The organism is Flavobacterium daejeonense DSM 17708 (assembly GCF_000425425.1).
GTDB lineage: Bacteria > Bacteroidota > Bacteroidia > Flavobacteriales > Flavobacteriaceae > Flavobacterium > Flavobacterium daejeonense.
The window spans coordinates 115,343-173,013 of sequence record NZ_AUDK01000005.1 but is presented as its reverse complement, the minus strand read 5'-3'; the positions used below and the strand labels follow the sequence as shown (position 1 = coordinate 173,013).

At 34.6% G+C, this 57,671-nt stretch carries 47 protein-coding genes (1 of these 47 cut by a window edge); 22 read left to right on the top strand and 25 right to left on the bottom strand.

What is annotated here, in order from left to right; genetic code table 11:
- Window positions 1-10: 10 nt before the first annotated feature.
- Genes H599_RS19295 through H599_RS19290 form a run of 4 tightly spaced genes read left to right on the top strand, consistent with a single transcriptional unit; the run spans window position 11 to window position 6,540 of the window.
- A complete protein-coding gene (locus tag H599_RS19295) occupies window positions 11-4,078 on the top strand; it encodes a response regulator (RefSeq protein WP_051590663.1) in 4,068 nt (1,355 codons plus the stop codon).
- Window positions 4,075-4,887: a CheR family methyltransferase gene (locus tag H599_RS0106455; RefSeq protein ID WP_026713378.1), complete on the top strand. Its 813-nt coding sequence runs from the start codon at window positions 4,075-4,077 to the stop codon at window positions 4,885-4,887. Before H599_RS19295 ends, H599_RS0106455 begins: the two co-directional genes overlap by 4 nt.
- Window positions 4,884-5,456, top strand: coding sequence for a chemotaxis protein CheB (locus H599_RS0106450; protein WP_026713377.1), 573 nt, complete (start codon window positions 4,884-4,886; stop codon window positions 5,454-5,456). Before H599_RS0106455 ends, H599_RS0106450 begins: the two co-directional genes overlap by 4 nt.
- A complete protein-coding gene (locus H599_RS19290; protein ID WP_051590662.1) occupies window positions 5,434-6,540 on the top strand; it encodes a hybrid sensor histidine kinase/response regulator in 1,107 nt (368 codons plus the stop codon). The genes H599_RS0106450 and H599_RS19290 overlap by 23 nt, the downstream gene beginning before the upstream one ends.
- Before the next feature lie 41 nt (window positions 6,541-6,581).
- Here the strand turns inward: H599_RS19290 and H599_RS0106440 are convergent, their stop codons facing one another.
- From H599_RS0106440 to gyrB, 4 genes are all read right to left on the bottom strand, one after another.
- The gene (locus tag H599_RS0106440; protein ID WP_026713376.1) at window positions 6,582-8,105 is read right to left on the bottom strand and encodes a T9SS type B sorting domain-containing protein; all 1,524 of its coding nucleotides are present in this window, start codon (window positions 8,103-8,105) and stop codon (window positions 6,582-6,584) included.
- A 178-nt stretch (window positions 8,106-8,283) separates the two neighbouring features.
- Window positions 8,284-11,262, bottom strand: coding sequence for a protein translocase subunit SecDF (secDF, locus tag H599_RS0106435; protein ID WP_026713375.1), 2,979 nt, complete (start codon window positions 11,260-11,262; stop codon window positions 8,284-8,286).
- Window positions 11,263-11,484: 222 nt separating this feature from the next.
- A complete protein-coding gene (mdh, locus tag H599_RS0106430; protein ID WP_026713374.1) occupies window positions 11,485-12,420 on the bottom strand; it encodes a malate dehydrogenase in 936 nt (311 codons plus the stop codon).
- A gap of 89 nt (window positions 12,421-12,509) precedes the next feature.
- Window positions 12,510-14,450 (bottom strand): DNA topoisomerase (ATP-hydrolyzing) subunit B, encoded by a 1,941-nt coding sequence (gene gyrB / locus H599_RS0106425; protein ID WP_026713373.1) that lies wholly within the window; start codon window positions 14,448-14,450, stop codon window positions 12,510-12,512.
- 278 nt (window positions 14,451-14,728) lie between these two features.
- On the opposite strand from gyrB, the gene H599_RS0106420 reads away from it, so the two are divergent.
- Window positions 14,729-15,187, top strand: coding sequence for an RNA methyltransferase (locus H599_RS0106420; protein WP_026713372.1), 459 nt, complete (start codon window positions 14,729-14,731; stop codon window positions 15,185-15,187).
- A gap of 106 nt (window positions 15,188-15,293) precedes the next feature.
- On the opposite strand, the gene H599_RS0106415 is transcribed toward H599_RS0106420, so the two are convergent.
- A complete protein-coding gene (locus tag H599_RS0106415; RefSeq protein ID WP_026713371.1) occupies window positions 15,294-15,680 on the bottom strand; it encodes a hypothetical protein in 387 nt (128 codons plus the stop codon).
- Window positions 15,681-16,134: 454 nt separating this feature from the next.
- Between H599_RS0106415 and H599_RS0106410 the strand changes: the two genes are divergently transcribed.
- Complete coding sequence (locus H599_RS0106410) at window positions 16,135-16,842, top strand: hypothetical protein (RefSeq protein ID WP_026713370.1); 708 nt, start codon at window positions 16,135-16,137, stop codon at window positions 16,840-16,842.
- A gap of 60 nt (window positions 16,843-16,902) precedes the next feature.
- A complete protein-coding gene (locus H599_RS0106405; protein ID WP_026713369.1) occupies window positions 16,903-18,021 on the top strand; it encodes a hypothetical protein in 1,119 nt (372 codons plus the stop codon).
- 260 nt (window positions 18,022-18,281) lie between these two features.
- On the opposite strand, the gene gatB/aspS is transcribed toward H599_RS0106405, so the two are convergent.
- From gatB/aspS to H599_RS0106385, 4 genes are all read right to left on the bottom strand, one after another.
- Complete coding sequence (gene gatB/aspS / locus H599_RS0106400; protein WP_026713368.1) at window positions 18,282-21,617, bottom strand: bifunctional amidotransferase subunit GatB/aspartate--tRNA ligase AspS; 3,336 nt, start codon at window positions 21,615-21,617, stop codon at window positions 18,282-18,284.
- Complete coding sequence (locus H599_RS0106395; protein WP_026713367.1) at window positions 21,617-23,014, bottom strand: amidase family protein; 1,398 nt, start codon at window positions 23,012-23,014, stop codon at window positions 21,617-21,619. The genes gatB/aspS and H599_RS0106395 overlap by 1 nt, the downstream gene beginning before the upstream one ends.
- 2 nt (window positions 23,015-23,016) lie before the next feature.
- Window positions 23,017-23,286, bottom strand: a complete 270-nt coding sequence (locus H599_RS0106390; RefSeq protein ID WP_026713366.1) for an Asp-tRNA(Asn)/Glu-tRNA(Gln) amidotransferase subunit GatC — start codon at window positions 23,284-23,286, stop codon at window positions 23,017-23,019.
- Between the two features lie 116 nt (window positions 23,287-23,402).
- Entirely contained in the window at window positions 23,403-23,852 is a 450-nt protein-coding gene (locus H599_RS0106385; protein WP_026713365.1) for a hypothetical protein, read from the bottom strand.
- Window positions 23,853-24,006: 154 nt separating this feature from the next.
- Here H599_RS0106385 and H599_RS0106380 point away from each other — a divergent pair, with 154 nt between their 5' ends.
- Complete coding sequence (locus H599_RS0106380; RefSeq protein WP_026713364.1) at window positions 24,007-24,552, top strand: DUF2911 domain-containing protein; 546 nt, start codon at window positions 24,007-24,009, stop codon at window positions 24,550-24,552.
- A 66-nt stretch (window positions 24,553-24,618) separates the two neighbouring features.
- Here the strand turns inward: H599_RS0106380 and H599_RS0106375 are convergent, their stop codons facing one another.
- Window positions 24,619-26,373 carry a TonB-dependent receptor gene (locus H599_RS0106375; protein ID WP_026713363.1) on the bottom strand — a complete coding sequence of 585 codons (1,755 nt, stop codon included), beginning with the start codon at window positions 26,371-26,373 and terminating at the stop codon, window positions 24,619-24,621.
- Between the two features lie 128 nt (window positions 26,374-26,501).
- A complete protein-coding gene (locus H599_RS0106370) occupies window positions 26,502-29,513 on the bottom strand; it encodes a tetratricopeptide repeat protein (protein ID WP_026713362.1) in 3,012 nt (1,003 codons plus the stop codon).
- A gap of 165 nt (window positions 29,514-29,678) precedes the next feature.
- Here H599_RS0106370 and H599_RS0106365 point away from each other — a divergent pair, with 165 nt between their 5' ends.
- The 6 genes from H599_RS0106365 (at window position 29,679) to nudK (ending at window position 36,086) form a co-directional block, all read left to right on the top strand.
- Window positions 29,679-30,362: a cell division ATP-binding protein FtsE gene (locus H599_RS0106365; protein ID WP_026713361.1), complete on the top strand. Its 684-nt coding sequence runs from the start codon at window positions 29,679-29,681 to the stop codon at window positions 30,360-30,362.
- A 30-nt stretch (window positions 30,363-30,392) separates the two neighbouring features.
- Window positions 30,393-31,178 carry a TrmH family RNA methyltransferase gene (locus tag H599_RS0106360; protein WP_026713360.1) on the top strand — a complete coding sequence of 262 codons (786 nt, stop codon included), beginning with the start codon at window positions 30,393-30,395 and terminating at the stop codon, window positions 31,176-31,178.
- 88 nt (window positions 31,179-31,266) lie between these two features.
- Window positions 31,267-33,489, top strand: a complete 2,223-nt coding sequence (locus H599_RS0106355; protein ID WP_026713359.1) for a RelA/SpoT family protein — start codon at window positions 31,267-31,269, stop codon at window positions 33,487-33,489.
- Between the two features lie 125 nt (window positions 33,490-33,614).
- On the top strand, window positions 33,615-34,100 hold the full coding sequence (locus H599_RS0106350) for a Fur family transcriptional regulator (RefSeq protein WP_026713358.1): 486 nt from the start codon (window positions 33,615-33,617) through the stop codon (window positions 34,098-34,100).
- A 70-nt stretch (window positions 34,101-34,170) separates the two neighbouring features.
- On the top strand, window positions 34,171-35,442 hold the full coding sequence (locus H599_RS0106345) for an adenylosuccinate synthase (RefSeq protein WP_026713357.1): 1,272 nt from the start codon (window positions 34,171-34,173) through the stop codon (window positions 35,440-35,442).
- Between the two features lie 62 nt (window positions 35,443-35,504).
- Window positions 35,505-36,086, top strand: a complete 582-nt coding sequence (nudK, locus tag H599_RS0106340; protein ID WP_026713356.1) for a GDP-mannose pyrophosphatase NudK — start codon at window positions 35,505-35,507, stop codon at window positions 36,084-36,086.
- Window positions 36,087-36,099: 13 nt separating this feature from the next.
- Here the strand turns inward: nudK and H599_RS0106335 are convergent, their stop codons facing one another.
- From H599_RS0106335 to H599_RS0106320, 4 genes are all read right to left on the bottom strand, one after another.
- Window positions 36,100-37,428, bottom strand: a complete 1,329-nt coding sequence (locus H599_RS0106335) for a hypothetical protein (RefSeq protein ID WP_155960751.1) — start codon at window positions 37,426-37,428, stop codon at window positions 36,100-36,102.
- Between the two features lie 4 nt (window positions 37,429-37,432).
- Window positions 37,433-39,124, bottom strand: a complete 1,692-nt coding sequence (locus H599_RS0106330) for an IPT/TIG domain-containing protein (RefSeq protein WP_026713354.1) — start codon at window positions 39,122-39,124, stop codon at window positions 37,433-37,435.
- Between the two features lie 239 nt (window positions 39,125-39,363).
- Window positions 39,364-40,002: a peroxiredoxin gene (locus tag H599_RS0106325; protein WP_026713353.1), complete on the bottom strand. Its 639-nt coding sequence runs from the start codon at window positions 40,000-40,002 to the stop codon at window positions 39,364-39,366.
- A 97-nt stretch (window positions 40,003-40,099) separates the two neighbouring features.
- Window positions 40,100-41,011 (bottom strand): AEC family transporter, encoded by a 912-nt coding sequence (locus H599_RS0106320; protein WP_026713352.1) that lies wholly within the window; start codon window positions 41,009-41,011, stop codon window positions 40,100-40,102.
- A gap of 102 nt (window positions 41,012-41,113) precedes the next feature.
- Here H599_RS0106320 and meaB point away from each other — a divergent pair, with 102 nt between their 5' ends.
- The gene (meaB, locus tag H599_RS0106315) at window positions 41,114-42,181 is read left to right on the top strand and encodes a methylmalonyl Co-A mutase-associated GTPase MeaB (protein ID WP_245600499.1); all 1,068 of its coding nucleotides are present in this window, start codon (window positions 41,114-41,116) and stop codon (window positions 42,179-42,181) included.
- Here the strand turns inward: meaB and H599_RS0106310 are convergent.
- The 4 genes from H599_RS0106310 to H599_RS0106295 all read right to left on the bottom strand — a co-directional run bounded on the left by H599_RS0106310 (window position 42,178) and on the right by H599_RS0106295 (window position 46,417).
- Window positions 42,178-42,408: a hypothetical protein gene (locus H599_RS0106310; RefSeq protein WP_026713350.1), complete on the bottom strand. Its 231-nt coding sequence runs from the start codon at window positions 42,406-42,408 to the stop codon at window positions 42,178-42,180. The two genes, meaB and H599_RS0106310, sit on opposite strands and share 4 nt — an antisense overlap.
- A gap of 30 nt (window positions 42,409-42,438) precedes the next feature.
- Window positions 42,439-43,815 (bottom strand): MATE family efflux transporter, encoded by a 1,377-nt coding sequence (locus tag H599_RS0106305; RefSeq protein ID WP_026713349.1) that lies wholly within the window; start codon window positions 43,813-43,815, stop codon window positions 42,439-42,441.
- Between the two features lie 174 nt (window positions 43,816-43,989).
- A complete protein-coding gene (locus tag H599_RS0106300) occupies window positions 43,990-45,960 on the bottom strand; it encodes a protein-disulfide reductase DsbD family protein (RefSeq protein WP_026713348.1) in 1,971 nt (656 codons plus the stop codon).
- Between the two features lie 10 nt (window positions 45,961-45,970).
- Complete coding sequence (locus H599_RS0106295; protein WP_026713347.1) at window positions 45,971-46,417, bottom strand: protein-disulfide reductase DsbD domain-containing protein; 447 nt, start codon at window positions 46,415-46,417, stop codon at window positions 45,971-45,973.
- A gap of 571 nt (window positions 46,418-46,988) precedes the next feature.
- Between H599_RS0106295 and H599_RS0106290 the strand changes: the two genes are divergently transcribed.
- A complete protein-coding gene (locus tag H599_RS0106290) occupies window positions 46,989-47,531 on the top strand; it encodes a hypothetical protein (RefSeq protein ID WP_026713346.1) in 543 nt (180 codons plus the stop codon).
- 63 nt (window positions 47,532-47,594) lie between these two features.
- Here the strand turns inward: H599_RS0106290 and H599_RS0106285 are convergent, their stop codons facing one another.
- Window positions 47,595-48,473 carry a PPK2 family polyphosphate kinase gene (locus tag H599_RS0106285; protein WP_026713345.1) on the bottom strand — a complete coding sequence of 293 codons (879 nt, stop codon included), beginning with the start codon at window positions 48,471-48,473 and terminating at the stop codon, window positions 47,595-47,597.
- Window positions 48,474-48,635: 162 nt separating this feature from the next.
- On the opposite strand from H599_RS0106285, the gene H599_RS0106280 reads away from it, so the two are divergent.
- The 3 genes from H599_RS0106280 to H599_RS0106270 all read left to right on the top strand — a co-directional run bounded on the left by H599_RS0106280 (window position 48,636) and on the right by H599_RS0106270 (window position 50,771).
- Entirely contained in the window at window positions 48,636-49,472 is an 837-nt protein-coding gene (locus H599_RS0106280) for a DUF6929 family protein (protein ID WP_026713344.1), read from the top strand.
- A gap of 2 nt (window positions 49,473-49,474) precedes the next feature.
- Window positions 49,475-50,191: a 3-ketoacyl-ACP reductase gene (locus H599_RS0106275; RefSeq protein ID WP_026713343.1), complete on the top strand. Its 717-nt coding sequence runs from the start codon at window positions 49,475-49,477 to the stop codon at window positions 50,189-50,191.
- 64 nt (window positions 50,192-50,255) lie between these two features.
- A complete protein-coding gene (locus H599_RS0106270; protein WP_026713342.1) occupies window positions 50,256-50,771 on the top strand; it encodes a hypothetical protein in 516 nt (171 codons plus the stop codon).
- A 97-nt stretch (window positions 50,772-50,868) separates the two neighbouring features.
- Here H599_RS0106270 and mtaB read toward each other — a convergent pair whose 3' ends face one another.
- The gene (gene mtaB, locus H599_RS0106265; RefSeq protein ID WP_026713341.1) at window positions 50,869-52,197 is read right to left on the bottom strand and encodes a tRNA (N(6)-L-threonylcarbamoyladenosine(37)-C(2))-methylthiotransferase MtaB; all 1,329 of its coding nucleotides are present in this window, start codon (window positions 52,195-52,197) and stop codon (window positions 50,869-50,871) included.
- A gap of 122 nt (window positions 52,198-52,319) precedes the next feature.
- Here mtaB and H599_RS0106260 point away from each other — a divergent pair, with 122 nt between their 5' ends.
- The 3 genes from H599_RS0106260 to H599_RS0106250 all read left to right on the top strand — a co-directional run bounded on the left by H599_RS0106260 (window position 52,320) and on the right by H599_RS0106250 (window position 53,832).
- The gene (locus tag H599_RS0106260; RefSeq protein ID WP_026713340.1) at window positions 52,320-52,562 is read left to right on the top strand and encodes a hypothetical protein; all 243 of its coding nucleotides are present in this window, start codon (window positions 52,320-52,322) and stop codon (window positions 52,560-52,562) included.
- On the top strand, window positions 52,555-52,848 hold the full coding sequence (locus H599_RS0106255) for a type II toxin-antitoxin system RelE/ParE family toxin (RefSeq protein WP_026713339.1): 294 nt from the start codon (window positions 52,555-52,557) through the stop codon (window positions 52,846-52,848). Before H599_RS0106260 ends, H599_RS0106255 begins: the two co-directional genes overlap by 8 nt.
- Before the next feature lie 267 nt (window positions 52,849-53,115).
- Entirely contained in the window at window positions 53,116-53,832 is a 717-nt protein-coding gene (locus tag H599_RS0106250) for a COG1361 family protein (protein ID WP_155960750.1), read from the top strand.
- Window positions 53,833-54,083: 251 nt separating this feature from the next.
- On the opposite strand, the gene H599_RS0106245 is transcribed toward H599_RS0106250, so the two are convergent.
- From H599_RS0106245 to H599_RS0106230, 4 genes are all read right to left on the bottom strand, one after another.
- Window positions 54,084-54,881 carry a Cof-type HAD-IIB family hydrolase gene (locus H599_RS0106245; protein WP_026713337.1) on the bottom strand — a complete coding sequence of 266 codons (798 nt, stop codon included), beginning with the start codon at window positions 54,879-54,881 and terminating at the stop codon, window positions 54,084-54,086.
- 19 nt (window positions 54,882-54,900) lie between these two features.
- Window positions 54,901-55,554, bottom strand: coding sequence for a DEAD/DEAH box helicase (locus H599_RS0106240; protein WP_026713336.1), 654 nt, complete (start codon window positions 55,552-55,554; stop codon window positions 54,901-54,903).
- Window positions 55,555-55,639: 85 nt separating this feature from the next.
- Window positions 55,640-56,803, bottom strand: coding sequence for a sigma-54-dependent transcriptional regulator (locus H599_RS0106235; RefSeq protein WP_026713335.1), 1,164 nt, complete (start codon window positions 56,801-56,803; stop codon window positions 55,640-55,642).
- Between the two features lie 72 nt (window positions 56,804-56,875).
- Window positions 56,876-57,671 carry the 3' portion of an ABC transporter permease gene (locus H599_RS0106230; RefSeq protein WP_026713334.1) on the bottom strand. The gene runs 521 nt beyond the window's last position, so only the last 796 of its 1,317 coding nucleotides appear in the window; its start codon lies beyond the right edge, outside the window; the stop codon is at window positions 56,876-56,878.

Genomic DNA, 57,671 nt, shown 5'->3' with positions numbered 1-57,671 from the left:
TCTTCCTGTTATGTGGAAAAATTTATCCTTTAAAAAACAATTAATTTTCATTCTTTTAATACCTATTTCAGGACTGCTTTATTTTACAATAATTGACATCAGTTCTACTTATCAAAAATTCAACCGGCTTGAAAACAGCTTGAAAAACATTGATAATATTACCAATTTCTCGCAGGTAATAACGCTGATTAACAACGAAAGAATCTTAAGCGAATATGCTAAGTTTGACCCCAAAAAAAAGGAGGAATTAAAGCTACAAATGAGTGAAACCCTCGAATGGTTTTCCAAACAAAACTCTAAAGACAGTGCTATTCAAAAAAATATCAGTGAGGCACGAAAAACAATCAACAGGATTCATGATCAAATCGAAAATAAAACGGATACCTCAATAGCGATTTTCAACGATTATATTGCGCTAAATTATCTTTTTAACAATTTGATAGAAAGAGAAATTGCCAATTGTGATAATGCTAACATCGCCAAAATGGCTAACAATATCAAATCTTATATCGATTCTAAATCGGCGGCAAACCTGATTAGAGGAATTGTATTTGACAAACTTACCAATGACAGCATTCACAGCGATTTGTACGGTTTTTATATCAACATTAAAAACATAAATAAAAACACTGATTTCAAATTAGAAAACTACAACGATTCTAAAATAAATAATGAAATCATCCAATTTAAAAAATCTGCCGAATTTCAGTCTTTTTTAGCAAATTCAGATGCTATTTTGAATAACACTCATAAAATAACAGCTCAAAACTGGTGGAATCAATCGACTGAGGTTAACAACAAACTTAATGTACTGAAAAATAAAAAACTCAATTACATTACAGCATTAGCCAAAGAAGAGCAAAACAAAACCTTTAACAGCAGCATTCTTTCGCTTTTATTACTTTTGATTTTATTAACCGTAACCGCAATTGTTGTTTTTAATTTAATCAAAAAAACTTCCGGTTCACTTAGGCTTATTGCTTATAAAATTGAACAGATTTCACTGGGACAAACCGAATTTCGACATGTACTTTCCGGCAATATCGAATTAGATTCCATCCGGGAATCGTTAAAAAAACTTACCGCCTCTATCAAAGAACAAATTAATCTGGCTACGAAAATCAGCTCCGGAAATTTTGGTGACATGATTGAATTAAGAAGTGATTCGGATACGCTGAATGAATCACTCAATACCATGTCATCCGAATTAAAACGATTAAATGACGAAGCCCATGCCAACAGTTTGCTTGAAAAAAACATCATTCAGGTAAATAAAACCATTATTGATTCTAAAAATATCAACGATTTTGGCACCAATATCAGTAAAGTTCTAAGTCAGCAAACTAAGGGTTGTCAGGCTACTTTTTACATTAAAGATTACATCGAAAACCAGAATCATTTAATCAAAATAGGAAGTTATGCCGATGATGACAATAGCCCTAAAAAGATTGCTTTCGGAGAAGGTCTAATAGGTGAAGCAGCTAAATTTAACGAACAAAAATGTTTCAATAATTTAGCTAAAGAATATTCCTTCATCTCTTCTTCTTTGGGAAAATCAGCTATTTACAACATTTTAATCACGCCTGTTTCTCATAAAAACGAAGTCATTGGTGTTATCGAAATTGGCTCGTTGGAAAATTTCAATGAAACCGACCAAAAGTTATTAAACACTTTAAAAGAATCTCTGGGCAGCGCCATCGAAGTCTTCATCAGAAATGAAGAATTAAAACTTTCTATGGAAGAAATCAACAAAAAAAACAATATTCTTCAGGTTCAGGAAGAAGAATTGCGCCAAAACAACGAAGAACTCAACAAACATACTTTATTACTGCATCAATCGGAAGAAGAACTTAAAAATCAGGCTGCCGAATTGGAGCAAACCAATGCTTATCTCGAAGAAAAAGGCCGCGAACTGGAAACGAAAAACTACGAGATTGAGAAAAAAAACAACGATCTGACAATTGCACAGGAAGAATTAAATATCAAATCGGAAGAAATTGCGCAGGCGAGCAAATACAAATCGGAGTTTTTAGCCAATATGTCGCACGAATTAAGAACTCCGTTAAATAGCATTTTAATACTTTCGGACTTATTAAAAGACAATCCGGCAGGCAATCTGACACAGTCACAACTGGAAAATCTTTCAGTCATTAACACTTCCGGAAAAGACTTACTCAACCTGATTACCGATATTTTGGATATTTCGAAAATAGAAGCCGGTAAAGTAGAAATTTATCCCGAAAATACCGTTTCCGAACGTATTTTCTCAGATATGGACGGACTTTTCAGAGCGCAAATGGAGAAAAAGGAAATCCAGTTTAAAACCACAATTACCGAAAATTGCCCAAGCGATCTTTTTACTGATGTTGGCAAAGTGGAACAAATTTTGAAAAATTTCCTTTCCAATGCTTTAAAATTTACTCCAAACGGCGGAACCGTTGCCATGACTTTTGATACTCCTGATGAAAATTGGGAATTCAGCAATCCTAAATTGGCCTCTCTGGAGAATCACAACATTTTGCGCATTGCCATTAAAGACAACGGAATTGGAATTTCGGAAGAAAACAAGAAAAAACTATTCCAGAGTTTCCAGCAGGCCGACAGTTCTACCAGCCGAAAATACGGCGGAACCGGTTTAGGTTTGTACATTTCTAAGCAACTGGCTCATTTACTCGATGGAGAAGTCTTTTTTGACAGTCAGCTAAATCAGGGAAGTACTTTTGGTGTTTTGATTCCGATACAGTACCAAGGAATTGAAAACAACACTTCGGTTTCGGAAACTATTGCTGTACCCGAAACTGTTGTCAAAGAAGAACAAATCGAATCGGAATATCCTAAAGCAAATGAAGAACTGGTTGACTTAGCAGCTAATATTAATGACGACAGAAATCAGGCTGATATTGATGACAAAACGGTTTTAATTATTGAAGACGATCCTTCGTTTGCTGAAGTTTTGCTTCAGGTAGCTCACAACAACGGTTTTAAAGCAATTATTGCCCATCAGGGAGAAACCGGATTCCAATATGCTAAAAAATACAATCCGAAAGCTATTATTCTCGACATGAAATTGCCGGGAATTGACGGCTGGACGGTTTTGAAATGGCTTAAAGAAGATTCGGAATTAAAACACATTCCTGTTCACGTGATGTCAGGAATGAAACGGGAAAAATTAGCTAAGGAAATGGGCGCTTTTGATTTCTTAGTAAAACCAATTACTCCTGAAAAACTTAAAAATGCCTTTCTTTCGATCGATGAAGAAATCAATAAAGTGTTTAAAAGGGTATTGATTTTAGAAGATGATGAAAAACTAAATTATTCCATCAAACAATTGTTGCATGCCAATGACAAAAACACCATTTGTTTGCAGGCGTATTCGCGTTCGGAAGCCGAAAATATTCTAAGTAATGTAGAAGTAGATTGTGCGATAATCGACCTGGGATTACCGGATTCGGACAACGTAAAGGCTATTTCGGAATTAAAAAAAGGTTCTAAAAACAAGAACATTAAAATCATTATCAACACTGGAAAAAATTTATCAGACAAAGAACAATTGGAACTTGAAGAAAATGCCGACAGCATTGTAATCAAAACCGATAATGTAACAGAAAGATTGAAAGACGAGATTTTGTTATTCTTAAACAAAGTAGAAACCACCGAAAATACGGCGTACCAAACAGCGCCTAATTTATCCGGAGGAGAAATTTTGAAAGACAAACACATCTTAATTGTTGATGACGATATTCGAAATATTTATGCGCTTTCGGCGGCTTTGACCAGCAAAGGTGCTATCATTACAACCGCTTTTAACGGAATCGAAGCTTTGAACGCCTTAGAAGAACATCTAAATTTTGACATCGTATTAATGGATATTATGATGCCGGAAATGGACGGCTTTGAAGCCACCAAAAAAATACGAGAAAATGGAAAATGGAAAAACTTACCCATTATTGCACTCACGGCTAAAGCGATGAAAGGAGATCGGGATGAAATTCTAAAAGCAGGAGCTTCGGACTATCAATCCAAGCCAATTGATATTCAAAAACTTATTTCATTAATCAGTATTTGGATTTACAAATGATAACATTAAACGAACTGGACGAATTGCTTTTTACGATAAAAAAACAATTCGATTACGATTTTTGCGATTATTCAAAAGCTTCTATGCTGAGAAGAATCAATCGTTTTATGGACATCAACAACATGAAAAACGCGGTTGATTTAAAGTTTGAACTGATCAATAACCCTGCGATTTTTCAAAATTTTATCAACGAAATCGTAGTCAATGTCAGTGAGTTTTTCAGAGATCCGAGTTTTTTTAAATCGCTCCAGGAAAAAGTTTTCCCGTATCTAAACAGTTATCCAAAAATCAATATCTGGAGTGCCGGCTGTTCCTTTGGCGAAGAGACTTATTCTTTGAATATTCTTTTAAAAGAGAACAATCTCTTTTCTAAAACAAGAATTTATGCCACGGATATTAGTGCTAATGCGATAGAACGAGCCCGAAAAGGAATTTATGACAACAATAATTTTAAAGATTACACCCGAAATTATTATGATTGCGGCGGAAAAGAAGCATTAAACAATTATTTTGTTTCTGACGACAGGCATTCGATGATTCAATCGGAACTAAAACAAAATGTATTGTTTTCCAATCATAATTTGGTAGCCGACAGCGTTTTTAAGGAATGCCAGCTAATTCTTTGTCGAAATGTATTAATTTACTTCAACAATGAATTGCAAAATAAAGCGTTAGAGCTTTTTTACGAAAGTTTGCCTGTTCATGGTTTTTTGGCAATCGGAAAAAAAGAATCCTTGCGATTCAGCTCGATATATGATCATTTTAAGGAAATTGACCGTGAAGAAAAAATTTATCAAAAAATAAGATGAAAACTGACGTAATTCTAATAGGTGGTTCAGCCGGGGCGTTCAACGTTATCCTGTCTATTTTAAATAATTTAGACAAAAGTATCAACACGCCAATTGTTATCGTTTTACATCGGTTAAAAAATAGTGTTTCTTCATTTGAAGCTATTTTACAACGGCATAGCCATTATCAGATAAAAGAAATCGAAGACAAAGAAGCCTTAAAAAAAGGTTTTATTTATACTGCGCCAGCCGATTATCATGTTTTATTGGAAAAAAATCTAACTTTTTCCTTAGATGTATCTGAGTTGGTCAATTTTAGCAGACCATCGATTGATGTTGCTTTCGAATCATTTTCGACTTTATTAGAAGAAAAATGCTGCGGAATTTTGCTCTCCGGTTCGAATCAGGACGGCGCAAACGGTTTAAAAACAATCGCCGAAAATAACGGTAAAACCTTCATTCAGGATTGTTCCGAAGCCGAATTTGACATCATGCCCAAAGCGGCAAAAAACATTTGTAACAAACATATTGAATTAAATACCACAACCCTAATTAAAGTATTAAACAATGAGTACCACCATAAAACATAAGCTATTGCTTATTGATGACAAACCGGCCAATTTAATTGCTCTAAAAAGCATGTTGGATAAACCGGACAGAGAAATTATTTGCTGCAATTCCGGAAGTGAAGGTTTACAAGTATTACTTAAAGAAAAAATTTCGCTGATTTTAGTAGATGTTCAAATGCCGGAAATGGACGGTTATGAATTTGTTGAAATTACCAAACAACATCCGGCAACCGCCAATATCCCTACTATTTTTGTAACAGCCATCAGTGACGAAGCCCAATACATTAACAAGGCTTATGATTTGGGCGCTATTGATTTTTTGTTCAAACCTTTGGTTACCGAAATTACCCGAAAAAAAGTAGATTCCTTCCTGAAAATTTGGGATTACGATCAGGAATTACAAAAACTAAACGAAAAATTAGTGGCTAAAAATGGCGAATTAGAGCAATTTGCCAATATCATTGCGCACGATTTAAAATCACCTCTAAACAATATTACTTCTCTAATTGAATTTATCGAAGAAGAACACATATTAGATTTAAAAGAAGAAGCAACCGACTTGTTTGACATGGTAAAATCTTCCGCTAAGTCAATGTCTAAATTAATTGATGATTTATTACATTATTCAAAAAATGTTGAAAATAATGAAGGTAAAGAGTCCGTTAACATTCTCAACGAAGTGAATGCCGTGATAAAACTCATTAATCCTAACAACAATATCAAAATCACAAAAGAAAATCTAAATCATATCATTCATTTTCAATCGGTCGCATTCAAACAAATTATTCAAAATTTATTGTCGAATGCGATTAAGTACAACGACAAAGAAATCACTGAAATTGCTATTATTTACGACGAAAATACGCAACAAATAGCCATTAGAGACAATGGCCCCGGAATTCCGGAAAATCAGGCTGAAAAAATATTCCAGATGTTCTATACCTTAGGACAATCTTCCAGAGGGGAATCAGGCACAGGAATTGGGCTGAATTTAGTACGAAAGCTCGCTGAAAGAAACGAAGTAAAAGTCTATTATAATCCACAATACAAAGAAGGCTCAGAATTTATCATTTCCGATTTAAAACCCGAACTCAAAACCGCTTAAAAAGTAAAAAAGGAATTACATCAAAAGCAATTCCTTTTATTTTATCTCTTTAATGAAAAATGAGATTTAAATTCTTTCACTACATCATTTTCAATATAATGAATTACAAACCAATAATCATCTGCAGGTAAATAATGACCGTTGTAAGTTCCGTTCCATCCGCCACCATTAGGACTTATTTGCTTCAAAAATTTCCCATAGCGATCAAAAATTCGGATATAAGCATACGGTTGGTCACTTAACTCCGAAATGTTCCAAAAATCATTATAGCCGTCATTATTTGGTGTAAAATATTTTGGAAAATTCACCACTAAAATACCGGTTTTGGTAATTGGGCTGCTACACCCTGTTTGATCCATAACCGTCGCCGAATGCAAACCTGCAGCAACATACTCAAAAACAGGACTGGATTGAAACGGTCCATCATCTAACCGGTACAGATAATCACCTCCCGCAGTTTCAGCCGAAAGCGTCACTTTTTGATTATCTGCAAAAGCCTCTGTTACTGTCCAAGTAAAATCCACCAAAGTGTTTGAAGGCAAAACGGTAATAGTAATAGTTTGTGGAGAAGCACATTGCCCTCCATCCGGAGTAAAAGTATAAGTATCGGTATTCATATTATTTACAGCTTTATCCCAGCTTCCGGTAACCCCATTAGGAGAAGTAGTATCCAAAGTGGGTGCTGGAGTTCCTGAACAAATAGAAAAATCTTCAAAACCGGGACTATCCGGATTTACCTCAATAGTCATTGTTTGTGGTCTTGCACATTCATTTGCATTTGGAGTAAAAGTATAAGTTGTCGTAGTTGTATTGTCAACCACAGAAGGAGACCAAGTTCCTTGAATACCTTCAATCGAACTTGATGGTAATACTGGTGGCGAAGTTCCCTCACAAATAGGAGGTATTTGAGTAAAAGTAGGTGTTGGTTGAGGTATTGAAGGATTACATGGAACAGTACAAGTAACAGTTTGTGACGGAGCACAAGGGTGTAACGTAGCTGAAATTGTCATTGTTGCTGATTGTCCTGGTGACATACCAAAAATTTGAACATGAGAACCCGTTGTATTATCGGCGGTTCCGGAAACTGGAGTTCCTCCATCAATTGTATAAGTATAAGAATATAAATTATCAGGTATCAAAGTAGGATTATTAGACCAATCAAAGAAAACTGAAGAATATTTATCAGCTGCTGCAATTTGAGAAGGATCACATCTAAAATTTAATATACTAGCGCCATTATCAGCCACAACATTAACAACAATTCTAGCTCTGGCACTTTCACTAACTCCATTCGTTTGGCTCACATAATAAGAGGTTGAACTAACTGTAGTAGTTGAAGGCGTCGGGGCTATTGTACTGGGTATCCCTGCTGTAGCATTTGTCCCATACCAAACTAATGTATAACCAGCATCGGCAGTCGCTGTTAATGGAGATGCTGTACTTCCCTGACAATAATATATCGGAGAAGTTACCGATGGTGGAGCAGGCGCTTGCGCTAACAAATCAGCGTTTGAAAACAAAGCAAAAAAGCTAATAAAGACCAGTAAAAGTAGATTCTTTTTCATTGTTCCAATTTTAAGAAAAGATTCAATTTGGGGAAATCTTATTATCAGGTAAATATATTAAAAAAGCAGGCTTTAATAAAATTTTAAAAAAATATAATCCCCAAAAACTTATTCATTGAATTTGAACCAAAAAAAAGACCCGGCAAAAAACCGGGTCTATTACTATTTACAAAATAAATTATGCTGCCTGATGTTGTTCTTCAATTTGTTTCTTTTCATCCATTGAAATACAATCTACCAATACCGGAGTAGCCACAAATAACGAGGAATAAGTTCCTACTACAATACCTACTAACATGGCGAAGATAAATCCTCTGATAGATTCTCCTCCAAAAACAAACATGATTAACAATACTAAAATCATAGTCAAAGAAGTATTAATCGTTCTTGACATCGTCGAGTTAATCGATTTGTTTACAATTTCAGCAAAATTCCCCTTCGTTTTTCCATCTAAATATTCACGAACCCTGTCGAATACAATTACCGTATCATTCATAGAATACCCAATAACCGTAAGGATTGCCGCGATAAAATGCTGGTCAATTTCCATACCGAAAGGCATGAATTTATAGCACAAAGAATAAATTCCTAATACGAAAACAACGTCATGCGCTACCGCTGCGATAGCTCCTAAACCATATTGCCATTTTCTGAAACTAATTACTAAATAAAGGAATACAATAGCCATTGCTCCTAATACAGCCCAGTAAGCATTGGCTTTAATATCCTCAGCGACTGTTGGCCCTACTTTAGAAGCCTGAACAATACCTAATTTTTTACCGTCATAAGCGTTTACAAACTTTTCATACGTCATATCCGAAGGATAGTGATGCTTCAAAGTTTCAAACATGATTTTGTTTACTTCTTCATCCGCTTTTGTTCCGTGTTCTTCTACTTTATATTTTGTAGTAACTTTCAACTGGTTGTCACTACCAAAGATTTTCACCTCTGCACTTCCGTCTAAAACTTTCGCTAATTCAGTTTTTACTTCTTCTGTACTAACCGCTTTATCAAAACGAATTTGGAAAGTTCTACCTCCCACAAAATCAACTCCCTGATCCAAACCATTGGTAGCAAGAGAAAAAATACTAACAATCAATACAACCGTAGAGAAGATATAAGTGATTTTCTTTACTTTCAAGAAATCAAAATGGAAGTTTGTAAAGAAGTTTTTAGAAAAATTAGTTACAAACGATAAATCGGCTTTCTTAGCAATATTTTTATCGATAAAAATTCTGGCGATAAAGATTGAAGTAAACAAAGAGGTTACAATACCAATTAATAAAGTAGTTGCGAAACCTTTAATTGGTCCTGAACCAAAAATAAACAATACCGCTCCAATTAAAATGTGCGTTACGTTAGCATCCACAATCGAACGCATTGCTCCGGTCCAGCTATAAGAAATTTTTACTGCTTCATCCAATGATTTACCTTCACGCAATTCTTCTTTCGCTCTTTCATAAATAATAATATTCGCATCTACCGCAGTACCCATTGTTAATACGATACCAGCAATACCTGGCAAGGTTAATACAGCACCTAAACTTGCTAAAATTCCGAATAAGAATAATAAGTTTACTGCCAATGCAAGGTTAGCATACCAACCTGCTTTTCCATAATATACTAACATCCATAAAGACACTAATAGCAAACCTACGATTGCAGAAGTTGTTCCGTTATCGATAGCTTCCTGTCCCAAAGATGGTCCTACCACTTCAGACTGAACAATATCAGCTGCTGCAGGTAATTTACCCGCTCTTAAAACGTTAGCTAAGTCAGTTGATTCGTCAATAGTAAAGGAACCTGAAATCTCTGATCTTCCTCCGGCAATTGGTCCGCTGGAAACTCCAGGAGCCGAATAAACCACATTATCTAAAACGATAGCAATATTTGATTTTTGAGTATAAGCTCTTCCTGTTAATTCTTCCCAGGTTTTAGCTCCCTGACCGTTCATTTCGATAGAAACCGATGGTTTTCCTAACTGATCAAAAGTTGCATTAGCTCCGGTAACCACATTTCCGCTCATAGAAGCAATGTTGTCTCTGTTTCCTTTTAAAGCATACAAAGCAACTGTTTCAATTTCTTTTCCTTTGTTATCCGTATTTTTCTCAACTACACCCCAAACAAATTTTGCATAACGCAACTCAGCCGGTAATAAGCTTTTGATTTCATTTCTTTTAAAATAACCGTTGATAACAGCAGTATCTTTTGGAGCAAAAAGAGCCAAAACTGGTCCTCCGCCCTGACCTACCATTTTATCTAATAAAGGATTGTTTCCTTTTTTAGTGGCAGCAGAATCTTTTGTAGTATCAGTCAATAAAGCACTTAATGAATCTTTAGCAACCGGTTTAGCTACTTCAGTTTTAGCAACCTCTGTTTTTTTCAAAGCTTCGTTTGCAGCCATTAAGAAGTTACCTACTTCATCAATTTTAAAAGTTTCCCAAAACTCTAACTGAGCTGTACTTTGTAATAATTTTTTAATACGATCCACATCTTTAGCACCCGGAAGTTCAACTAAGATTCTTCCTGATTCTCCTAATTTTTGGATATTTGGCTGTGTTACACCAAATTTATCAATACGTTTTCTAAGTACTCCAAAAGCACTTTCTACAGACTCGTCAACTTTTTTTCTGATTACTTTTTTAACCTGATCATCTGTCATTTGAAAATCAACACCACCTTCACCTTGTAAATTTCTGTTTGCAAAAATTTCAGGAGATGCTAACTTTACAGTTCCTTTTGAATTAGCCTCAAAAGCATCAAAAAACTTTTCTAAATAAGGTTTGTTTCCTTGTAAATCTGCTGTTGCATCAGCCAACGATTTGTTGAAAACCGGATTTTTAGAATTATTAGCCAAACCTTTCAGGATATCCTTAACCGAAATTTGAAGAATCACGTTGATTCCTCCTTCTAAGTCAAGTCCTTTATTAATTTGCTTGTCACTTACTTCGTTAAAAGTAAAATCGGTAAAGCCTAGACTAAATACTTTTTCTTTACCAATAGAGTCTAAATATTTTAGCTCTTTTTTAGAATCACCATTGGCAAAAATTTTCGCATCATTTTTTACATTATTTGCGACAAAAGTGAATGAAAGTTGGTATATACTTACCAATGCAAATAGAATTGCAAAAAATTTAATAAGTCCTTTATTCTGCATTATTACTAAAAATTAATTATTTTAAATTTATTTTTTTTATTAAACCTTAATTACCAACACTTTAACCTTCTTCGTTTTTCAAACAAAAAAGCAAATAATGGCAAATCTTTTTTTAAACCGAGCAAATATATAATTCTGGCTAAGATTAACCAATTTATTTATTAATTAATCTCAAAAAAAAGACTGCAAAATTGCAGTCTTCACTTTTATATGTGAAAAAAGTTAAGCTAAAATACTTTTCAAAGCCTCATTCATGGCTCTAACCGCATCGGCGCTTTTAGCAAACAAGGCTTTTTCTTTATCATCTAACTTAATATCCAAAATTTCTTCAACTCCATTTTTTCCAATGATACAAGGAACACCTATACAAATATCGTTCTGACCATATTCACCTTCGACATATACCGAACAGGCTATCATTCTTTTTTGATCATTTAAAATACTGTCAACTAAAAAAGCAACTGAAGCTCCCGGCGCATACCAGGCTGATGTACCCAAAAGCCCTGTAAGTGTTGCGCCTCCCACCATCGTATCGGCAGCAACTTTTTGCAAAACTTCTTCTGAAAGAAACTGCGAAACCGGAATTCCGTTGTAAGAAGCCAAACGTGTTAAAGGAATCATCGTAGTATCACCATGACCTCCAACAACCATCCCCGAAACATCATTAGCCGGTTTATCCAAAGCCAGTGACAAATAGGTTCTAAAACGGGAACTATCTAAAATACCACCCATTCCTATAATTCTGTTTTTTGGCAACCCTGTGGATTTCAAAGCCAGATACGTCATTGTATCCATTGGATTTGAAACCATCACGATAATCGTATTTGGAGAATATTTTAAAATATTTTCAACTACTGATTTAACTATTCCGGCATTAATCCCTATCAATTCCTCACGAGTCATTCCCGGTTTTCTGGGAATTCCGGAAGTTACCACCACCACATCACTATTGGCCGTTTTTGAATAATCATTGGTAACTCCTATTACGCGGGTATTAAAACCGGTATCGGTAGCACATTGCATAATATCCAAAGCTTTCCCTTCGGCGAAACCTTCTTTGATATCTAACAAAACTACTTCGCTGGCAATTCCTCTATAAGAAATAACGTCTGCACAGGTGGCTCCTACATTCCCTGCTCCTACAATAGTAACTTTCATATTTTAATGTTTATTCGGTTAAATAAAAAATGATTGATTAACGCTAATCTACAATTTATTAACCAAAATAACCACCAAAAAGTTACTTTTTATGCATCAATATTAGCATAAACCGCATTTTTCTCGATAAATTCTCTACGAGGCGGCACTTCGTCACCCATCAACATAGAAAATACACGATCAGCCTCTGCCAAACTCTCAATAGTTACCTGACGTAAAGTTCTGAAATTAGGATCCATTGTTGTTTCCCACAATTGCTCTGCATTCATCTCTCCAAGACCTTTATAACGCTGAATATTAGCATTTCCACCCATTCTTTCGTTAGCCTGATCACGTTGCACGTCATTCCAAGCATATTCTTTTTTATTTCCTTTTTTAACCAAATACAAAGGCGGTGCTGCAATATAAACGTGCCCTTCTTCGATTAATTCTTTCATAAAACGGAAGAAAAATGTCAAAATCAACGTAGAAATATGACTCCCATCGACATCAGCATCACACATAATAATTACTTTATGATAACGTAATTTGGAAATATTCAAAGCTTTACTATCATCCTCAGTTCCAACTGTTACACCTAAAGCCGTGAAAATATTTCGAATCTCTTCATTTTCAAAAACTTTGTGGTGCATCGCTTTTTCTACATTCAAAATTTTACCACGCAAAGGTAAAATCGCCTGAAAATTACGGTCGCGACCTTGTTTAGCCGTTCCACCCGCCGAATCTCCCTCGACAAGATACACCTCACACTTTGCCGGATCCTGCTCTGAACAATCGGATAATTTACCCGGCAATCCACCGCCACCCATAACGGTTTTACGCTGCACCATTTCACGCGCTTTTTTAGCCGCATGACGTGCCTGAGCTGCCAAAATTACTTTTTGAACAATGATTTTAGCATCATTTGGATTTTCCTCCAAATAATTTTCCACCATTTCACTTACCGCCTGACTAACCGGAGAAACTACTTCTCTGTTTCCCAGTTTAGTTTTTGTTTGCCCTTCAAATTGAGGTTCGGCAACTTTCACAGAAATAATAGCAGTCAACCCTTCACGAAAGTCATCACCTGAAATATCAAATTTTAATTTTTCCAACATTCCGGAAGCATCGGCATATTTCTTTAACGAACGGGTAAGCCCCATTCTGAAACCTTGTAAGTGCGTTCCTCCTTCGTGTGTATTAATATTATTCACATAAGAAAAAATATTCTCAGAATAACTCGTATTATAAATCAAGGCGACCTCAACCGGAATTTCCGCATTTGGATTATCCATAGAAATCACATGACCAATAATAGGCTCACGGTTTCCATCTAAATAACGGATATACTCTTTCAATCCTTCCTGTGAATGAAACACTTCACCTACAGGCTCACCGTTTTCATCTTTTTGTCTTTTATCACAAAAATGAATGGTAATTCCTTTGTTTAGAAAAGCCAACTCACGCATACGAGCCGACAAAGTATCATAAGAATACTCCGTGGTTTGCGTAAAAATTACCGGATCAGGGTAAAAAGTTACAATTGTACCTCTTTTAGAAGTATCTCCTATTTGTTTTACAGGATATAAAGCTTTTCCTCTTTCATACTCCTGTTGGTAAATTTTACCATCACTACTATGAACGGTAGCCGTTAAATGCGTTGACAAAGCATTCACACAGGAAACTCCAACCCCGTGCAAACCTCCGGAAACTTTATACGAATCTTTATCGAATTTACCTCCCGCACCAATTTTTGTCATTACAACCTCAAGTGCCGAAACGCCTTCTTTTTTATGAATCCCAACCGGAATACCACGCCCGTTATCTTCTACAGTAATCGAACCATCTTCATTGATAGAAACACTAATGGTATCACAATGACCTCCCATTGCCTCGTCGATAGAGTTATCCACCACTTCATAAACTAAATGATGAAGTCCGCGAACCCCAACATCACCAATATACATCGATGGACGCATTCTTACGTGCTCCATTCCTTCTAATGCCTGAATACTATCTGCTGAATAATTGTTCTTGATTTCTTCGCTCATATGTTTTTATTCTAAATATATTTTTTGTCTAACACGCAAATATATAAAAACGCCAATTATATACTGTATAAAATAAGCTTTTAACACCTTAAGTTATCAACAAAAAATGTCAATTTCAAGAACAAAATTCAACTTCAATCACAATAGCAAAATTCAATATCAATAACAATTTCAAGAACTACAAAACAAATTTTGAAAATTTAAAATCGACATTCAGCTGAATACTTCAAACAAATTAATATTTGTCATTACTGCTAACTGTTTGTACTTTTGCCTTTATGAATGATAATTTTATAACTGAATTCTTTGGTATAGGAATCCAAAACGGTAAAACCCCTGAAAACCTCGGCGTTTTATGGCGGTCTGCGCAAAATCTGGGTGCCAGCTTTATTTTTACTATCGGAAACCGATACGCCAAACAAGCCTGCGACACTCACAATGCCGTAAAATCGATGCCTTATTTCCATTACGAGACTTTTGAAGATTTTTTCAAAAACTTACCTAAAGGCGCACGCTTAGTTGGCGTTGAATTAGATGACAGAGCAGAAGATTTGGAAACTTTCGAACACCCAAGACGCTGTGTTTATTTATTAGGCGCTGAAGATAACGGTCTTTCGAAAAAAGCGATTGAAAAATGCCATTATCTAGTAAAATTCAAATCTGAAAAAAGCCTGAACGTATCAGTTGCAGGAAGCATTGTTCTTTACGACAGAAGTCGCAACAAACCGAGGTCGTGATTACTATTAATTTTCAGGCACAAAACCAATTTCAAATTAACCATTATAAAGACCAAAAAGCATCTGGCAGTGTTTTCACTCGTTAAACCGTTTGTAATTAATTGTTTTAATCAAACAAAACACCCATTAAAAAGTCTAAATCAAAGGTTTTGCATTTAGGACAGAAATTTTTACTTTTTTTATAATAGTCACTACCCCAATTATAACTTCCAATTCCTACATCATTTTTGAACATACTTGATTTATAATACGGAATATATTTTTCATTCTTTGTTACGATTGTAACGCTTTTATAAAAAAAGTAGAGAAATCTTTTTTTAACAATTTCTGTTTTTGTGTAATCATAAAGATTTATCTCTTCAATCTCATTAGATTCAATATTTAAGGCTGGCGCACCACAGTGAGTAAGATAACTAAATCTTCCTCCTCCAACAGCAATTGAATCTGTCTTATATCCACAATTGTTACACTTTGGTATTATTGTAAACCCCATATTATTTGTATTTTAAAATTTTCTAATCATTCTGTAAACAATATTCCATTTATACATTTATGAGAACAGCTTTTTATGCTCAATCGACTATATACAATGTGCAGATGCTATCACAGAATTGCATTCTGTGCTCATTACTATTGACAACTCAACCAAATTTAACAAAACAATTTATTTTTTAAACAAAAAAGCTACACCTTTTATAGAATGTAACTTTTTGACTTGTTTTGCCTGCTCATCTTTGTGGGCTCAGAATGCAATTTTGCGCTATCCAACTAAGTACATTTATTACATATCTAGAACATCTGGCTTTGTAGCTGTTTTTTTTGAAAATTTTATTTTTGGATTAATACCTACTACTTTTAGGTTATCTTTGAAAAAACAATTTTAAGAATTAAATATAATATGTTTTGTTGAAAATTTTAGAAAGATAAAAGTTTTAAATTAAATCCTAATGGATATAAAAGTTAGAAGTCAATTTCAAGAAAGATTGGTCTGTTTGTTTTTAAGATTAAATGGATATTTGCAGACTGGGTATATACCTCATTCAAATGAATGGGGAAATTCAGGCACAGATATAGATAGAATTGGCATAAGGTTTCCACATCATTCACAAGACGAGAGAGAAATTAAGAATTTTAAAAATTTAGATATACCTAAAAATTCAATTGATATTATCATAGCAGAGGTAAAAAATAATTCGTTGCAATTCAATGATCCAATTACAAAAGTTGAAAAACGAGCTGCCGAAAATTGGAAACAGATTCTAAATTGGATTGGATTGTTTGAAAAAGATGAAGTTAAATTATTAATACCGATTATGATTGATATTGCTAATAAAAACGGGCAAATCGAAGATTGTACCTTTTCACAATACACACACGAAAATAAATATGGGAAAATAACTATTAGACCAATTTTATTTTCCTTTGAGACGAAGAAAACAGAAACAAGTACTAAAAAATGGGTAAACGGAGAAGAAATATTATTATTTATGTGGCAATGTTTCTGTCCAGATATTAGAAGAGATTATTGTTCTACACAATATCCATTTACATTATGGGGAAATGAATTTTCAGATATTGTAGAATATTTAAAGGACAGGCATAAAAAGGGAATTGGAATTCCTAATTTGAATGAAATATATAATGATTTAACATAATTAATCAATAAATTTTATATAGTTCATTCATAGCAAATTAAGTCAAAAACTCAAAAAAATATGATACAACTCAAAATTTTAGAAGTTGCAGAAAATAATATTAGAGAGCAAAATGTATTAATAATAATCTGTAAGATAATTGACACAGTGCCAGATTCACTGATTAATCCAGATTCAAATGAATATGTATTTGTATTTGGAATAAATTCTACAACAAGTAAAAAAATTCAAAACAACCCTTTAAATAATATAGAAATCAATTTAAATGATTATGGTTTGAAAGAAATCAGGTTTGATGAAATTGACCAAAAGTTTGGATATTTTCATAATGATTTGTTAGAAGAAATTGATAGACTAAGGAAAAAGGAAAATCTTGATGAAGGAAAACTTATAAATTCTATTAGTGAATGTGTTTTATGTTGCCACACAGATATGTATTTTTATTTCCTAATAAATGTTGTTTTATTTCGCGAATCTGGATTATTTAATTTAACTGCGATTGATAGAAAAATATTTGTGGAAAAATATTTAAATATTCTGTCGGTAATTTCAAAAGAAGTATTTTATATAACGTATGAAGAATATAATATGCTATCAGATTTAGAAATATTATTTTTTAAAAACAATTATAAAGATGCCATTGAATATGGTAAAGAGCTTATTAACACAGTTTATTTATATATTGACAATAACGTTTCAGATGAAATAGCACAAATAATTGATAATGATAATTTTAAACAAAGATATGTGCAAGAGGTAATTATGTCGTCAATTCGAATTGTAAAACGTAGAATTAAAAATAATATTTCGTCATACGAATATTTCGATCACGAAATTAGTATTACAAAAAACGGAACTGAAATAAAAATTTTTCCAACTTTTCACGGTTTTAGGCAACGTAGTTATATTCTAGAACTTTCTAAAGAAGGTGCTCTTCCTGATAGATTATGCAAATATTTGAAAGAGCATAATATTACTCGTATTAATGATGTAGATTTTACAAATAAATTAAATAGTAAGTGGATTTTTAAGCACGATAACATTATATCACCATTTTTTGTTAATCAAATCAATTATAGAAATGTTTCAAAATTTAATCTTCAAAATCGAAAGTCAATCTTCACTTCAATTTTCAAACAAGGGCAATTAAATATTTCCCTTTTAAACTTGGATAATTAGTTAAAACTTAAAAAAAAAAAAAAAAATGGCAAATATTTTATTTTTAGGTAGAGAACCTATTAAGAATTATAATAAAAATCATCTTATGTGGATCTTAGACAATAACCACACTTAAAAGCATCCACAGATTCGCAGATTTTTACTTCAAAAACACTGACAAAATCTTCGAATCTGCGGTTATAAAACTCATGCGATTACAATAAAAAAAAAGCGGATTTCTACTATTCAGTACAAATCCGCTTTTTAAATATTAAAAAAGATTACTTCCTCATAATCCTCACATTCATCTCCTCTACTTTTTTATCTGATAAAGCAGATGGCGCACCAAATAACAAATCGTCACTGGTTCCTGTTTTAGGGAAAGCCATCACCTCTCTGATAGAAGCTTTTTTCTCCAAAATCATCATCAAACGATCAATTCCCCAGGCAATTCCTCCGTGTGGCGGTGCTCCGTATTGAAAAGCTTTATACATTGTTCCCACACTCTTAATCATTTCTTCTTTATTGTAACCCATATTTCTATAAGTTGCTTCCAGAATTTCCGATTTATGTGCACGAACTGAACCTCCTCCAATTTCATAACCGTTTAAGATAATATCATATTGTTGTGCAATGATAGTTCCGATTTCCTCTTCTTTACCATCCATGTGTTTTTGCAAATCATAAACAGCCGGCATTGAGAACGGATTGTGGGTAAACGTCCATCTTCCTTCATCAGTTTTTTCAAACATTGGAAAATCAACTACCCAAGCCGGACGCAATTCCTTCGGATTAATCAAATGCAACATTCTGCCCAGTTCCTGACGAACTGCATCCAAAGCCTTATTTGCCGTAGCATAATCGGCTGCTGAGAAGAACACAATATCACCTATTTGAGCATTTGCCGCCTTTATAATTCCTGCTGCAATTTCTTCACCTAAGAATTTAATAATCGGCGATTGTAATTCGTCTTCATTTACGATGATATAAGCCAATCCGCCCAAACCGTGTTGTTGTGCCACTGCAGTCAGGGTTTCAATTTGGCCTTTCGACATACGCTTACTCCCTTGCTCCTGAGCCGAAACTTTGATACATTTTACAATTCCGCCTTCTTCAATTGGTTTAGAGAAAACTTGAAACGTAGTATCTTTTACAATTTCGGTAATATCCTGCATTTTCAATCCAAAACGCAAATCAGGACGATCACAACCGTAATAATCCATCGCTTCTTTGTAGGTCAGTACTTCAAACGGACGCAAAATCCATTTGTTACCGTACACTTTTTTAACTACTTCATTGAATAACTTGGTGTTCAAATCAATAATTTGTTGCATGCTGGCATAAGACATTTCCATGTCTAATTGCGTAAACTCCGGCTGACGGTCTCCACGGGAATCCTCATCTCTGAAACAACGTGCAATTTGGAAATACTTCTCATAACCACTTACCATCAACATTTGCTTGAACTGTTGTGGCGCTTGTGGTAAGGTATAAAAAGAACCGGCCTGTTTGCGGGTAGGCACAATAAATTCACGTGCTCCCTCATCGGTTCCAGCACTTAAAATAGGTGTTTCTATTTCTAAAAACTCTTCTTCGTCTAAAATATCACGGATTAACTTAATCACTTTGTGACGGTTTACAATCGCACGACGTACCTCATCATTTCTATGATCTAAAAACTTATACTGAAAACGGGTTGCTTCATTGGTCTTAGCCGCTCTTTTGATTTCGAAAGGCAATGTTTTCGACAAATTCAAGATCTCCAACTCCGAAGTTTCCAATTCGATTTTACCCGTACGTAATCCTGCATTGAAATCATCCTCATTTCGACCTACCACGATTCCTTTAACAGCAATCACAGACTCTGGTTTTAATTTTACCAATTCGTCGATATTCGGGAACGATTCTCTACTGATACGAACCTGAAAAATTTCGTAGCTTGAATCACGCAAGTCAATAAACATCAATTCTCCGTGGTCACGAACACTCGCCACCCAACCTGATAATTGCACTTCCTGATTGCTATTTTCCTCAGATAATTGCGAAATTTTATGCGTTCTGTAGGTATCTTTTACTACAAGAGGAATTTCAGGTAAGGCTTCCTCCTGAATTTCTTTTTGCTCAGCAGTGACTTCTTTAGCGGCTTTTTCCTGTGAAGTTTTTTGCTCAGTAGCAACTCCAGAACTTAAGCTATCTAAAATAATCTGACGAATAACTTTTCCATTCGCTCCTTTTCCAAGCACTCCAAGTACTTTACCTACCAGAATACCTGCTTTTCCTTGGTCACCCGCTGCAATATCCTTGGCTACAGCCGCATTTTCAGCAATTACTTTAGCAATTACCTCCTGTATTTTATCTTCAGAAATGGTGTTTTCTTCAAAATATTTTTTATAATCGAATGCTGCATCTTTCAAATAACTCGCTAAGGCATTTTGCACCAAAACCGCAGTAATTTTTTCTGCTTTGAACAATTTGAAAATTTTGACAATATCCTGAACATTTTGGATTTTATCATAATCCTCGGCTTTGATATTATTTGATAAAGTTTTGGCAACAAATGAAGGGTCGTTGATTTCCTGATTAATAGTTACAAAGGTTTTGGAACGCAAGGCATCAGCGGTAAAAAACTTCGCATCCTGCGGTAAAACACCTCCGCCAATCAAAATCGATTCTACCGCAAAAGGTAAAGCAGCTAAATCTACATCTTTTGTCTCTTCAACCTCTTTCTTAATATTCACAAATGGCAAATCCGGTTCCGAAATAAAACGATAATCGGCTTCAAATTCCTTTTTACGCATCGTTTTGGTTTGCTTCAAATCAGCATCCCACAACACCGTCGTTTGATCAGGACGAAACTCTTTGTGCTCAATAAAATAATTGAATTGCTTTTCTACCTCTTCTTTCAGAGCTTCCACCATAAACTTAAACGAGTTCAGGTTTTTGATTTCGGTTCTTGGATTCAAATCATACGTATGTTTTTTACGCAAAGACACCGAAACATCCGATTTGAATTCTCCTTTTTCCAAATTTGCTTCAGAGATTCCTAAATTCTGAACAATACGTTGGATGTATTGCGCATAAGTTGAAGCATCTTCGATGTTACGAATACAAGGTTCAGTCACAATTTCAATCAAGGGCACTCCGGCTTTATTGAAATCCACCAAAGAAATTTTCTTTTCGTGCATCAATTTAGCAGCATCTTCCTCAATATGCACCTGAGTTAGATTGACTTTAAATTGTGTGCCGTCATTTCTATAACAACGAACTTCTCCATCAGGAATAATCGGATTATGAAATTGCGTAATCTGAATATTTTTAGGATTATCCGGGTATTCATAGTGCTTTCTGTCCCACGAAATCACTTCGTTGCTAAACGAAGAACCTACTGCTTTACCAAATTTAATCGCTTTTTTTATCGCTTCTTTATTTACAGCAGGTAAAACTCCCATTTGTCCGGTACACACTGAACATATATTTTGATTAGGTGTTTCTATTTCCTGATTTGGACAAGAACAAAACAACTTGGTTTTGGTATTCAATCGAACGTGTGTTTCCAGTCCGATAACCAATTCTAAATCGTGGGCTCTTAAAGCCGTCGTTAATTGTTCCAATTCCATTATATTGTATCTTTTAAGAAGTTAGCAAATTGCATCACTAATTCATCATTATTTTTTGCTGCCGTAATTTGCAGTCCGGTAGTTGTTCCTTGTGGCACAGTTAAAGTTGGTAATTGTCCTAAACTAAAACCAACTGTGTAAGCATCGGATAAATACATTGCCAAAGGATCTTTCAAACTGTCTCCGATTTTTGGCGGTGTACTTGGTGTTACGGGTGATAAAATCACATCCGCTTCTTTGAAATCTTCACTGAAATTTTCTGAAATCTGATCTCTCAAAGCCAATCCTTTCAAATAAATTTCATCAGAGAATCCCTGTGACAATACCTGGTTTCCACCCACAATTCTGCGTTTAGTTTCTTCTGAGAAATTTTCAGAACGGGTAACCGCATAACTATCTATCAAATTATCCCCTTCGATACGGTTTCCGTAATTGGTACCATCTAAACGGGATAAGTTAGAAGCTGTTTCTGCCATAGCCAAAGTATAATAAGTAGAAACTAAAATATCAGATTTAAAGAAATCCAGTTCTTTCACTTCAATTCCTTTTGCTTTTATTTTTTCAATTGTAGCTAAGAAATCCGCTTTAATTTTTGGATTTATAGCTTCGCTTTCGATAAAGTTTTTAAAATAGCCGACAGTTTTAATCGATGAAGTAGCAATCGCTTCCTCAGTAATTTCATCAGAAACGATTGAAGTTTGATCTTTTGGATCTTTTCCACTCATCACATTCAATACAATTCGGATATCTTCGATTGATTTTGCCAATGGCCCCACACAATCTGTAGAAGAAGCATAAGCCATCAATCCATATCTTGAAATTCTGCCGTAAGTAGGTTTCAATCCATAAATATGATTGTAACCGGCAGGCTGACGAATCGAACCTCCCGTATCTCCGCCAATAGAAAAAACAGTATAATCTTTAGCCACATTCACAGCCGAACCTCCACTCGATCCTCCACCTACTAATTCCGGATTTACAGCATTTTTTACCGCACCAAAAATGGTGTTTTCACTCGAAGATCCATGACCAAAACTATCACAGTTTTCTTTTACCAATGGAATAGCACCGGCATCCAATAATTTTTGAATAGCCGTTGCTGTATAAGGTGATTTATAATTTCTAAGCAATTCAGAACTTGCAGTGGTGTAAGTTCCCTGAACCATATAAACATCTTTGATTCCAAAAGGAATTCCTTCCAGTAAACCGATGGTTTCTCCGTTTGCAATTTTGGCATCTACTTTAGCAGCTAATTCCAAAGCCAAAGTATCCAATACAGAATTTACAGAGTTATAGGTATTTTGCTTAAGTAAGTCTAATTTTTCCTGTACTAAAGCCGTACAGCTTATTTGTTTTGACACCAGTTGCTGGTGTATTTTTTTTATCTGAGAATCCATTTTTATCCTTCTATAACTTTAGCAACTACCAAAAATCCGTTTTTCTTGTTTGGGAAGTTTTCTATAATAATTTCTTTTTCAATAGCCGAACTTTCCACCACCACATCTTCCCTTAAATCACCAACCGAAACACAATTATGATTGACATTATTTAAGGAATTCTCATTTGATGGATGTGCATTTTTAATCACCTCAAACAATTGGTTCACGCTCTCCGAAGGCTGCGCTCCTTTAATACTCGACAATATGTCGACTGTCATTATTTTACTCATAATTTTATGTAGTTTTAAAGTCAAACTTTTAAGCTCGCGAAATTACAAAAAGTTTTTTTAGGGTATGATGTTTTTTTAAATGATTTCAATTGTACAAAAGAGCCCCAAGAAAGAATCTACTCCACACTCTCAATCAAATACTTTGTCCCGTTAATTTCAAAAGTAAATCCCACGGAATTCCCCATTAATTTATTTCCCAATGGCGATTGAGGCGACAAAGCAATTACATTTACACCTTCAATATTTATTTTTGGCAAAGCCAATGAAACATATAAAAAAATCCCGTTGGCTTTTACCAAACTTCCTAAAGCGATTGTTTTTGCATTTATCGAAGCATCAATTTTATCCAAAACTGCTTTTTGATCTAAAACTTCTCTCAGTTTGGTATTGAATTTTTCCTGTTCCAGATGCATCATCGATAAAGCCGTTTCGTGCTTATCACCAGCCGAACCTTTGGCATCGCTTTTAGAATCTTCAGTCAAAGCCGAAATCATATCCCGAAAAGCATCAATCCGGTCTTCCACCATTCGGGAATAATATTGATGTATTTTTTGTTTGAAAGTCATCTGGAGTTTTTTTTAGCCAAGCGTCTGCAAATTTAATGCATTATCACAATATTCCACTTTTTCAGTCGGATTTAAAATTTCGAACCCAAAAAGCTAACAAATTTTTAATTAACTTCGTAAACATTCTATTATTAATCTAACGTTTAAAAGTATTATGAAAAAATCAAATTTTATTACCGCAGTCACTTTGGGATTGTTTCTATTTTTGACCACAACTACTCAGGCACAAAAATTTCCAGGTTTAGACAAAAGCCCAATGGACGAAGCCTTATTTCCTACTGACAGCAAAATCCCAACAAAAACAGCCAAGGTAATTTACAGCCGCCCACAATTAAAAGGTCGTGCTTTAAGCGAATTGACTCCTGCCGGAAAAGTTTGGCGTACCGGAGCTAACGAAGCCACCGAAATCACTTTTTACAAAGATGTTAATTTTGGAAAAACAAAAATCAAAGCGGGAACTTATTCTTTATATACCATTCCAAATAAAAAAGAATGGACCATTATTTTAAACAAAGACGTTAATATTTGGGGAGCATACAGTTATAAAGAAGCCAATGATGTCGCCCGATTAAACGTTCCTGCAACACAGGCAGAAGATGCTTTAGAAGCTTTTTCGATGGTTTTCACCAAAGGAGATAACGGAATGATTTTAAACTTAGGTTGGGACAAAACCCGAGTTGCGATTCCGTTTACAGAATAATTTATTCAACCAAAAAGTTTTCAATTTAACCACAATCCCGATAGCTATCGGGATTGTGGTTAAATACTAAAAATCAAATTTATAATTCACACCCACCAAAACCTGAAGTCCCTGAACCGGATAATTCATCCATTTTTGATAGGATTTATTCGTCATATTATTCAATTTCAAAAATCCGGTTAACTGCGAATTATATTTATAACCCACATGCGAATTCAAATCAAAATAACTCCCTAATTTCACCGGAGTTCCTTCGGAAACTAAATCGGTATTGCTTTGCATATCTTTTCTTTCGCCTACATAAAACACCTTTGCACCGGCATACCATTTTGGCGTAATATTAAAATCCAATGATGAATTCACTTCAACTGTTGGTAAATTCCAGGCTTCCTGCTCCACACTGTTTTTGTAGCTGCTAAAAGTTCCTCCAATTCCAAAACTTACATTTTGAGAAAAATCGGCTTTCAAATCTCCCGAAAATCTAAAAGTACGCACATCGTCGTAAATCACCTGAAAAGAATTTCCAAAAGCATAATCTTCATTAGCCGCATTCTCTGTATAATCATTACTTCTGTACAAGGATTTATTGCGTTCATTAACATAAGAACCACGTAAATTATAACTCACACTGGAAGCTAATTTCCCTTTCAGCCCGGCAAAAATATCATATTGTTTATCCGTTGGAGAAACACCTAAAGTAGGAGACAAAAACGGATTTTCGCTTACAAAATCACTATAGGAGTTTTGCTCCAAATTCCCTTCGGCACCGGCATAAAAAATCATCAAATCTTCCACAACCGGATAAGAAACATTAATATTTGGATAGATTAAAAATCGATTATCACTCCCTTCTCTGTCCATACTATAAAATAATTTCACTCCTAAATTTACATCCCAACCATTTTCCTGTAAATTTAAACTTGGCGCTATTCCAATATTAGTAAAACCATATTTCAGCTTCTCCGTATTGGTATTTTCATAATTTTCAGCAAAACTTCCGCCCACATAATCCACGATAATATCGGTTTTCACAAATTGGTCCGAAACATCAAATCGCAAAGAAGGTTTAATATAAAAACGATTCTCAGACGAATCAAAACTATCCGCAAAATGTTTGTATTTCAAAGAAAGCTCTTTAAAAGCACCTTCATAAAACTGCATTTTTCCTCCTAAAGAAATGCCGTTATACGAATGTTTTGAATCAATATTCCCAATCAAAGTATTTCTGTCAGTTGTACTTAACGAACTCCCGAAATCCATTGGCAAACCATACCAATTATACACCTGATTTTGATACCCTAAATCAACATTCCAGGACATTTTATCGTAATTAGCGCCATAAAAAGCATCCAAAGCCGTATCGTAAAACCAGTTATCCAATTTCACATTATTGATACCCCCCTGAGAAGAAAAATGACGAAACATTCCGCCTACATAATCATTATTTTCCAAGTCCTGATTAACAAATAATTCGGCATTAAGATGACCATAATTCCCTCCGGCAATAGTAACATAATTGTTATAAAATTTTTCTTTAGCCTCCTTCTCCACACCTTCCGCTTTCCCTTTAGCAGGTGTAAAAGTAGAAGCTACCGGAAATGAAAAAATGGAATACTTGATGGTTTCTTTCTTCGCATTTCCTTCATCATCCAAAACCGGTGATTCCTGAATTTTGGATGCATCCGAAACCGTTGGCGTATATGGTTTTACAATATTTACCTCTTCCGAACCAATGTTTGTATTTTTCTTTTGAGCAAAAGAAAATTGCAAAACCATCAAAAACAGACTTGTTATTATTTTATTTTGGAAATTGAATTTCATATTTTTTATTTTTTATATTTAAGAAGAAAGAGAAAAGAAACCAGAAAAAAGATAAAAACGGCAAATCCAGATTATGTTCTTTCCACTCTTAATTCTATACTCTTGTTTTTTACTTCTTTCTTCTAACTTTATTTAACCGACGAATTCGTTTTAGCTTCTTCTGCTTTTATAGCACTCAACTCTGTTTGCGCCTCAGCAACCACATCCGGATAATCTGAAAAATTCTGAATCACACTATCCAAAATATAAGTTGCCTGGAAACTATCTTTCAATCCGTAAAAGTTTTTAGCCATCAAAATCAAACCTTTGGCACCATAATAACGATAAGTGGCATAACTCTTCGCTAATTTCTGAACCGAAGTATTAGAAGCCTCAAATTTCCCTTCTTTGTTTTTAAAATAAGCATCATAATACAACGCTTCAGCTGCCAATTCCCCTTTGGCTATTGGAAGCACTTTGGCGTAAGCCGTTTTAGCTTTAGATTCATCTCCGGTTTGCATAGCCGAACGCGCGATGATAATTTGCGCATCACTTTTTACATTATCATCTGTTTTTGGATTTGACAAAACCTTATCAGCATACACTACCGCATTATTATAATCTTTCTTTTCATAATAACATTTCATCAAATTCGATTGAGCAAAAACCTTATTTTGATACAAATCGGCTTCATTTTCCAAACGCAATAACACCGGAATCGCCTTTTCTTTCGAACTGCCGCTCAATAAAATTTGTCCTAATCGGGTTAAGGATTGTTCGGTAAATTCATTTCTTGGTTCATTAACTACATATTCGTAATTAGGCACCGCTTTGTCTTTTTGTCCTTCGGCAAAATAAGCCTGAGCCAAATAAAAATTAGCTTTCAAAGCGTGAATTCCATTTGGAAAACTCGAAATATAAGCTCTGAATCCTGAAATCGCCTGAGTGGTATTATTTTGATCAAATTGTTTCATTGCCGATTCGAAAGTATCGTTGTCCAAATCAGCATCGGTAACTGCAACGAAATCTAAAGTTTTCACCCAGGTGGCATATTCATCTACTTTTCCGCTATCTACATAAATCAATCTTGCAGTTGCCACTGCTTCTAAGGCTTCGGATGTTTTTGGATATTCGGCTGCTACTTTTTTAAATTTCATCAAAGCTTCCGAACTTCTGTCGGAATTATAATAAACCAATCCCTGACGCAAAATAGCTCCTGAAGTAAAAGCGCCAGTTTTATATTCGGCTATTAATTTATCATAAGTTTTCAAGGCTGAATCCTGCTTGTCGGTCGCCACATAAGTATTCGCTAATTCGAACAAAGCATCATCACGGTAAGATGATTTTGGATAAGCCTGAATAAACGAATTCAAATCTTCAATTTTTCTGTCGTTTCTGGAAACAAAACCATAACACAAGGCTTTTTGATAATAAGCATAATCTGCATCAACGCTTTTCAATTCGATAACTTTATTGTAAGCATCCATAGCCGGCCAGTATTTCGAAGTCACAAATCGGCAATCGGCTAAACGCAAATAAGCATCGGTAATTCTAACTTTATCATCTTTTACCTTATCGATAAATTTTTGGAAAGCATCTCCGGCCGCATCGTATTCTTTCAATTTAAAATAAGCATAAGCCACATTATAACTGCTGTTTTTAAATTCCGGAGTCGATGCCGCAGCAGCCATTCCAACAAATTGCCTGAAACTCAACAAGGATTTATTATAATCATTCAACACATACTCGGTTTCTCCTTTCCAGAAAGTAGCTCTGGCAGTAAACTGCGCATCACTTGTATTAGCAAGCGATTTTTGAAACATCTGCAAAGCCGTATCATAATCTCTGTCGGTGTACAATTCCAATCCTCTGTAAAAAGTCACTTTTTGGTAAGCCAGTTTATTTTCAGGGCTTTTATTTTTCTCTAATAAAACCAAAGCCTCCTTGTAATTTTTAGAAGAAATATAAGAGTCAATCAATAATTTTTCTACTACGGAACGATTTGGATTATTTGGATATTTGTTGATAAAACCTAACAACACCGAAGGCACACTTTGATAAGAATTCCCTAATTCATAACTCAATTTGGCATAATTCAAATAGGCATCTTCCTGAATCGCCTCATCAAAAGACATTTCGGAAGCATTTTTAAAAGCATTCAAAGCCTGCTGTTTTTGGTTTAGTTTCAAATAACTTTCTCCCAAATGATAATAGGCATTTTGTGCCACGCCGTCTTTCCCTCCAATGATTTTATTGAACTGCGCTATTGCATTTTCATAATCATTTTGTTTGTAGTAAGCGTAACCTAATTGGTAATAATCGGTATTATTCCATTTTCCTCTTTTTCCTTTGTAGGCGACCAAATACGGAATCGCTTCGTTGTATTTTTTTAGGTTAAAATAGCTTTCGCCAATAATTTTATTCAATTCTGATTTTTCAGCAGGAGTCGATTTTGCCATTGCTTTTTGTCCCTGCCCGATGGCTTTCTCAAAATTCCCGGATTTAAAACTCATATCCGCCTGATAATACGATAACTTTTCAGCATATTTTTCATCAGTGGCTACCTGATCAAAATACTTATTGGCTTCCTGATAATTATCTCCTTCATAAGCCATAAAACCCAGATAATATTTAGCCTGAGGCCCATAAGTTTCAGAGTTCAGCACTTTATTGAAATATTTCGAAGCTTCTTTTTTGTCATTGGAATTAAAAAGACTGTAACCTTTTTGAAAATTAAAACGGTCTTTATCTTTTGCACTTAACTGACTTTCATCGGTTTTTTCAAACCAACGCAGCGCTTCTTTATAATTTCCCTGATTGAAATAATAATGTGCCACTTCGGTATAAGCCTGATTGCTTTTAGAACTTGTTGGATAGGTTTCTAAAAAAGATTCCATCAAAACATCCGCATTGGCGTGACCCAAACGCACCGCACAACTGGCATCATAATAGGTACAGTCGGATCTGGTTTCTTCGTCCTGAGTAGTTGCTTTTACTTTTTCAAAAAGATATTGTGCCGAAGCGTACTGATTGTCTTTGTACAAAGAAACCGCTCTGTCAAATTCTTTTAGTTTACTGGTATATATGGATGATTCTTGTGCCGAAAGCGAATTGGTTTTAGCTAAAACCAATAAAAAGAGTAGCCAGGAAAATTTGCGCATTTTTTCTATTTTTTATTCTTCAAATATATCATATTACAGGCTTTATAACGTTATACAATTAGCTTTTATTATGAACAAATCTTTTAACAGGGCATAAAAAACCAACAATTGATATTGCTATTTCATAATTGATAATTACTTTTACACCATAAACAAATGTTAACTATGTCTCAAGCTGTACTGTCATTAAAAAACGCAACCATTTATCAGGAAGATAAAGTAGTTTTATCAAATGTTAATCTCGAAGTAAACCACGGCGAGTTCCTTTACATCATTGGAAAAACAGGTTCCGGAAAAAGTAGTTTAATGAAAACCCTTTACGCCGATTTACCACTAACAGAAGGTCAGGGACACATTGTAGACTTTGATTTAGAAACCCTTAAAGAAAACGATATTCCGTTTTTAAGACGTAAAATCGGGATAGTTTTTCAGGACTTCAAACTTTTGCCGGATCGTTCCATCAAAGACAATATGCTTTTTGTACTTAAAGCAACGGGATGGACTGACAAAAACGAAATGGATCGCAAAATCGAAGAAGTTTTGGATAAAGTAGGTATGAAAAATTACGCTCAAAAAATGCCACACCAAATTTCCGGCGGAGAGCAACAACGTGTTGCCATTGCAAGAGCCTTATTAAACGACCCGGAACTTATTTTAGCCGACGAACCTACAGGAAACTTAGATCCGCAAACCAGCGTGGAAGTTTTGGATGTTTTGAAAAAAATCAATGCTAACGGAAAAACCATCATTATGGCTACTCACGACTACGCCTTATTGATGAAATTTCCTTCAAAAACACTAAAATGCGAAGATTCTAAAATTTTCGAAGTCGTTCAAAGAACCGTTTAAAATACCGTAAATACTAAAATTTAGAATCTCTTGAAACAAATTACATCCATTCAAAATCCATTCATAAAATCTTTAGTATTATTACAGGAAAAAGCCAAAAACAGAAAACAAACCGGCACTTTTTTAATCGAAGGCGTTCGCGAAATTTCATTAGCCATAAAAGGGCATTACAAAATTCAGACGCTTTTATTTTACCCTGAAATTTGCAGCGAAACCGAAGCTAAAAAACTAGCTCTTCATACCGATTTTATAGAAATAAATAAAGAAGTTTATCAAAAACTAAGCTATCGCGAAACCACCGAAGGTGTTTTGGCAGTAGCCCAATCCAAATCTTTACAACTTTCAGATTTAAAACTATCGGAAAACCCATTAATTTTAGTAGCTGAAGCTCCTGAAAAACCAGGAAACATTGGTGCACTTTTACGCACCGCTGATGCTGCTAATCTGGACGCCGTAATTATTGCCAATCCAAAAAGCGATTTATACAACCCTAATATCGTGCGTTCCAGCGTGGGTTGTCTATTTACCAATCAAATTGCAACAGCAGGCACCACTGAAATTATCGCTTTTTTAAAAGAAAAAAACATTAATTTCTACTGCGCTACTTTGCAAAATTCAACCAGTTATCATACTCAGAATTTCACCGAACCAACCGCTTTGGTTGTTGGTACCGAAGCCACCGGACTCACTCAGGAATGGCGTGATGCCGCTACACAAAATATCATTATCCCAATGCAAGGTGAAATCGACAGTATGAACGTTTCGGTTGCTGCCGCCATCTTAATTTTTGAAGCCAAAAGACAAAGAGGATTTTAGCATTCCAAAATCTGAAACCTGCCTTCTAAACTAACCTATTGCATATATGCGAACTTATCGCTATTTTTAGAAAATCAACCCTGCAATTATGACAGAAATAGATATCGAAAAAGAGAACAAAGCAATTGCTCAGGAATACAAAGAATTACTACGTATCAGTTACCAAACTTTAACCACGGAAGACAAAAAACTAATACGCAAAGCATTTGACGTTGCTGTTGAAGCACATAAAGACCAAAGAAGAAAATCAGGCGAAGCTTATATTTTCCATCCAATCGCCGTTGCTAAAATTGTAGCTTCCGAAATTGGACTGGGAGCCACTTCCATTGCCGCAGCCTTATTGCACGATGTGGTTGAAGACACACCTACAACGGTTAAAGATATTGAACGCATGTTCAACCCCAAAGTTGCCCATCTGGTGGAGGGTTTAACCAAAATTTCCATTGTACAAAAAGATATGAATGTGTCCATGCAAGCCGAAAACTTCCGCAAGATGTTATTGACTTTGTATGATGATGTTCGTGTAATTCTGATAAAAATTGCCGACAGATTACACAACATGCAAACCATGGAATCCATGGATGATTACAAACAGGTAAAAATTGCTTCGGAAACCTTATACATTTATGCGCCTTTAGCACATCGTCTAGGACTTTACAACATCAAAACCAAACTGGAAGACTTAGGATTAAAATATACTGAACCAGTAGTTTATAATGAAATAGTAAGTAAAATCAAAGAAACCAAAGAACAGCAGGATGCTTATATCAAAGACATTTCAGATATACTAAAAGCTTCTTTAGATGCTGAAGGCATTGACTACATCATAAAAGGGAGACCAAAATCTATCTATTCGATTCGTAGAAAGATGAAAGCCCAAAACGTAACTTTTGACGAAGTTTACGATAAATTTGCGCTGCGAATTGTCTATAAATCCGATCCTCATGATGAAAAATTCATCGCCTGGAAAATATATTCTATCGTTACCGATCATTACAGACCCAGCCCCAGCCGATTAAGAGACTGGATTTCTTCTCCTAAATCTACCGGATATGAAGCCCTGCACATCACTGTAATGGGACCAAAAGGACGTTGGGTGGAAGTACAGGTACGGTCTGAACGTATGGATGAAATTGCCGAAAAAGGATATGCTGCGCATTACAAATACAAAAATGGAGATTCGGAAGAAGGCGGTTTAGATGTTTGGCTCAACTTACTGAGAGAAGCCTTAGAAAACTCCGAAACTAACGCAATTGATTTTGTCGAAGATTTCAAAATGAATTTGTATTCTAAAGAAATCTATGTTTTTACTCCAAAAGGAGACATCAAATCATTGCCTAAAGGAGCAACTTCTCTCGATTTCGCCTTCAGTATTCACTCCGAAATTGGTATTAAAACCCGCGGAACCCGTGTGAATGGAAAATTAGTTCCTTTGAACCACGAATTAAAAAGTGGAGATCAGGTAGAAATTATCACTTCGCCTAATCAAAAACCTACGGCCAACTGGTTAGATTATGTAACCACTTCGAGAGCTAAAAATAAAATCAAAAACGTTCTTAACGAAAACACAAAGAAAATTGCCGAAGAAGGAAAAGAAGTTCTTACCCGAAAATTGAAACACCTAAAAATCAACATGAACGAAACGGTGGTCAATGAGTTGGTAAATTATTTCCACTTAAAAACCAGTCTGGATTTATTTTACCGTGTAGGTCTGGGAACTATTGACAACCAACAATTAAAGGATTTTGCTGCCCAAAAAAGCAACACTTTAATTAATTTCTTTAAAAATAAAATCAAACGTCCGGGCAGCAATACCGCCGACACTGACATTCATAAGCCGGTAATCAACAACAACTATGATTTACTTGTTTTTGGAAAAGAACAGGACAAATTAGACTATAAATTGGCCAGTTGCTGTAATCCTATCCCGGGAGATCAGGTTTTTGGCTTTGTAACTATTAATGAAGGAATCAAAGTACATAAAAAAGACTGTCCAAATGCTATTTCTTTACAATCTAATTATGCTTACCGCATCATGCAGGCCAAATGGATTGACTCTTCTCAACAGGAATTCAAGGCTACCCTGAATATTACCGGAATGGATACCATTGGTTTAACTAATGAATTAACCAAAGTTATTTCAAACAATATGAATGTTAACATTCAAAGTATCTCTTTGAGCGGTGAAGCCGGACTCTTCAAAGGGCAACTTACCGTAATTGTTCAGAATATTACTATTTTGAAAAAATTAATTGAAAATATTAAAAAAATTGACGGAATTGACCGTGTAACCAGAGTTTATAAAAATTAAGAGAATGTTTTTCTCTAATTCTTTCAGAAATCTCCAATGCATTTCTAAACAAAAAGAACAAAATTATTCTCTTATAAGCACTTAAACTTGAAAACTATTAAAATAATAATTTATCTTTGCCGAATATGACACTTATTTCCACAAATAACGACAAAAATCAGGAGATTGTAAAAAATGTTTTTACAATGTATCTTGAAAAAAACGGGCATAGAAAAACGCCTGAACGTTACTCTATACTTCAGGAAATCTATGAAAGCGAAGAGCATTTTGATATCGAAAATCTGTATATCAAAATGAAAAACAAGAACTACCGTGTGAGTAGAGCTACGCTGTACAACACTATTGAGTTACTGTTAGACTGTGCTTTGGTTCGCAAACATCAATTTGGACAAAATCAGGCACATTATGAAAAATCCTATTTTGACAAACAACATGATCATCTTATTATGACCGATACCGGTGACGTGATTGAATTTTGTGACCCAAGAATACAAACCATCAAAAAAACCATCGAAGAAATTTTTGATGTAGAAATTTCCAATCATTCCTTGTATTTTTACGGCACCAAAAAAGGATCCAAAAAAGAAGAACAAAAAGAAGAAAATCAATAACACATTTAGTTAAAAACGCAGATTTATTAATGTCTGCTAAAACAAATTAAAGATTAATAAATAAATTAAAATGACCGTAGATTTATTACTAGGATTACAATGGGGAGATGAAGGAAAAGGAAAAATTGTTGACGTTCTTACCTCAAATTACGATATTATCGCCCGTTTTCAAGGAGGTCCAAATGCCGGACACACTTTAGAATTTGACGGAATAAAACACGTACTTAGAACCATTCCTTCCGGAATTTTCCATAAATCAGCGGTAAATGTTATTGGAAATGGTGTTGTAATCGATCCTGTAGTTTTTCAAAAAGAAATCGAAGGATTGGCTAAATTTGATATGGATATCAAAAAGAAATTAATCATTTCCAGAAAAGCACACTTAATCTTACCTACTCACCGTTTATTAGACGCCGCTTCTGAAGCTTCTAAAGGTAAAGCAAAAATTGGTTCTACCCTTAAAGGTATTGGTCCAACTTACATGGACAAAACAGGTAGAAACGGATTGCGTGTAGGAGACATCGAATTAGAAGACTTCAAAGAAAGATACCGTTCACTTGCTGACAAGCACGAAGCAATGATTGCTTTCTACGGTGTAGAATTACAATACAATCTAACTGAATTAGAAGCAGAATTTTTTGAAGCTATCGATGAAATCAAAAAATTAGAATTCATCGACAGCGAAGAATATATGTATCAGGCTCAAAAAGCAGGAAAATCTATTTTATGCGAAGGAGCTCAGGGTTCATTATTAGATGTTGATTTTGGAACTTACCCATTTGTAACTTCATCTAACACTACAGCTGCCGGAGCTTGTACCGGTTTAGGAATTGCTCCAAACAAAATCAAAGAAGTTTACGGAATTTTCAAAGCTTATACCACTCGTGTAGGTAGCGGTCCATTCCCAACAGAACTTTTTGACGAAGTAGGTGCTACTATGGCTAAAGTAGGAAACGAATTTGGTTCTGTAACCGGAAGAGCCAGACGTTGCGGATGGTTAGACTTAGTTGCTTTGAAATATGCGGTACAAGTTAATGGTGTAACCCAGTTAATGATGATGAAAGCGGATGTACTTTCTGGTTTTGATACTTTAAAAGTTTGCACAGAATACAACTACAAAGGAAAAAACATTGCTCATTTCCCATACAATGTAGAAGAAGAAAATGTTACTCCGGTTTACAAAGAATTCAAAGGTTGGAAACAGGATTTAACAGGAATGACTACTTATGATGAATTACCGGTTGAATTAAAAGAATATATCGAATTTATCGAAAAAGAGCTTGAAGTGCCTATTAAGATTGTTTCTGTTGGTCCTGACAGAAAACAAACTATCACGAAATAAGACGACAACTAACGCTTTGAATTTTCAGAGCGTTTTTTTATATCCAAAACTATCACACCTTTATGCACAACCCAAAAATAGACATTCAAAAAACAGAATTACTTTCAGATAACTGGTACATACTCAACAATGTAACTTTTAATTACCACAAAGCCGACAACAGCATTATTACCCAAAAAAGAGAAGTCTATGACCGCGGAAACGGAGCGGCTATTTTACTGTACAACAAAGAAAACAGAAACATCATCTTGACCCGCCAGTTTCGTTTACCAACGTATTTAAACGGCAATACAAGCGGAATGATGATTGAAGTTTGTGCCGGCTTATTAGATCAGGACGAACCGGAACAATGCATCATCAGAGAAACCGAAGAAGAAACAGGTTACCGCATTTCTAAGGTCGAAAAAATTATGGAAACTTACATGTCTCCCGGAGCGATAACTGAAATTCTTTATCTTTTTACAGGCGAATATAACGCTTCTATGAAAGTAAGCGAAGGTGGCGGACTGGAAGAAGAACAGGAAAACATTGAAGTGTTAGAAATACCTTTTGACGAAGCCTACAACATGATTGCCAGCGGCGAACTAAAAGATGCTAAAACAATTATGTTATTGCAATATGCCAGAATTAATATAGGACTATAAAAATAAAAAACTTTTACTTTTTAAGTATTTCGATAACAGATTTATAATCAAAAGTAAAAAATTCAGAGTTTGTTGCCCAATACGAAAGTGGATCATATGTCTCAATTACTTGTATTTCATTTCCTGAAACCATAGTAATAATGGGATATAATTTCGTATGAATTGTTTCCTCCAACTCATAGTTAGAATTGAATTTATGAATTAATTTTTCCCCCTGCACGGTTCCATAAATATTACCATTCCCATCAAATGAAAATTGAAAATAACGTTTTCCAGTAATATCAGACAATCTCACTTCTTGCTTTAAATCTTGAATATTAAAAACGCAGCCGTTAAATGATGTTATAAACTTAGTTTTAGTTACATTCCATGAAAAAATATTTGAATCAATTGAATTAGGTTTTAAACTACCAAGCGGATAATTAGTAAAAGCTGGAAAACAATTTAACTCATTACAATTATCCGGATTAAAACCTTTTATATCCACGCTTTGACTCCCATTTTTACTATATAAGAACAAAAAATAATTTTGACCTAATGATTCTCCAAATTCTGAATTAATAACAATATTTGCTCTAACTGATATTTTTTTTGCCATATCATAATAACATAAAATGTCACCATCTCGATAATATATTCGAGGTTCTGAAACAAAAATAAATTTTAAATTGTCTAATACTGAAACCGTGAAAGTATCAATAACTTTAAATTCATCCGTATTAATTACATAAACCTTTCCTTTATTATCTGAAAAAAATATTTTGTTATTTAGCAATTTAAATTTAACATTAAAGAAATTTGACTTATCAAATTTAACTTCACCTATATAACTCTTTTTATTACTATCATATTTTCTTAAAAAAGCTTCCTGTTTATCAAGAATATAAAATAAATTTTCATCATCAAAATCCTTTTCAACTTGAAAAGGAACATCGTAGAATTTAACAATGTCCCGTCCAAAACTCTTTTGTTCAGTTTCTAAATTGTATTCATTATAAACTTTCTCTTTATCATCAAAATAACTAATTACAATTTTATATATTACTTCCGGATAATAAGGTAATTCATCATCAACAAAAGAAGTCTCATTGGAAGGAAGATTAGCAATTAATTTTTCTTGATACAAAGTTTCATTATCAAACTTTGTCAACCTAAAAACCATCAAATCTTTAACAATTATTTCTGGTTTCTTTGTTAATTTCCAATTAATAATAACCTGATCTTCTGAACCAGTAAAACCAGTAATAACAATTTGTGGATGAACAACTTTATGTGTTTCACCTATTTCTTGTTTCGTACAACTTTGCAGTATTAAGAAACCGAACGCTAAAACTTTGAACAATTTTTTAAAATAAAACATTTAAAACCTCCTTTCTTAATCTGTGAGTAGTTAGAGTAGCATTTTGATAATAAACAGACTTTACACCATTAAAATAATAAACTTCATTATTCAAAGTAAAACAAGGTGCAAACAAATTACTTTGAAGAGTGATATTATTTTTAGAATACAAATTATAGAGTAAATTAAACACATTAGTACTTCTACCAAAAAGGATATTATTATACATAAAATAAAAACTATAGGTATAAGTATCTACTGTTAGATCTGAATTAACCTTATATGTTTTATTATTAATTCCATCTGAAAGATATAATTTTCCATTATAGTGCAGATAATTACTATTGCCCGACCCACCAGGGTTGACTATTGGCAACTCGGAAAATGTTGAATTATCTAGTAAAGTCCATGTATTAGTAATTTTAGAATACTTATATCGTTCAGATAAAGTATTTACATTTGGATTAATATAAATTGACCCATCAAAAAAATAAAGATCTCCCTGAAAAGAAAAAATTCTGGGATTATCAATTTTATTATTAAAAGGAAAATCAATCTCTTTTTCACTGAATGTATCTAAATCAAGCACTGACAAATTATAAATTCCAGAATTATAAGCCTTCTTATACAAAAAAACTTTATTTACTCCATCATAGACAGCATCAACAATATAACCTTTATAATGAAATCCTGTTAATTCTGTCCACTTTTCAGTTGCTGTAGAAAATTCCAATAACGAATAATCATAATTATAATCATAAACATTATTATTTTTATATACAAAAGTATATGCCTTATTATTCCTTACAAAAACAGAATGTTGCTGTTGCTTTCCCATCAACTGATCAACTAATATCCCTTCGTTTAACAAATGAATATTACAATCAAAAGAATAGGATTGCCCTACAGTTTTATAGCTTATATTTGTTAGTTTGAAATCTTTGAACGGCCCTGGAGGTACAGTAATAAAGAGTTTTTTATTGTAATACTCAAAATAACATGGTACTCCATTGACAAAAGCTTCCCCTAAATTATTATCAGGGTTAAAATTTTCACCTTCAATTGTCAATTGGCTTCCTATCCAAATATCTTTACTTTCAACATTAGAAATTACAGGGGGACGTAAAGTTAATACTAAGTTTGATTTTAAATCCTGAAGTTGCGCTCTAACTTTAACTTCTAAATCCGATTTTTTAATGACATCAGGCAATTTAACTTCAATTTTACTAAAATCTGAACTTACAATCTCAGCATTTTCTCCATTTATAGTGACAATAAGACTATTTTTGTCTTTGTCAAAATTATCACCATAAATAATAAAATTTTCATCAAAAGTTGCCTTATCAGTACTGTAATGTGTTATACTAGGCTTTTTTAACAAAAATCCTTCACTCAAGATTGTCTCATTTGTAACTAAATCAATTATCTTGAGAGTTGGATTACTCCTCTTTATAGATCTTGGTACTATAACCTCAATTTCTTCATCGGATAAATATCTTATTTGCGCCTTCTCTAAATCAAAAAAAACTTGTATTTTATTGATATAAAAATTTTCTAATTTTATATTAATTGGCTGATCTAACAACCCTTGATTTGGAAAATTCAATATGACTGGAGCTACATGCTCTTCTTCATCAATGGATTTATCACACGAAATTAAAGTAACCAAAATTAAAATAAAGAGAAGTGGACTTTTCATATTACAACAAATCAACTTACAAAAAAGATTTTTAACAATTCACAAATTTGAACCTTAAAAGCATAATTCTATTTTTGTTTTAACAAACTCTACTATAACTTTTTAAGCTCTCAAATATATACAATTATTCTTATGTGTTGTAAAAAAAATTGCATATCAACAAAACAAAATATTATTGTTTTATAAAACAAAAAGGGAATTCAATTGTATTGAATTCCCTTTTTTATTTTTTAATCAACTTATTTATTCGGTTGCGGCGTCATTCTCAAATAATACTTAATGCGTTGAAATCCTTTTGGAAATTTTGCAGGAATATCTTCATCCGGAATAGAAGGCGAAATCACCACATCCTGACCGTCTTTCCAGTTAGCTGGCGTTGCCACACTATAATTAGCCGTTAATTGCAAACTGTCAATTACACGTAATAATTCGTCAAAATTACGTCCTGTTGAAGCCGGATACGTCAAAATTAATTTCACTTTTTTATCAGCTCCAATAATAAATACTGAACGAACTGTAAAAGTATCATTGGCATTTGGATGAATCATATCATACAAATTAGCTACTTCTTTATTTTCGTCAGCTATAATCGGATATTGTAAAGTTACATTTTGAGTTTCTTCGATATCTTTAATCCAGTTCAAGTGTGATTCCAATCCATCAACACTTAACGCGATTACCTTAGTATTTCTTTTTTGAAACTCAGGAAAATAATTAGCTACCGTTCCTAATTCTGTTGTACAAACTGGTGTAAAATCAGATGGATGAGAAAATAATACCCCCCATGAATCTCCTAACCATTCATGAAAATGTACCGTACCTTGTGTAGTCTCTGCTGTAAAATCCGGAGCAATATCTCCTAATCGTATTGTTGCCATAAGTTCTATTTTTATATAAGTCCTATAAAATTAGTCAAAAAATATGAATAGTAGTTTTTAATAGGGATAAATGTTTGTTAAAGACTAAAAAAACTCTTTAAATATACTCCAAAACTAAGTACCAAAAAGCCAGTGTAACAAACGAAACAGGAATCCCGAAACCAATCATCATACTGCTTAAACGGGGTTTTAATCCATGAGAAGTAGCCAGAATACTCGCCATAATCATAGGCGCCATGGCAGCTTCGATTAAGGCCACCTGAATCATTAAACCGTGTTGTTTTAAAATAACAACATATAATAAAAACAATAGCGCCGGAGTAATTAGTAATTTATAAGCCAAACCAATCCAAAGAAATTTCCAATGTTGGCTTCGGCTATCAAAATGCAATTGTAAACCAACTGAAATCATTGCTAATGGAGTAAGCAAACTGCCTAATTTCCGGAAAGCCAATTGAAAATAATCATGAAAATCAAAATTCAGCACGTTCGCAAAAACCGCTGTCAAAAAACATATAAAAGGCGGAAACAACATGACTTTCTTCACTATTTTAGCACCGCTGGTTGCTTCTTTAGAATAAAGCGCAGCCACCACGACTGCCAGTGTAGAAAGCACAACAAAAGTACCCGGCTGATCAACCAAAATAGCCATCTTCAAACCTTCGGAACCATATAATGCATGCACTATCGGATAGCCCAAAAAAGACGTATTTCCTAAACCAGCTGTAATAATTAAACAACCCACTAGTTTCTTAGACCAGCCGTATTTTTTTCCTAAAAAACGAAATAAAAAAAATGCTAATGTAAAACCTATCCAAGTAACTCCTATCAAGTACAACAATTGATTATCCCAATGCACCTTAGGGATATAGTACAAAGCTAAAGCTGGAAGACAGATGTAAACGACAAACTTATTAATGAGTTTATAGCTATCGGAAGGAAACCATTTAACGTATTGCAAAGCAATACCCAGCAGTAAATAGACAAAAATCAGCAGTATATTAATCATAGTGCTGCAAAGATATTTACTAATTTGCTAGTATCATAAACTTATTAGCATTATCAAAATATTTATCTTTATTGTATTATTTTTATGTAAAGCATCTGTATTTTGAAAAAGGATAAAAACCATCACGAAAACCCTGAAAACTTCAACCCTTCGGTCTTAAAAAAAGTTCGTCAGGCCAGAATGGTACAACCTGATGCCGAAGAACTTATTACTCAAATTATTGCGGGAGACACCACTGCATTGAGTAGGGCGATTACTTTAATCGAAAGCAACAATCCGAATCATTTCGCTAAAGCAAATACAGTTATGAATGGCTGCTTACCACATGCCAATTCATCCATTCGAATAGGAATCACGGGCGTTCCCGGAGTTGGAAAAAGCAGTTTCATTGAAGTTTTTGGCAAACATTTGACTCATCAGGGTAAAAAAGTAGCCGTCCTGACAATTGACCCCAGCAGTGCCGTTTCGCACGGCAGTATTTTAGGTGACAAAACCCGAATGGAAAAATTATCCAAAGATCCCAATGCTTATGTGCGCCCTTCGGCTTCGGGAGAAACTCTGGGCGGCGTAGCCCGAAAAACCAGGGAAACCATTACGCTTTGTGAAGCTGCCGGATTTGATACTATTATCATTGAAACAGTGGGTGTTGGTCAAAGTGAAATTGCGGTTCACAGCATGGTCGATTTCTTTTTATTATTACAAATTACTGGAGCCGGAGACGAATTGCAAGGCATCAAAAGAGGAATTATGGAAATGGCCGACGCTATTGTCATTACAAAATCAGATGGAGACAATATTCCCAAAACAGCATTAACAAAAACAGAATTGAGTCGCGCTTTACATTATTTTGCACCAAAAAAATCAGCCTGGATTCCAACAGTAACCACTTGCAGTGCTAAAACTCAGGAAGGTATTCCGGAAGTAGAAAAAATTATTTTAAACTATGTAAAAACAACCAAAAACAATGGTTATTTTAACTGTAAAAGAGTCGAACAAAATGAATATTGGCTAACAGAAACCATTAACGATCAATTGAAACAGGATTTTTTTAACCATCCTCAAATTCAAAATGTATTGGCAGAAACTAAAAAAGCGGTGCAAAACAATGAAACTTCACCTTTTGCAGCCGCTCAGTTATTATTAGAAACCTACAGAAATCTCAGGACTTAGTCCTGCTCATAGCGTTCCATTTCTCTGTCATAAAAAGCATTCGCCTGTTCGATTAAACTTTCCATTTCGGCATTTAATTCGGCTTCATCCAAATCTTCAGGTTCTTCCATAATTTCCACTTCATCATCTTTTAAATTAATAATGAATCTTGGATAGTCTAAATGAATGATAAAAATATCATCCGGAAAATCGGTATTGTCGCCGAGTACAAATTTTGGTAATTCCATTTTATTTATAATTTGATTTTTTATTTGCTTCTAATGTTTTTCCAGAATCAATTTGGTTGTTAAACTGATGAAGCGAAGATACAAAAATAAAGCTGCTGTTGTTAAACCTGCCAATAAGCCTATCCAGATTCCCACAGCTTTGAGTTGAGTAAATAATCCTAAATAAACCGACACCGGAAAACCTACAACCCAATAGGCAAAAAAAGTAATATACATCGGAATTTTAGCGTCCTGCAAACCACGCAGAGCTCCTAAAACCACCACCTGAATGCCATCTGAAATTTGAAAAACTGCAGCAACCAGAAGCAATTGAGCCGCTATCGTTACCACTTCGGTATTGGCCGCTAAATTGGCGACATCATTCCTATTCACAAACAATTCAGGCATTTGCTGATGAAACAAAACAAAAAACAGCGCAAAAAATATTTCCAACAAAACCACCAATAGAAAAATAGAAAAAGCTACAATTTTCATTTTCTTATAATCGCCCAATCCTTTTTGATTTCCCACTCTGATAGTTGCCGCTACACTCAGTCCCATCGCAAACATAAAAGTAAACGAAGCCAGACTCAAGGCAATCTGATTCGCCGCCTGATTAGCAACCCCAATCGTTCCCGACAACCAAACCGCACTGGTAAATAAGACTACCTCAAAAAACATTTGCATCGAAGAAGGCGCACCCAATCGGATGATTTTAAGATTCATTTCCTTCTTTATTTCTTTAATTGAAAAACCTTCAAAAAAAGAATAAAATTTTGGATTTCGCTGCATTTTGTAGTGCATATAACCCAGCATTACAAATCGGGAAACAATCGTTCCTATAGCAGCACCCACAATTCCTAAAGCAGGGAAAAACCAAATTCCGTAGATGAATAAATAATTCAAAACTACATTAACCACATTTCCTAAAATGGTTGCCCACATGGAATATTTGGTTTCACTCATACCGTCGGCAAATTGTTTATAACCCTGAAACATAATCAGCGGAATCAACGAAAAAGCGACGATATCGAGATACGGTTTAGCCAAATCCACCACATGAACGGGCTGTCCCATAAAAATAATTAACTGTTTGACAAAAAAGACCAGCACAAACAGAAAAAAACCTAAAAAAGTACATAAATACAAACCGTGATGAAAAACGCTCCTGCCTTTTTCAATATTTTGTCCGCCATCCGCTTCAGCTGCCAAAGGGGTAATTGCTGTCGAAAAACCAATTCCTAACGACATCGCAATAAATACAAAACTATTAGCCAAAGAAACAGCTGCCAATTCGGAAGGGCCTAATTTCCCCACCATCACATTATCGACAATTCCCACAACAGTATGACCTAACATTCCCAAAATAATAGGATAGGCTAATCGTAAATTATAGGAGAACTCTTTGGTATAAGTAGCTAAGGACATTTTTCTTTTTTATGGGCGACAAAGGTAAGCAGAAGCAACAGTACAACAAGATTTATAACGGATAAAATTCAAAAACAAAAAAATCCTTCCTGAAAACAGAAAGGATTGTTCAATATTAAAACAGAGTATTTTTTTAAAGCTTTACTATATTACAAAATCAACAAAAATCCTATATTATTCTTTAAATTTTGAGATTCCACCCTTAAGCCATTGGTGAAATTCTTCTACATCGGGTGTATAACCAACCGGAGTGTTAAGATTTTCTTCATTATGATCCATCAACACATAAAATGGCTGAGAATTAGCCTTATATTTCAGCGTTTGTAATTCGCTCCATTTTTGACCAATGTATTTCAATTTTTTACCGGGTTGCAATTTAGATTCAGTGATTTCATCTGCTTCCAACGGACGCTTGTCATCCACATATAATGAAATTAAAACCACATTGTTTTTCAGAATTTTCAAAATTTCCGGCTTAGGCCAAACATTTTGTTCCATCTTTCTGCAGTTCACACAAGCCCAACCTGTAAAATCTAACATGACCGGTTTGCCAACTTCTTTTGCATAAGCCAAACCTTTGTCATAATCATCAAAAGCAACAATATCATGCGGCGCTAAAAGATGAGCTCCTTCCGGCAATTCTGTTGGCACTTCGAAACCTCCTCCGGTTTTAGAATAGCCAACTCCATAAGGCGATTCGCTATATTCCTGTGGTGGCGGGAAGGCACTAATTAAATTTAAAGGCGCTCCCCATAATCCCGGAATCATATAAATGGTAAATGACATCACAATCAATCCTAATCCTAATCTTCCTACCGAAATATGTGTTAACGGAGAATCATGCGGCAATTGGATTTTTCCAAAAAGATAAAATGCCAAAGCTCCAAAAATGGCAATCCAGATTGCTAAAAACACTTCTCTTTCCAAAAAATGTGTTTGCAATACTAAATCTGCCTGAGATAAAAACTTGAATGCTAAAGCCAATTCTAAAAATCCCAAAACAACTTTTACCGTATTTAACCAGCCTCCTGATTTTGGTAATGAATTTAACCACCCAGGGAAGGCAGCAAATAAGGCAAAGGGTAAAGCTATCGCAAATGAAAATCCTAACATCCCAATAATTGGAGCAATTCCTCCTTTAGAAGCGGCTTCGACCAATAAGGTTCCTACAATAGGTCCTGTACAGGAAAAAGACACTATGGCTAATGCCAATGCCATAAAAAAAATTCCTATCATCCCGCCTCTGTCGGCTTGAGAATCTACTTTATTTGCCCACGAATTGGGCAACATAATTTCGAAAGCTCCTAAAAATGATACGGCAAATACCACTAAAAGGATAAAGAAAATAATATTAAACCAAACATTGGTTGCCAAAGCATTCAAAGCATCAGCTCCAAAAATACTCGTTACCGCTGTTCCTAATAAAACATAGATAAAAATGATACAGATTCCATAAATAATGGCATTTCTAATTCCAACAGCTTTGTTTTTACTTTGTTTCGTAAAGAAACTCACTGTCATGGGAATCATCGGGAACACGCAAGGTGTCAGCAAAGCTGCAAAACCGGATAAAAAGGCAATAAAAAAGATCGACCAAAGTCCTTTTTTAGCAGCTGTATCAGTTGTATTTCCATCACTCGGAGCTGCGGTTGTTTTTTGTACCTCAGCCGCTTTAGTGTCAATTGCAGTTGTTGCGGCAGCAAGATCAAAAGTCAACTCTACTTCTTTTGCCTTTAAACTTTGAGTTGCATTTGCAGCAACATATTCTATAAAAGCAGGTATCGAAGCTATTTTTCCCTGAACTTCTACTCTTTGCTTAAAAACAGCTTCGTTCTCAAAAAACTTTGTTTTTAATTTAAACACAGGATCTTCTGCTGTTTTCCCTGCTTCCTCGGTCGTATTTCCAACTATGGTAAAACCTCCTTCACTATCGTCGTAAATAAAACTGGTTGCAGTAGGACCTCCCTCCGGAATCACCTGTGAGTACAAGTGCCAGCCGGATTCGATAGTCGCTTTGGTAACCAAATCATATTCTGTATCCGAAATTTTCTCTACAGAAGTCGCCCATTTTACCGGATCGGAACTTTGAGAATACCCCAGAGTTGTAAAAACAATTAAAGCGAATACAAAAAGTAACTTCTTCATCTAATTATTTTTATTTAATACTAAATGCTAAATCTTCTTCTGTTGGCGGCAAACATCTGCTGTCGTCGCAAACCATATATTCAACTGTCGCTTTTACTTTAAAAGGTGCTTTCCCTTTTAAACGGATGCGCTGTTTGAAAGAAGCTTTGGTTTCAAAATATTTAATTTGCATTTCAAAAATAGGATCTTGCACGGTATGTCCTTTTTCCTCCATTGTATTCCCTTTTTTAAGGAATTTTGGATTAGCCGGGAAAACAAATTTTGTTGGTTTTGGTCCGTTTTCAGGAATCGCTTGAGAATACAAATGCCATCCTTTTTCAATTGTAGCTGTAGCAATCAATTCATATTCGGTTGCTGAAATTTTCTTCACGGCTGTGGACCATTTTACAGGTTTTAATATCTGTGCCTGACCAATGAAAGCTATCATAAAGGCAAAAAGCAATAGTATCTTTTTCATTCTTATTCTATTAAATTACAATATTTATATTGGGTTAAATTCTATTCAATTAAAATTATCAACTGCTAATATTTTTACTTCTTCTTGATTTTCTGAAATTCCTGAACCTGTAAATCAAAAAACATTTATCATGCCATTTTTCAACTAAATCAGTTAGAATAAACACTGAAACAATCTGATTCTAGAACTATTTTTTATTCTTTTAAGCAAAAAACAAACCAAATCATTTTTTCCTCATCAAACCAAAAAACCAAACTATCTCAACTTACTTTTGTGTCTTATTAGCAAAAATAACTTTTTTATCTTAAAAAAAATTTAAAACAAAACTATAAGAACTGTTAAACCCTAAAATATCTTTAAAAAAAAATTAGCTTGACATAGCTTTAATATTAACTTCAAATCAAAACAGAAAGTTATTCTTCTTATTCTTTTATAACAAAAAGACAGTCAACAACATCCTAAAATTTGTAGTTTTTTTAACATACTGAAATTCCAACAATCACAACATTTAAATCCAACCATCGTTTATAAAATTTATAATCTCTTTAAAAAACATTAAAACCCTCAAATCATGAAAACAACAAAAAAAATTACCGCAGCTTTTATGCTGGCTCTGACTCTATTCTCTTTCAATGGAATTAAAGCACAGGAAACACCTAAATACGATCAGGGTTTCCGTCTCGGTTTAGGCTTAAATACCGGATATGCTAACAACGATCCTTATAAATTAACTTTAGGAGGAGATGTCCGACTGCAATATGACTTATCAAAAAGATATTCTTTCACTTTAACAACAGGATTTACCAACTTATTTGTAAGCGAGAATGATGGTCAGGATTTAGGTTTTATTCCTGCCAAAGGCGGATTCAAGGCTTTTGTATGGAACAACCAGTTTTATGTAATGGGTGAAGCAGGAGCTGCTTTTGCTGTAACCAACAATTACAACAAAACCTCCTTATTATTAGCGCCAACTATTGGTTTTGCGACTAAATACATTGATATTTCTGTACATTATGAACATTACTCTGATTTCCCAAGAACGCTTAGTGATGGTACTGAGGGGAAAGGTTTCGGACAGTTTGGGCTTCGTCTGGCGTACGGATTCAAATTATAAAAGTGGATAATACATTTCAAAAAGCATCTGACATTTTTTAGAAATCTGTCAGGTGCTTTTTTTTTATTCTTTAGATAATTGCTCTTTATACATTGCAAAATTAGCTTTTACCTTTTCTTCTAAATCCGGAACCTGAATATCGGTCAGTTTTTGCATCTCTTCCCAGATAATTTTAGCAACAATATAACGAGCCATTTCCTTATCATCAGCAGGAACAATGTACCAAGGTGCATTTTCGGTGGCTGTCTTGTTGATTGCTTCCTCGTAATATTGCATATACTGCTCCCAATATTCCCTTTCTTTTAAATCCCCGGGCGAAAACTTCCAATGGTGTTCCATATTTTCCAATCGGCGTAAAAGACGTTTGCGCTGTTCTTCTTTACTCAAATGAAAATAAAACTTCAGCACAATCGTCCCATTTTGATAAATATGTTTTTCAAAATTTTTGATTTGTTCCATACGGTTTTCCCAAAAATCAGGTTTAATATCATCTACTTTTTCAATTCCGGGCAAATTTTCGTTTAAAATATATTCCGGATGCACTCTGGTCACCAAAACATTCTCATAATGCGTGCGATTGAAAACGGCAAATTTCCCTTTTTCGGGCAAAGCCAAATAATGACGCCATAAATAATCGTGTTCTAACTCAGTTGAATTAGGTGTTTTAAAACTATGCACCACTACCCCACGCGGATTGAATTCCTTAAAAACCTCACGAATCAAACTATCCTTCCCCGAAGTATCCATTCCCTGCAGACAAATTAACACTCCGTAACGGTTGTGCGCATACATCACATCCTGCAATGCACTTAACTTTTCCTGCACTTTTTCCAGTTTTTCTTCTTTATCGTCATCACTGGCCTTATTGAATAAATTAGTTGGAATTTCAGAAAGTTGAATAGGTGCTGTTACTTTAAAATCAGCCGGATCAATTGATTTCATACGAATTCTTTTATCGTTATATTCTCAAATATAAGAAATAAATAACATACTTTTAAGGAGCTCTTTCCGGTTATCCGCTATATCTTTGGCTACTAAAAAACGTAGCCAAAGGATGCCGCTGCTACCCGGGCTAAAAATCAAAAGCTGTAAACAACGTCATTTATGGAAAAATTTACTCTGGAAATACTTTTTCACATCATCGGAATCGGAGCCGCTTCGGGACTTATTTTCAAAGACCAAAAACTCTATATTATTAGTGATAACAGTAGCTATCTCTACGAATACCAAATGGATTCAAAAGATTTAAAAAAACACGAACTACTCCCTAATCCAACCGAAAACACCCCAAAAAAAGACAAAGCCGATTTTGAATCCATCACTGAATTTCAGGACAACATTTATGTTTTTGGTTCCGGCTCTTCTGCCAAAAGAAACAAAATGATTCTTTTTAACCTGCAACAAAATAAGAAATCGCAAACCAACGATTTAGGAAATTTATATACTGTAATGCAAAATTTTGCTTCCATCGCTCCGGAAGATTTCAATATAGAAGCCAGCGCCTATAATGGACAAAACTGGTATTTCCTGAACCGTGGCAATGGCCCGAATTCCAGAAATACGCTCTTTCATGTGGAAGCTCGTAAACTGGATGAGGAATTCAAACTCATGTCAAACGACTACAAATTGCCTAAAATAAAAGGTGTTCGCTGTAGTTTTACCGATGCTGTTTTAGTAGAAAACAAACTTTACTTTTTGGCCACAGCCGAAAAAACGACATCAACGTATAAAGATGGTGAAATCTTAGGGAGCCTCATCGGACGCATCGACTTGGAAACCATGAAAATTGATTTCACAAAAAAAATCAGTGCAGCCAATAAATTTGAAGGACTAACCGTTTTCAAAATAGCGTCGGACAAAATTCAGTTTTTGCTTTGTGAAGACGGAGATTCGAACAACTTGCAAAGTACAATTTATAAACTCACTTTAAACAAACGATAAACATGAACGATTTAAAAAATAAAAATGCCCTGATTACGGGCGCCGGAAAAGGAATAGGAAAAGCCATTGCTCTCGCACTTGCAAAAGAAGGTGTTAATGTAATTTTAATGGCCAGAACTCAGGAAGAAATTGATAATGTAGCTGCCAAAGCCCGTTCTTTAAGAGTAAAAACTTTAGCCTTAACCGCTGATGTAGCCGACATGGATTCGGTAAACGCTGCGGTAGAAAAAGCCTTAGCCGACTTTAAAACCATCGATATTCTTATCAATAATGCCGGAATCGCCGCTTTTGGTAAATTCTTAGAACTGGAACCTGCCAACTGGGAGCGCATTATAAAAGTAAATTTAATAGGAACTTATTATACAACCCGCGCCGTTGTTCCAAATATGATAGAAAGACAAACGGGCGATATTATTAATATTTCTTCCACAGCGGGATTAGCCGGAAATGCCATGACCAGTGCTTATAGTGCTTCTAAATTTGCCGTTTTGGGATTAACTGATTCTTTAATGCAGGAAATGCGTAAACATAACATTCGTGTAACAGCTTTAACGCCAAGTACCGTAGCTACTGATATGGCAAAAGACTTAAATCTAACCGATGGAAATCCTGAAAAAGTGATGCAAGCTGAAGATATGGCCGAATTGATTATCGCGCAATTGAAATTAAACAGACGCGTTTTTATCAAAAACAGCAGTATTTGGTCTACAAATCCTTAAAAATTTAAATTCCAATCTCAAAATTTGGAATTTGAAACTTGGAATTTCTTAAAAAACAGAACATATGGAAAATTACTTAAGACAACTGGTATCAATAGAATTTCTGGACAAAAAAGAAGTCTATACCGGATTTCTTATTGACTACTCTGACGATTGGATTTTATTAAAAAACAATCCTGTTGATTTTATCATCGATGGTTTTGTGATTCTTAAAAACAAAAATATTGAACGTATTTACAGAGACCATGACCACGAATTTACTGAAAAAGTAATTCGGTTAAAAGGTTTGAAAACAAATGCAGAAGACATTATTCCTATTAAAAATTTAAATACTATTATTCATTTTCTGGATAAAAAATATGGTGTTTTCCAAATTGCCAAAAAATCGGCTACTTCAGCTTATTTAGGAAAACTGATAAAACTAAATGATGAAGAACTTACTATTGATTTTTTAGACACAAAAGGACAGTTTGGTGGCGAATTAAGTTTTAATCCAGAAAAAATAAGAGTCATTGAATTTGACACCGATTATATCAATTCATTGAAACTGGTTTCTCAGGAAAATCAAAACAAGCACTAACTTATATGGGCTAAAGAATAAAAACCATTAAGAGATTAAGTTTATTAAGCCTTACACTTAATTTTTCTTAATCTCTTAATGGTTTAAAACTTTTATATTAAACTAAAGCTGAAACAAATTCCATTCTCACGCTTCCGTCTTCATCAATTTTAGTCAGATTGATTTGGTGTAAAGTATTCACTAATTCCGGATTCCAAGGTGTTTTTACTTTTACATAATTTTCGGTAAAACCATGAATGTAACCTTCTTTATTTTCTCCTTCAAAAAGTACGGTTCTTTGCGTTCCCAACTGACTTTCATAAAAAGCACGACGTTTTTTTACTGATAAGCTACGCAACATTTTACTTCTTTTCGCACGCACATTAGAAGCTACAACACCTTCCATTTCGGCAGCTTCGGTATTATCACGTTCTGAATAAGTGAATACGTGTAAATACGAAATATCCAAATCATTCAGGAAATGGTAAGTTTCTAAGAAATGCTCATCGGTTTCACCCGGAAATCCTACAATCACATCCACACCAATGCAGGCATGCGGCATCACTTCCCTGATTTTAGCCACTCTTTCGGTATAAACTTCACGCAGGTAACGGCGTTTCATTAATTTCAGGATATCATTACTTCCGGATTGTAGCGGAATATGGAAATGCGGTACAAAAGTTCTGCTTTTAGAAACAAATTCAATAGTTTCGTTTTTCAACAAATTCGGTTCAATAGACGAAATTCGCAAACGCTCAATTCCTTCCACCTCATCCAACGCCTGAACCAGTTCCTGAAAAGTATGCTCGTGTTTTTTGTTGCCAAATTCCCCTTTTCCGTAATCGCCAATGTTGACTCCGGTAAGCACAATTTCTTTGATGCCTTGTTTCGAAATTTCATAAGCATTTTTCAATACATTCTGCAATTCGTCACTTCGTGAAATTCCACGGGCCAGCGGAATGGTACAATAAGTACATTTATAATCGCAACCATCCTGCACTTTCAGGAAAGCACGGGTACGATCGCCAATGGAATAACTGCCTACATAAAAATCGGCTTCGGCAATCTCGCAGGAATGAACCTCTCCAATATCATTTTTAGACAAATCGTTGATGTAATCGTTCAGTTTGAATTTTTCGGTTGCTCCCAAAACCAAATCCACCCCATCTACATTGGCCAACTCTTCGGGTTTTAATTGTGCATAACAACCCATCGCAGCAATAAAAGCTTTATCGTTAAGCTTCATGGCTTTGCGTACCACTTGTTTGAATTGTTTATCAGCATTTTCGGTAACGGAGCAGGTGTTAATAACGTACATATCAGCCACTTCCTCAAAATCCACACGGTCAAAACCTTCGTCCTGTAAGTTACGGGCAATTGTCGAAGTTTCTGAAAAGTTCAGTTTACAGCCTAAGGTATAGAAGGCCACTTTTTTTCTGTTTTCCATAAGTAAGCGCTATCTAATGAAATCGTTGTCAAAAAAATAGCGTGCGCAAATTTACAAACAAATACGGGATTTTAAAACCCGATTATCATTATATTTGTAAATAGATTTTAAACCTAAAAATCATGCAATCAGCTAATTTACTGCAGCAAAAACTAGAGCTAATTGAAAAAATCATCCATGTAGACGATCAAAGCACTTTGGATTTTTTGAAAAGCATCCTTAATGACGAACCTTCAGAATTTAAATTAAGCGAAGAACAACAAAACATAGTTCGGGAAAATACCGAAAATTATTTATCAGGAAAAGACAAAGGAAAATCTTGGGACGAAATTAAATCCAAATTAATTTCTAAACGAAATGAGTAAATTAAAAGAAGTACTTTCAATTCAGGCTGAAAATGAATTGGAAGATGCCTATGACTTCTACAACTTAATTTCCACAAAAATTGGCGATGAATTTTTAATTCAAATCAATAGCTGTATTCAATCTATTTTGTCTCATCCGGAATCTTACCCTTTAGATTTTGAAACATATCGTAAAGCGGTAGTAAAAAAATTCCCTTTTGTAATCATTTATACCAAAATTGATTCTATCATTTTTATTTCAGCCATTTTCCACACCAGCAGAAACCCAAAGAAAAAGTTTAGGTAAGTATTTTGGCGTGTCCCTCCGTAAAAACTACGGGTCGGGCTATACGCTATATCTTTATGGCTTTAAAAAAAGCCATAAAGGATGCCGCTACTATCCCTCACGCAAAACAGCTTTGCAAGAATATTTCGGTTTCTTATTAAATTTTGTAGTTTTTTATTGATATATTTGAAACTTTTTAAAGCAAAAAAACCTTAGACAATTTATCCTCTATTGGATATCTGTAATTGTATTTTCCCCATATACAAACTATAAATAAAAATGAAAAACATGAATAATGAATCTAGCTTCTTCTCTGATCCAAAAGTAATAATCTCACTTATTGCAATTCTTATTTCTATTGCAAGTTTGATATGGACATTAGCCAATCAATGGGAACAAAATAGACGTTGGGACAAACTCAATGCAGCAAATGTAATTCTTAAAGATGTTAAATTAATTAGATGGAAAAAGATTAGCAAAGTTGAAGCAATGTCTACAAATTGGGGATACGATCCATTAATTTTTGGTTCTGGAGAATTAGATGAACAATATATCCTTCCGTATAAATTGGTAGTTAGGGATGTAAACTCTCAAAATCTGATTTCTACAATTAATTCTTGTTTTACTATTGATGATGTAAAAAGTGAACTTGAAAGAGTCGGTTATAAAGGAGAAGTAAATGTCTACAAAAATTTCAAAGTGAAATTTGAGATAGAAAATAGAGGTAAAACAGATGCAAACGAATTAGATTTAAAAGTAAAAACAAAACATGACAATTTAAATTGGCAAGATGCATTCACTGCTAACGCAAAAATAAGCTTATCAAGTGATCAAATATCAACAATAGTATTTGACTTTGATTTTCCTGTAAACACAAAATTACCAGATGAAATATATTTTAAATTATTAATGAATTATAAAGACATTCATAATAATTCTATCGACAAAGAAATAAATTCTAAATGGACGTCAAATGATAATTTCTGGTCATATAGTAATAAATAATTCCAGCTAGCATGATCATATTAGCTTCTTTAACACTCGCTCCGCAAAGTCTCTGACTTTGAGGATGTGTTCATCAGTCTGTGACTGATATAAAAAACCAATCGAAAACAAAATCGGTTAAAAACCGTAAGTAACTACCTCAAAGTCAGAGACTTTGCGGAGCACAAAAAAACCATTAAGAAATTAAGACTTAAGAACAACTCTTAAATTCCCTTAATTTCTTAATGGTTTAAAAAAATGATATAAACTGTTTAAGCCAATATGAATCGTTGGATAACCTCAGCCACACCGTGATTGTTATTCGAAGCTACAACCACATTACCTTTATCTCTTAAATGCGCATCCACATTATCAACCCAAACGCCTAATCCGGCATATTCAATCATTGATAAATCGTTACCTGCATTCCCCACTGCAATTACTTCCGATTGTAAAATATTTAATTTATCAGCCAGGAATTTCACGCTCGCCCCTTTGTCAATTCCGGTTTGAGCCGCTTCTAAGAAAAAAGGTTTCGACATACACACACTTAAATGTGGCATCGTTGCTTTTAAATCCGTTTCAACTTCTTTCAAATAACCCGGTTCTTCCAGCAAAATACATTTTATCGCCGCCGATTGTACTCTTTCTTTAAAATTAGGGACTACCTCGTGTTCTAATCCCGTGATATTCACCTCAACATCAATATATTCTGAATGGGTTTCACTCACTACTTTTCCGTCTAAATACGTAATAATATGGGTATTTTTGGCTTTGCTATAATCGTACAAAGCATGAATTTGCTCCTGAGTCAGACTTTGTTCAAAAATCACTTCGTTTGTTTTCAAATCAGTGATTACTGCTCCATTAAACGAAATCATATACGAATCCATCAATCCCAAATCCTTAGCATATTCAATCATTGCCGGAGTTGGACGGCCGGAAGCCAAAATTATCTGTACTCCTTTTTCTTTGGCTTTGACCAACATATTTCTGTTTTCAACTGAAATGATATGGTCGTCATTCAGCAAAGTATCATCCATGTCAAGAACTAACATTTTGTATTTCATCAACTCTTATTTTTTTAGTTTATTCCTCATCTTTCTCAAAATCATCATCCTCTTCATCTGCTTCTTCAAAATCAAATTCGTAAGGTTCCACCAACATTTTATCTACTAAAATCGCTACTCTTTCGGTATATAAATCCGAAAAAATAATACGTTGGGTTTTAGCAATACTGTTGGAAATACGCATAATTTTAGATTCGTGACGCATTTTTAACAGTGCATCACAATCATCTACAATAAACATTTTGAGTCGGTTAACATTATAACCTGCCGTAGAAAACATATCGTTTAGTTTGGTTGGCGTCCCAATCAACACATCAATTCCGGTAGAAACATAGTTTTTATCATAATCCATGTCGCCTTTTTCATGAACACCATAAACCTCGAGATTGGTGTATTTCCCGTATTTTTCGAAAAGCTCCTCCATTTCCAGCATCTTTTCCTTGTCTTCCACTACAATCAAAGCACGTGGCGATTCTTCATTGCTACCGGCTAATTTCTGAATCACGTTAAATACAATAGCAGTGGTTCTTCCACTTCCTTTGGGCGCATAAATCACACTATCAGCACCACTTTTAAGGGTCGAAAAAGTTTCCTGCTGCACTTCAGTCGCTTCCGTTAATCCATTTTCAACCAGAGCCTGTTGGAGTTTTTCGTTTATTTTTTTTAGTTTCATTCAAATGAGATTGAAAGATTAAAAAATTGAAAAATTAAAAGATTAGCACCTAATTTTTAAATCATTCAATCTTTAAATTATTTAATTATTTTGATGCAAACAGCTTCACATCATTCTCTGAAATTTGGCTTCCGCCAAGGATAATCAAGCGTTCCACCACGTTGCGCAATTCACGAATATTACCTGTCCAGTCGTATTCCTGCAACAATTTGATGGCATCATCGGTAAATTTCTTCACGGCTGTTCCCTGCTCCGAAGCAATTTTTTCGGCAAAATGACTCACTAACAACGGAATATCCTCACGTCTGTCATTCAACGATGGCACTTTGATTAAAATTACCGCCAAACGATGGTACAAATCCTCACGGAATCGCCCCTCTTCGATTTCTTTTTTCAAATCTTTATTGGTCGCCGCCACCACACGCACATCGACTTTGATGTCTTTGTCAGCTCCTACACGAGTAATAATATTTTCCTGCAAAGCACGCAGTACTTTGGCTTGGGCCGAAAGACTCATATCCCCGATTTCATCCAAGAAGATGGTTCCCTTGTCGGCCGCTTCAAATTTTCCGGCGCGATCTTTCACCGCCGAAGTAAAAGCACCTTTTACATGTCCGAACAATTCACTTTCGATCAATTCCGAAGGAATGGCCGCACAGTTTACCTCAATTAAAGGAAAAGCAGCACGCTCGCTTTTTTCATGCAATTGATGCGCGACTAATTCTTTCCCGGTTCCGTTGGGTCCCGTAACCAAAACACGGGCTTCTGTTTGCGCCACTTTGTCAATCATCACTTTGATATGATTGATAGCTTCGCTTTCGCCAATCATCTCGTAGTTTTTACTGACTTTTTTCTTCAGAATTTTATTCTCAACGACCAATTGTTTTCTGTCCAAAGCATTGCGAACCGTATTCAGCAAACGATTCAAATCCGGCGGTTTCGATATATAATCAAAAGCACCTAAACGCATCGCCTGAATTGCCGTTTCCATATCGCCATGACCTGAAATCATAACTATAGGGATTTCGACTTTTATTTTTTTGACTTCTTCCAACAACTCGACACCATCCATTTTAGGCATTTTGATATCGCAAATTACCAAGTCGTAATCGTTATTTTTAATTTTTTCCAAACCCGAAACGCCATCCTCTGCTTCTTCCACCTGATAACTATCATTTTCTTCTGAAAGAATTTTTGAAAGTACTCTTCGAATAGCAGCTTCGTCTTCGATTAATAATATTTTGGACATAATTTATTTTTTTTTGAGATAAATCCAAAGTTACAAAGTTTTTAAGCTTTGACTTAGACAGATTCTTTTTTATCAATATTTTAACCATCGGAACAACTCTTTCCAGCTTGGCTTTTTCCCATACATTAAAATTCCTACCCGGTAAATTTTAGCGGCAAACCAAACTACCAATAAAAAAGTTCCAAAAAGCAACAACATCGAAACGGCTATTTGCCAAAGCGGAACACCAAAAGGAATTCGCATAAGCATCACAATAGGCGAAGTAAGCGGAAATATGGAAAAAGCTACTGCAATACTACTATTCGGATCATTAATCACACTAAAAAAACCAACATAAACACTCAGCATTAAAGGCATTATAACCGGTAAAAGAAACTGTTGCGAATCGGTTTGATTGTCCACCGCAGCACCAATCGCTGCATAAAACGAACTGTATAAAAAGTAACCTCCAATGAAATAGACCACAAAACCAATCAAAATAGCGGAAATGGGTAAATTCCACAATTCCAGAAGATACATTTGAGCTGTTCCTGCAAATTCAGTTTGCGAATGTGCCATAACTTCAGCAGGTAAATGAGCGGTCGCACCAACATTGACTCCTAAAAATACCGAACTGGCAAACATTAACGAAAGTCCGATAACGACCCAAATACTAAATTGTAAAATTCCGGCTAATGATGTACCAATAATTTTTCCAATCATCAGTTGGAAAGGTTTCACCGAAGAAATAATAATCTCAATAATTCGATTGGTTTTCTCTTCAATTACCGAACGCATGACCATATTTCCATAAATGATAATAAACATCATAATCAGGTAACCAAAAGCGCCTCCGATAGCTATTTTAGCTTCATTCAACCCTTTTACA

Bases quoted from the DNA above. Each gene is read 5' to 3' on its own strand.
- H599_RS19295 (WP_051590663.1), top strand. From the start codon at position 11: ATGTGGAAAAATTTATCCTTTAAAAAACAATTAATTTTCATTCTTTTA.
- H599_RS0106455 (WP_026713378.1), top strand. From the start codon at position 4,075: ATGATAACATTAAACGAACTGGACGAATTGCTTTTTACGATAAAAAAA.
- H599_RS0106450 (WP_026713377.1), top strand. From the start codon at position 4,884: ATGAAAACTGACGTAATTCTAATAGGTGGTTCAGCCGGGGCGTTCAAC.
- H599_RS19290 (WP_051590662.1), top strand. From the start codon at position 5,434: ATGAGTACCACCATAAAACATAAGCTATTGCTTATTGATGACAAACCG.
- H599_RS0106440 (WP_026713376.1), bottom strand. From the start codon at position 8,105: ATGAAAAAGAATCTACTTTTACTGGTCTTTATTAGCTTTTTTGCTTTG.
- secDF (WP_026713375.1), bottom strand. From the start codon at position 11,262: ATGCAGAATAAAGGACTTATTAAATTTTTTGCAATTCTATTTGCATTG.
- mdh (WP_026713374.1), bottom strand. From the start codon at position 12,420: ATGAAAGTTACTATTGTAGGAGCAGGGAATGTAGGAGCCACCTGTGCA.
- gyrB (WP_026713373.1), bottom strand. From the start codon at position 14,450: ATGAGCGAAGAAATCAAGAACAATTATTCAGCAGATAGTATTCAGGCA.
- H599_RS0106420 (WP_026713372.1), top strand. From the start codon at position 14,729: ATGAATGATAATTTTATAACTGAATTCTTTGGTATAGGAATCCAAAAC.
- H599_RS0106415 (WP_026713371.1), bottom strand. From the start codon at position 15,680: ATGGGGTTTACAATAATACCAAAGTGTAACAATTGTGGATATAAGACA.
- H599_RS0106410 (WP_026713370.1), top strand. From the start codon at position 16,135: ATGGATATAAAAGTTAGAAGTCAATTTCAAGAAAGATTGGTCTGTTTG.
- H599_RS0106405 (WP_026713369.1), top strand. From the start codon at position 16,903: ATGATACAACTCAAAATTTTAGAAGTTGCAGAAAATAATATTAGAGAG.
- gatB/aspS (WP_026713368.1), bottom strand. From the start codon at position 21,617: ATGGAATTGGAACAATTAACGACGGCTTTAAGAGCCCACGATTTAGAA.
- H599_RS0106395 (WP_026713367.1), bottom strand. From the start codon at position 23,014: ATGGATTCTCAGATAAAAAAAATACACCAGCAACTGGTGTCAAAACAA.
- H599_RS0106390 (WP_026713366.1), bottom strand. From the start codon at position 23,286: ATGAGTAAAATAATGACAGTCGACATATTGTCGAGTATTAAAGGAGCG.
- H599_RS0106385 (WP_026713365.1), bottom strand. From the start codon at position 23,852: ATGACTTTCAAACAAAAAATACATCAATATTATTCCCGAATGGTGGAA.
- H599_RS0106380 (WP_026713364.1), top strand. From the start codon at position 24,007: ATGAAAAAATCAAATTTTATTACCGCAGTCACTTTGGGATTGTTTCTA.
- H599_RS0106375 (WP_026713363.1), bottom strand. From the start codon at position 26,373: ATGAAATTCAATTTCCAAAATAAAATAATAACAAGTCTGTTTTTGATG.
- H599_RS0106370 (WP_026713362.1), bottom strand. From the start codon at position 29,513: ATGCGCAAATTTTCCTGGCTACTCTTTTTATTGGTTTTAGCTAAAACC.
- H599_RS0106365 (WP_026713361.1), top strand. From the start codon at position 29,679: ATGTCTCAAGCTGTACTGTCATTAAAAAACGCAACCATTTATCAGGAA.
- H599_RS0106355 (WP_026713359.1), top strand. From the start codon at position 31,267: ATGACAGAAATAGATATCGAAAAAGAGAACAAAGCAATTGCTCAGGAA.
- H599_RS0106350 (WP_026713358.1), top strand. From the start codon at position 33,615: ATGACACTTATTTCCACAAATAACGACAAAAATCAGGAGATTGTAAAA.
- H599_RS0106345 (WP_026713357.1), top strand. From the start codon at position 34,171: ATGACCGTAGATTTATTACTAGGATTACAATGGGGAGATGAAGGAAAA.
- nudK (WP_026713356.1), top strand. From the start codon at position 35,505: ATGCACAACCCAAAAATAGACATTCAAAAAACAGAATTACTTTCAGAT.
- H599_RS0106330 (WP_026713354.1), bottom strand. From the start codon at position 39,124: ATGAAAAGTCCACTTCTCTTTATTTTAATTTTGGTTACTTTAATTTCG.
- H599_RS0106325 (WP_026713353.1), bottom strand. From the start codon at position 40,002: ATGGCAACAATACGATTAGGAGATATTGCTCCGGATTTTACAGCAGAG.
- H599_RS0106320 (WP_026713352.1), bottom strand. From the start codon at position 41,011: ATGATTAATATACTGCTGATTTTTGTCTATTTACTGCTGGGTATTGCT.
- H599_RS0106310 (WP_026713350.1), bottom strand. From the start codon at position 42,408: ATGGAATTACCAAAATTTGTACTCGGCGACAATACCGATTTTCCGGAT.
- H599_RS0106305 (WP_026713349.1), bottom strand. From the start codon at position 43,815: ATGTCCTTAGCTACTTATACCAAAGAGTTCTCCTATAATTTACGATTA.
- H599_RS0106300 (WP_026713348.1), bottom strand. From the start codon at position 45,960: ATGAAGAAGTTACTTTTTGTATTCGCTTTAATTGTTTTTACAACTCTG.
- H599_RS0106295 (WP_026713347.1), bottom strand. From the start codon at position 46,417: ATGAAAAAGATACTATTGCTTTTTGCCTTTATGATAGCTTTCATTGGT.
- H599_RS0106290 (WP_026713346.1), top strand. From the start codon at position 46,989: ATGAAAACAACAAAAAAAATTACCGCAGCTTTTATGCTGGCTCTGACT.
- H599_RS0106285 (WP_026713345.1), bottom strand. From the start codon at position 48,473: ATGAAATCAATTGATCCGGCTGATTTTAAAGTAACAGCACCTATTCAA.
- H599_RS0106280 (WP_026713344.1), top strand. From the start codon at position 48,636: ATGGAAAAATTTACTCTGGAAATACTTTTTCACATCATCGGAATCGGA.
- H599_RS0106275 (WP_026713343.1), top strand. From the start codon at position 49,475: ATGAACGATTTAAAAAATAAAAATGCCCTGATTACGGGCGCCGGAAAA.
- H599_RS0106270 (WP_026713342.1), top strand. From the start codon at position 50,256: ATGGAAAATTACTTAAGACAACTGGTATCAATAGAATTTCTGGACAAA.
- mtaB (WP_026713341.1), bottom strand. From the start codon at position 52,197: ATGGAAAACAGAAAAAAAGTGGCCTTCTATACCTTAGGCTGTAAACTG.
- H599_RS0106260 (WP_026713340.1), top strand. From the start codon at position 52,320: ATGCAATCAGCTAATTTACTGCAGCAAAAACTAGAGCTAATTGAAAAA.
- H599_RS0106255 (WP_026713339.1), top strand. From the start codon at position 52,555: ATGAGTAAATTAAAAGAAGTACTTTCAATTCAGGCTGAAAATGAATTG.
- H599_RS0106250 (WP_155960750.1), top strand. From the start codon at position 53,116: ATGAATAATGAATCTAGCTTCTTCTCTGATCCAAAAGTAATAATCTCA.
- H599_RS0106245 (WP_026713337.1), bottom strand. From the start codon at position 54,881: ATGAAATACAAAATGTTAGTTCTTGACATGGATGATACTTTGCTGAAT.
- H599_RS0106240 (WP_026713336.1), bottom strand. From the start codon at position 55,554: ATGAAACTAAAAAAAATAAACGAAAAACTCCAACAGGCTCTGGTTGAA.
- H599_RS0106235 (WP_026713335.1), bottom strand. From the start codon at position 56,803: ATGTCCAAAATATTATTAATCGAAGACGAAGCTGCTATTCGAAGAGTA.